This window comes from Qipengyuania sp. HL-TH1 (assembly GCF_036365825.1).
Classification (GTDB): domain Bacteria; phylum Pseudomonadota; class Alphaproteobacteria; order Sphingomonadales; family Sphingomonadaceae; genus Qipengyuania; species Qipengyuania profunda.
The window spans coordinates 2,106,582-2,162,038 of record NZ_CP142675.1 but is presented as its reverse complement, the minus strand read 5'-3'; the positions used below and the strand labels follow the sequence as shown (position 1 = coordinate 2,162,038).

Below are 55,457 nucleotides of genomic sequence, written 5' to 3'. Positions count from 1 at the left end.
GCGGAGAGCGCGACCGCCACCACCAGCTGGTAGGCATTGCCATATTCCAGCTCGGTCTCGGGCGCGGGATTGTCCTCGGCGAGCCGGCGGAAAAATTCGAAGATCTGGTCCTTGGTCATAATCGGGCGGTCACTCGGGGATCGAGCCTTCCATGTCCTCCAATGCGCGCGCCATCGCTTCGCGGCGGCGCTGCATCGCATCGCTGAAGGCGGCGGCGACGATACCCGTCGGCAGCGCCACCAGCAGCACCCCGCCGATTGCCACTATCGAACCGACCAGCCGCCCTGCGGTGGTGACTGGATAGACGTCGCCATAACCGACTGTCGTCAGCGTGATCACCGCCCACCACAGCGCCCGCGGGATCGAGCCGAACTGCTTGGGCTGCAGGCTGCCCTCGACCCAATAGAGGCCCGCCGCGCCCAGCAGGACCAGCACCAGCGCCAGCGTGGCGCAGACGATCAGGTCGTAGCTGCGTTCGCGCAGCGCGGCGCCGATTTCGCGCATCGCGGCGGAAAAGCGGCTGAACTTGAGGATCGAGACGATCCGCAGCAGCCGGATGACGCGCAGCACCGCGGCATTGGCAATGAAGAAGGGCGCCAGGCTCACTGCGACCACGATCAAATCGATGATCCCGATCGGCGACAGGATGAAGCGCCAGCGCTTGGCCCAGGCGGAACCCGGCCCCTCGCGTTCGGGCGCGGCATAGATGCGCCCGACGTATTCGACGAGGAAGATCATCCCGAAGACGAACTCGGCAATCAGGATTTCGCGCTGGTAGGGGATGCGGATCTGCGGCTCGGTCGCGACGATCCCGACCAGCAATGCCAGCAGGATCGTCCACACCACGAAGATGTTCAGCCCCGTCAGCCGGCCATTCGGCCAGGAGCCGATATGCAATTGCCGGTGCAGACGGGCGCGCAGGGTCACAGGCTCAGATCCCCAGCACCTGGTCCATCGAGTAGCGGCCGGGATCGCGCCCGATCATCCATTCGGCCGCGCGCACCGCGCCGCGCGCGAAGATCGAGCGATTCTCGGCGCTGTGCGACAGCGTGATGCGTTCTTCCTCGCCCGCCAGGATCGCGCTGTGTTCGCCCGCCACGGTGCCGCCGCGCAGGCTGGCAAAGCCGATCGCGCCTTCTTCGCGCGCGCCGGTGTGCCCGTCGCGTCCGCGTTCGGAATGGCTGGCGAGATCGATCCCGCGCGCCCCTGCCGCAGCTTCGCCGAGCAGCAGCGCGGTCCCGCTGGGGGCATCGACCTTGCGCCGATGATGCATCTCGAGGATTTCGATATCCCAGTCGGGTCCCAGCCTTGCAGCGGCCTCGCGGACCAGATGCGCGAGCAGCGTCACGCCGAGCGAGGTATTGCCCGTCTGCAGCACCGGCACCGCGCGCGCGGCATCGTCGATCGCGGCGTGATGCCGCTCCTCGAGCCCGGTCGTGCCGATCACCAGCGGCACGCCTGCGCCGATCGCGGCGTGGAGGTTGATGCACAGCGCGCCGGGGGTCGAGAAATCGACCAGCACCTCGCTTGCATCGGCCAGCCCGGCCGCGTCGCCGCCCTTGTCGATCCCGCCCGCCAGTTCATGCCCGCTTGCACCGATCACGGCGGCAAGCGCATGGCCCATGGCGCCTTCGCACCCGATAATCCCGATCCGCGCCATTCTTTCCCCTATCGGCCATGGTTCATGGCCGGTCTTTGACATGCCCTACCGCATCGCTACTTGAGGGCAAATGACCGATATGCGCAACATCGTGATCCTCACCGGGGCAGGTATCTCCGCCGAAAGCGGGATCGATACCTTCCGCGATGGCGGCGGCTTGTGGGAACAGCACCGGGTCGAGGATGTCGCCACGCCCGAGGCCTTCGTGCGCGATCCCGATCTCGTGCTGCGCTTCTACGACCAGCGGCGCGAGGCGATCCAGGCCAAGCAGCCCAATGCCGCGCATGAGGCGATCGCCCGGCTCGATGCGGAATGGGACGGCGAACTGCTGGTGGTGACGCAGAATGTCGACGACCTGCACGAGCGGGCGGGCGCGCGCCGCGTGCTGCATATGCATGGCACGCATCTCAACGCCTGGTGCACTGCCTGCGATATCCGTTCGCGCTGGACCGGGCCAATGATCGACCGTCCGCCATGCCCGGCTTGCGGCACGCCCGCGCTGCGGCCCGATGTCGTGTGGTTCGGCGAAATGCCCTACGAAATGGAGCGCATCCATGCCGCGTTGCGGCAGGCGGATCTGTTCGTCTCGATCGGCACCTCGGGCGCGGTCTATCCCGCGGCGGGTTTCGTCCAGGACGCCCGTGAAATGCGCGTCCGCACGCTCGAACTCAATCTCGAGGCGAGCATGGGATCGCGCTGGTTCCACCAGTCGCGGCACGGCCCGGCGACGCAGGTGGTCCCCGAATGGGTTGCGGAAGTCCTAGGCGGCTGACCCGCAGGCGGCGCAGGCGGGGTCCTTGGCGATGGTGAAGCTGCGCATGGCGGGCTTTAGCCCGTCGAGCAGGTGGACCCGGCCCCAATCGGCCTCGCCCAGCGCGCTGACCCCGTCGAGCAGGATGCGCACCGCCTGCAACGCCGCGAAGGTCGCGACCCAGCCGGCCATCGCGCCAAGCATGCCGTCCTCGGCGCAGGTGTCGCAATCCTCCGCATCGAAGGCATCGCCGACGAAGCAGCGGTAGCACGGCTGGTTGGGAAGGTGTCCGGCAAAGGCACCGACCTGCCCCTGAAAGCGCCCGACCGCGGCCGAGAGCAACGGAACGCGCTCCGCCACGCAGGCATCGGCAACCGCCAGCCTTGTGGCGAAATTGTCGGTCCCGTCGAGAATCAGATCGGCATCGACCACGAGTTCGTGTGCATTGTCGCGCGTGATCCGGCGGTCGCTGATGGTGACGTCGAGCGCGGCGTCGAAGCCGGTCACCCAGCGCTTGGCGATCACCGCCTTGCCGTGGCCGACATCGCGTTCGTTATACAGCGTCTGGCGCTGGAGATTGCTGGCATCGACCCGGTCGTCATCGACCAGCGTCAGCTTCCCGATCCCCGCGCCTGCGAGATATTGCAGCGCGGGCGAGCCGATCCCGCCCAGGCCCACCAGCACCAGATGCTTGCCCGCCAGCGCGACCTGGCCCGCGCCGCCCACTTCGGGCAGCACGATGTGCCGCGCAAACCGGTCGAGACGGCCCGGTGGCAGGCTCATTCCAATTCCTCCTGCGGTTCGGGCAGGCGTTCGCGGCGAAAGCCGTGCATGCCGTGCCACCATTGCAGCGCGATCACGGCGCCCTTGGCGGGCTGCAGCGTGACCAGCATGAAGATCACCGCCAGCGGCAGGATGATGGCGAGGATCGCCATGCTCGACAGCGCGAAGTCGCTCGCGAGGATGATCAGCACCGGCGCGAGCAAATGGCCGGTGACGAAGATCGAGACATAGGCCGGAAAATCGTCCGCGCGCTGGCCCGAGATGTCGAGCGCGCAGGCGGGGCAGCGATCATGCGGCTTGAGCCATTTGCGGAACAGCGGCGCTTCGCCGCACCGCGGGCACCGGCACCGCGCGCCGCGCCACAGTGCGGCGCCGAAGGAAGCGGGCAGGGCGATATCGGCGCGCGGGGCGGCGGGAGGTATCTGCGGCATGCAGGCTCTTTGGCGCGCGCGATGGCGCCTGTCGACAGCTCTGTGCACAGAGCTGTCGAAGCGGTGTGAACGGGGTGGGGAGCGGACGCGCCGGCGCCCGCGCTTATGCCGTCAGCTTTCGAGCTGCCGAAGCAGGCTGCGCACATCGCCATCCATATCGGCATCGCGCTGGCGCAAATCCTCGATCAGCCGCACCGCGTGGATCACGGTCGAATGGTCGCGCCCGCCGAACTTGCGCCCGATTTCGGGATAGCTGCGCGGGGTGAGCACCTTCGACAGATACATCGCCACCTGCCGCGGCCGCACGACGGCGCGCGCGCGGCGCTTGGAGCTCATCTCGCTGCGGTCGATACGGTAGAACTGGCATACGGTGCGCTGGATCTCGTCGATCGTGATCCGGCGGCGGTTGGCCGAGAGGATATCGGTCAGCTGCTCCTCGGCCAGCTGGAGCGAGACTTCCTGCCCGGTCAGCTGGGCGTAGGCGATCAGCTTGTTGAGCCCGCCGACCAGTTCGCGGATATTGCGGGTGATGGTGCGGGCGAGGAAGTCGAGCACGTCCGCAGGCACGTCGAGCGGTGCGAAACGCGTCAGCTTGGAGGTGAGGATTTTCTTGCGCAGTTCGATATCGGCGGCCTGGATATCGGCGACGAGGCCCATCGACAGGCGGCTGAGCAAGCGCGGTTCGACCCCGTCGAGCGCCTGCGGCGCACGGTCGGCGGCGAACACCAGCCGCTTGCCTTCGGCGAGCAGCGCATCGATCGTGTAGAGCAGTTCTTCCTGCGCGCTGGCCTTGCCGATGATGAATTGGATATCGTCCACCAGCAGCAGGTCGAAGCTGCGCAGCCGGGCCTTGAATTCGAGCATCTGGTTGGCCTTCAGCGCCTGGACGAATTCGACCATGAAGCGCTCGGCGCTGCAGTAGAAGATACGGCTGCGCGGATGCGCTTGCAGGAAGGCATGGCCGGTGGCGTGCAGCAGGTGGGTCTTGCCCTGGCCGGTGGCGGCCTTGAGGTAGAGCGGGCTGAACTGCGGCTTCTCGGTCGCGCCCATGCGCTGCGCGGCGTTGAAGGCGAGCACATTGGCTTCACCGGTGATGAAGGCGGCAAAGGTGAGGCTGGGGTCGAGCCCGACCGAGCTGGTGAAACCGGTATCGCCCAGCGTGTCGGCGCCGATCGCCATCATCGAGGTGTCGGCCCCGTCATTGGCCGGGCGGCGCCCGTCCGAATGGAGGCGCAGATCGGCGACCTGGCGGCGGCCCGGGTGGACCTGGATGCGGACGTCGCGCACTTCGCTGCGCGCAATCTTCCACGCCAGGCTGAGCCGGTCGGCAAAGCGGTCCTTGACCCAATTGGCGCTGAATTCGGTGGGCAGGAACAGGTCGAGCGTACCGCTGTCCTTGTCGATCCCGCCGACCTGGATCGGCTTGATCCACTGGCTGTGGAGCTGGTGACCAAGATCCTTGCGCAGGCCCTGGCTGATATCGGCCCAGTCCGCCGCCAGGTTCACCGCCTCTTGATCTTCCATGAAATCGTCCTGTGCCTTGCGCGAACCAATGTCTGATGCCTTACGCATTCTTGTATCATCCCCCGGTGAACGCCGCGGCGCCACTCGTTTGCTTCTAACATTGGCAAGGCCGGGCACAGCATCGCCACACTCCGGAATCGGTGCATCCGAAGGTCGCCCTCGCTCGTCGATAATCTAAAGGTCCGGGCTGTCCCGCCCCGAACCGAGAACCATTGTGTAGGTCGCTCGCCGGATGAGTCGCAAGGGGGATAACTGCAAAAAATCTGAAATATACTTGTTGACTCACGTGTAAGCCGCAGGCCCCCGTTCAAGTGACGGATATTACTTGAGTTCGCCCAAATTTGCGCTGCGAATCGTGAGTTTCGCGTGGGTTTTGTTACGAATGCATTTCAGGCCAGTATTCGAATGCAACTGAAATACGACAAAAGGGCCGCCGGTTAACCCGACGGCCCCACGAATACTGTCGAAGCCGGTCCCGGGACCGGCGAGATCTCTTAGAGCGAAGCGACCCGCTTCGTCAGGCGGCTCATCTTGCGCGCCGCAGTGTTCTTGTGCAGCACGCCGCGGGCGACACCGCGCGCCAGTTCCGGCTGCGCGCTCTTGAGCGCCGTCTGTGCGGTATCCTTGTCGCCGCCTTCGATCGCGACTTCCACCTTCTTGAGGAAGTTGCGGATGCGGCTCATGCGGGCACCGTTGATTTCGGCGCGGTTTGCGTTGCGACGGATGCGCTTCTTGGCTTGCGGCGTGTTGGCCATGTTTGTCCTCGTCAGGCCGCACGGCATGCGCGGCGGGAAATCTCGTAAGTGCGTGCGAAAAGGCGGCATGGGCCGCCGGAAAGCGGCGCACTTAGCGGCGCGCCTCCGAATCGTCAAGCAAATCGTCGACCATTCGCGGAACCACGTGCATCGGCTCCGGCAGCGCCTATATGGTCTGTCCCAGACGAAAGGACAAGCCGTGAGCGACAAGCCCGAACACACCGCCGCCGAATGGCGCGAGAAGCTGACCCCCGAGCAATTCCACGTGCTGCGTGAAGCCGGGACCGAGCGTGCCTTCACCGGCAAATACGACAAGCATTACGATGCCGGCGAATATTACTGCGCGGGCTGCGGCCAGAAGCTGTTCGAGAGCGGCGAGAAATACAACAGCGGCTGCGGCTGGCCCGCCTTTACCGCCCCTGCCGAAGGCGAGGCGGTCGACGAGCACCGCGATGTGTCGCACGGGATGATCCGGACCGAGGTGACCTGCGCCAATTGCGGCGGGCATCTGGGCCATGTCTTCCCCGATGGGCCACCCGATCGCGGCGGCCTGCGCTATTGCATCAACTCCGCCGCGCTCGATTTCGAGCCCGAGGATTGAGACGTCCAACCGCGCATGGTTCCGTTCACGCTTGGTTAGACCTCGCCATGCAAGGTCGGGGCACTTATAGGGCGGCGAGCAACAAGGGTGCCAGCATAATCGATGGATAGACGAGGGAGCCGCCGCAAGAGTTCGGCGCGCAAGGAACGCGCTGCACGGGCCGCAGCGGACAAACCGCAAAGCTGGTTCGCGCGCTGGACCCGCCGCCTCCTCGTCTGGGGCGGCGCGCTGGCGCTGCTCGTGGCGCTGTTCCTGGCGCTCGCCGTGGGATTTTCCGCGCGCTCGATGCCGACCTATTACCAGCTGAAAGCGACGCAGAACGCGCAGACCATCGTGGTGCGCGCGCGCGACGGGACCGAGATTGTCGAGCTCGGCCCCAGCTTCGGCAAATGGCTGACCTCGGACGAGATCCCGCAGGTGATGAAGGATGCGATGATCTCGGTCGAGGACCGGCGGTATTATTCGCATTTCGGGATCGACCCCTGGCGCACCGGCGGTGCGATCATCGAAGGGCTGACCGGTTCGCGCGAACGCGTCGGCGGGACCTCGACGCTCACGCAGCAGCTCGCGCGTAACGTCTTCCTCAACAACAACCGCTCGCTCGACCGCAAGCTGCGCGAGGCGATCCTCGCCATGGCGCTGGAATGGAAGTTCTCGAAGGAGCAGATCCTCGAGCTCTATCTCAACAAGGTCTATTTCGGCGGCGGCGCCTATGGCATCGACAGCGCCAGCCGGAAGTTCTTCAGCCATCCCGCGACCGAACTGTCGGTGGCCGAGGCGGCGATCATCGCCGGGCTGGTCAAGGCGCCCAGCCGCTATTCTCCGACTGCCGATGTCGACGCCGCGGTAGGCCGCGCCAGCGTGGTGCTGCGGCTGATGAAGGAACAGGGACGGATCGCGCCCGATGTGACGGTCGATCCCAGCGCGGTGAAGCTCAAGGAAGAGGCGGGCCAGAATTCGGTGCGCTACTTCACCGACTGGGCGCTGCCGCAGCTCGACCTGCTGCTGCCCGAGACCTTCGAGCCGATCGAGGTGTGGACCACGCTCGATGTCGGGATGCAGCGCGCGGCGACCGCGTCGATCAAGTCGAACACGCCCGACGGGGCGCAGGGCGCGCTGGTCAGCATGGACCGCGACGGGGCGATCCTCGCGCTGGTCGGCGGCACCGATTACGTCGCGACCAATTACAACCGTGCGACCGATGCGCTGCGCCAGCCGGGTTCGGCATGGAAACTGTTCGTCTATCTCGCCGCGCTCGAGGCGGGCTACACGCCCAACGACCGCGTCGTCGATACGCCGGTCGAGATCGACGGGTGGAGCCCGCGCAATTCGAGCGGGCGCAATGTCGGCGAAATCGATCTGCGCACCGCCTTTGCCTATTCGATCAACACGGTCGCCGCGCAGCTGGGCAATGAAGTCGGCTTCGGCACCGTCGCCTCGATGGCCCGGCGGTTCGGCATAACGACCGAGATCAACACCTATCCCGCCATGGTGCTGGGTTCGAACGAAGTGCGGCTGATCGACATGACCCGCGCCTTCGCCGTCGTATCGGCGGAGGGGGCTTCGGTCGAACCGCATGGCATCCTCAAGGTCGAGACCGCCGATGGCGAATTGCTCTACCAGCACGAACCCGCGCGCTCGTCGCAGCTGGTGCCCGATTATGTCGCTGCGGGAATCACCGACCTGTTGCAGACGGCGGTTGCCACCGGCACCGGCCGGGCGGCGCAGATCGGGCGCCCGGTGGCGGGCAAGACCGGCACCACCAGCTCGAACAAGGATGGCTATTTCGTCGGCTTTTCCAGCGGGATCACCACCGGCGTGTGGATGGGCCGCGACGACAATGCGCGCGTCGGCGGCCTGCAGGGCGGCACCGCGCCCGCGCGCGCTTTTGCCGCCTATATGCGCTATGCGGTCAAGGATCGCCCGGTGGTCGAATTCGACACCGATCTCCAGCTGCCTGAATGGCAGCTCGAGCCCGACGATGAATACATGCTCGGCGATCCGGAGGATTACTACTTCATCGACGAGCAGGGCAATCTGATCGAGCCGGGTACGAGCGACAGCTCGCGCGGCGATCCCTTCGCCGACGATTTCGACCGGACGCTCGATCCGGCGCGTCCGCGCACGCCGGCCGTGCCCGCGCCGCGCGCACCGCAGCAACCGCCCCGCGGTGCCGATGGCGCGCCGCAGGCGATCGGCGACGATTTCCTCGACGAGGCGACCGGCGGGCGGCGCGAACCGGAGCCGCAGCAGACGCCGCGCCCCAACAATTAGCCGGGCGGATATGAAAAGGGCGGCCCCCGCGAAATGCGAGGGCCGCCCTTGGCATGTCATGCAGCGGCTTTAGCGCAGGCGCACCGCCACATAGGCCGGCTGGCGGCCACGTTGCTGGATGCGCAGCAGCACCGCTTCGCGGTTCTCGCTTTCCGCGGTGCGAATGGTGTTCTCCAGATCCTGCATGCTGGTCACTGCGCGATAGTTCGCGGTGAGGATGATGTCGCCGCGCTGCAGCCCCTTGCGGGCCGCATCGGAGTTCCGGTCGACCCCCGCCACGACAAGCCCCTGCGTGTCGGTGCCGACGCCCAGCTGGCGCGCGATCTGCGGCGTCAGCGGCAACACCTGCAGGCCGAGCTTTTCCTCGATCACGGCATTGTCGCTCGCTTCCATCGGATCTTCGTCCTCGGCATCGGGGTCGAACTGCTGCTGCTGGCGCAGTTCTTCCTCGCTCGGACGCTTGCCCACGGTCACATTGACGCGGCGCGTCTGCCCGTCGCGGATCAGCTCGACCGGGATGGTGGTGCCCGGCGGGGTGTTGGCGACGAGATAGGACAGCGACTGGTCGGGCGTGACCGTCTGGCCGTTGATCTTGGTCACGATATCGCCCGCGCGAATGCCCGCCTCGTCGGCCGCCTCGCCCGGCTGGACCGACTGGATGAACTCGCCGCGGTTCTGCTCGATGCCCAGCGAATCGGCGAGATCGTCGGTCACCGGCTGGATCGAGACACCCAGATAGCCGCGCTCGATTTCGACGCCGTCGCGCAGCTGCTTGACGATCGGTGCGGCGATCTCGGCGGGAATGGCGAAGCCGATCCCCACGCTGCCGCCCGAAGGCGAGAAGATCGCATTGTTGATGCCGATGACATTGCCCTGCATGTCGAACAGCGGGCCGCCCGAATTGCCGCGATTGATCGCGGCATCGGTCTGGATATAGCGGTCATAGGCGCCGCCCTGGCCGGTGTTGCGATAGACCGCCGAGACGATGCCCGAGGTGACCGTTCCGCCAAGCCCGAAGGGATTGCCGATCGCGACCACCCAGTCGCCCGGGCGGGCCTGCGCCGAATCGCCAAACTCGACGAAGGGGAAATCCGCACTGCGGTTGATTTTGAGCACGGCCAGATCGCTCTGCGGGTCGGTGCCGACCAGTTCGGCGTTATATTCGGTGCCGTCGGGCATGGTGACGGTGATTTCCTCCACCGTCCCGCGCCCGGTCGGGCTGACCACGTGGTTGTTGGTCACGACATAGCCGTCGGCCGAAATGATGAAGCCCGAGCCCAGCGACTGGCCTTCGCGATATTGCGGTTGCTGCTGCTGGCCGCCGCCGCGGCGGTTGAACAGGCCCTCGAACGGGGTGCCGGCGAAGGGATTGCCGCTACTGCCCGAAACCTCGATCCGCTGGCGGGTCGAGATATTGACCACGGCAGGCTGCAATTGCGCGGTCAGGTCGGCAAAGCTTTCGGGAGCGCCGGCACGCGGGACGACGCGGGCCATGTGGCTGTCGTCGTTCTGGGCGACCTGGGCGCCGGCCGGGTAGCCGGTCGCGAGCGAGATCGCGGCGCCGCCTACCAGCAGCGCGCTCGTCACGGAATATGCATATCGCACGGGCTTCACGTCCTTTTCGTCCTCTTCTCTAAATTGCAGGTGCCGCGGTCGGCAGCAAAGCTACCGCCATGCGGACCTGGCGTTCCGGCGGGCGATTTTCGCCCCCGCCGGTGAATGCCATTTGAACGGCGCGGACGCCGCTCGACGAACCGTCAACGCCGCCCGCGGAACTGCCGCAGATACTCATTGTCCGGCGACAGGATGATGCTGCTTTCCGACGGGTTATCGCCATTGGAGAAGGTCACGTTATAGCTCTGCATCGCGCGGTAGAAGTCGTAGAACTCGGCGTCCTTGCTAAAGGCTTCGGCATAGATGCGCGCGCCTTCGGCATCGGCTTCGGCGCGGATGATCCGCGCGTCGCGGCTGCCGCCCGCCCGGATCGTGCGGGCTTCGCGTTCGCGATCCGATTCCATCCGGCGGAAGGCCGATTGCAGCGGTGCTTCGGGCAGGTCGGTGCGCATGATCTTCACATCGACCACCTCGGCCCCGTACTGCCGCGCCTGACGGTCGAGATTGGTGCGAACATTGGCCAGCGCGCTGCCGCGTTCGGCGGTCAGCATGGCCTGGAAGGTCCGGCGGCCAAGTTCCTGGCGCAGCACCGAGTTGAGGATCGGCTCGAGCGCATTGCGCACGCCATCGGTCGAACCGGCGCGTTCGACCATGCGGACCGGGTCGGTAATGCGGAACCGGGCGTAGGCATTGACGAGCAGGCGCTGCTGGTCGGCCGAGAGAACCTCTTCATCGGTCATCTCGAGATCGAGCAGGCGCTTCTCGACGCGGCTGACCCTTTCGATGATCGGCATGCGGAAATAGATGCCCGCGCCGGTCGTGCCATTGGGCGTATTGACCGTGCCGACCGGCTGGCCGGTACGGATGATGACGACCTGCTCCTCTTCGGGAACGACATAGGCGCTCATCATGAAAGCGATCACCGCCACGGCGAGCGCGATGACCCAGTTGCGGTGTTTCTGCAGGAAAGTGCTCATCTTACTGGCCCCCCGGTGCCGTGACAGTGGTCGCGGGCTGCTGTGACCGTCGGCGAATCTCGGGCAGCGGCAGATACGGGGTCACATTGTCGGTTTCGACGATTGTCTTGTCGGTCTGGCTCAGCACACGCTCCATGGTTTCGTAATAAAGCCGCTGGCGGGTCACCTGCGGGGCCAGGCGGTACTGCTCATAGACCTTGTTGAAAGCTTCCGCCTCACCCTCGGCCTGTGCGAGCACCTGCTGGGCATAGCCGCGCGCCTGGTTGCGCGCCGCATCGGCATTCTGTTCGGCGACCTGCACGTCGCGAAAGGCATCGACGACCTGCGCGGGCGGATCGGCCTTTTCGATTTCGACACCCAGCACGCGGACGCCCGCGCCATAGCTGTCGAGCGTGGCCTGCATGCGTTCGCGCACGTCGAGTTCGATCGCTGCACGGCCCTGGCCCGAGAAGGTCTCGTCGAGCTCGGTTTCGGCGACCGAGGCGCGCATCGCGGCTTCGGCGGCTTCGTTCACCGTCTCGATCGGATCGACCACGCGGAACTTGTAGCCCTCGAGGTCCTTGATGTTCCAGCGGACGATATAGCTGAGATCGACGAGGTTCTGGTCGCCGGTCAGGATCAGCTTGACCTGGCTGTCACCGCCCGGAATGCGCACCGAACGGACGCCTTCGACATCTTCGACATCGACCGTTTCGATCGGGAAGGGGGCGGTGATCTGCAGGCCCGGGCGCAGAGTGCGGGTGTACTCGCCCAGCGTCTTCACCACGGCCTGCTGCTGCGGACCGACAAGGTGGAAGCTGGTCGCGAGCAGGCCAAAGGCAATGATCCCGATGACTGCGATCGGGAACCAGCTCTTGCCGCCGGGGCGCTGGGGAAAGCGGAAATTGGGACCGCCGGGGCCGCCGCCGCTGCGGCGCGGGCCTTCGGGGCCGCGGCTCTTGAAGATATCCTCGATATTGGGGGCGCGGCGGCCATCCTCGCCGCCACCCGGCGGGAGCCAGGGATTGCGCGGGCCGCGGGGTTTGTCGCCGCCCTTGGTGCCCTCGGGCTTGTCGTCGTCTCCGTCATCCCCGGAGCCGCCGCCCCAAGGGCTTTTGTTGCCCGCCATTGCCAGGGAAATCCTCTGTCCGAACCCGTCAAAAATTCTCATGTCTTTCCTTATAGGTGCGCCGCCACGGAAAAACAGGGGTTGCCGCGCGCTTTTCGATGCTACAGCAGCCGCGCCCATGAGTTCGACCGATCCGAAATCGCTGCTTCCTGCCAGCCTTGCCGACCGCGTTTCCGCGCTGACCATCAAACAGGGCCGGGCGATTGCCGTGGTCGATGCCGCCGGGCTGGGTGAGCAGGAGCGCGCCGATATCGAACGCGCGATCACCGATATCCTCAGTGAGCGCGACGATGTTTCCGAAACCCGCGTGGTGATGACCGCCGAGCGCCGCCAGCGGCGGCTGATCGCCGTCGGCAGCGGCAAGGGCGGGGTGGGCAAATCCACGCTGACCGCCAATCTGGCGATCGCACTCGCCCGCCTGGGCCACAAGGTCGGGCTGGTCGATGCCGATATCTACGGCCCCTCGCAGCCGGTCATCCTGGGCAATCAGGGCAAGAAGCCCATCGCGCGCGATGAAAAGCTGGTCCCGGTGGAGAGCGAGTTCGGCATTCCGGTGCTGTCGATGGGCCATCTGGTCGAACCCGGTCGCGCGCTGGCATGGCGCGGGCCGATGGCGGGCAATGCGCTCACGCAATTGATCGATGCCCATTGGGGCGATGTCGATACGCTGCTGGTCGATCTGCCACCGGGTACGGGCGATGTGCAACTGACCATGCTGCAGCGGTTCAAGCCGATGGGCGCGGTGCTGGTTTCCACGCCGCAGGACCTCGCGCTGATCGATGCGGCGCGCGCAGGGCAGCTGTTCGACCAGGCCGAAGTGCCGGTGATCGGGCTGGTCGAGAACATGGCCGGCTATGTCTGCCCGCATTGCGGCGAACTGTCCGATCCTTTCGGCAGGGGCGGGGTCGAAACCGCTGCCGAGCGGCTCGAACTGCCGTTCCTCGGCCGGATCCCGCTCGATCTTGCCATTCGCGAGGGCAGCGATCGGGGCCAGCCGCCCGCCTGCGGCACGGGCGCGCTCGCCGCGCCGTTCCACGATATCGCCGCCAAGGTCGACGCATGGATTGGCGCGCAAAGCTGACCGCGCTTCCCGTAACGCGGCGCCAGCTGGTTGCGGGCGCCGCGGTGGGCGGGGGATTGGGCGTGGCCTGGTGGCTGTGGCCACGTCATTACACCAGCCCGCTGTCCCCCGGTCCCAATGAACGCGACTTCGGCGGCTGGATCACCATCGGCCGCGACGGAGTGGTCACCGTGGCGGTGCCGCAGCTCGAAATGGGGCAGGGCGTTACGACCGTGCTGGCCCAGGTGGTGGCGGTCGAACTGGGCGCCGACTGGCGCCAGGTCGCGGTCGAACCCAGCCCGCCCGCGGGGCTTTACGCCAATATCCCGCTGGCCGCGAAATGGGCGCCGCTCTGGTCCAACCTGCCCAGCTTCGCCGGCGATCCAGACAGCCAGCTGGCGGAGAATTACGCGCGCAGCAATGCCTTTGCCGCGACGGCGGACGGGACCTCGCTCGCTGCGTATGAACTGCCGCTGCGCGAAGCCGCCGCGACCGCGCGCGCGCTGCTGGCGATGGCGGCGGCCGAACGCTGGGACGTGGACTGGGAAGAATGCCTGGTCGAACGCGGCATCGTCCGCCACGCCGAACAGCAATTGGGCTTCGGCGCGCTGGTGGCGGAGGCCGCAGAGCTCGATCCCCCCGATCCGCCGCCCCTGCGCGTAGCGCCTGCGAGCGAGGATCCCGTGCCCGCCGAGGCCGAACTGGCGCCCGATTTCCCCCGGCTCGACCTGCCCGCCAAGGTCGATGGCAGCTTCCTGTTTGCCGGGGACATCCGCCTGCCGGGAATGGTCTTCGCCTCGATCCGCCACGGGCCGCTGGGCAAGCCCGACCTGTCGGGGTTCGAAGCGGCGGCGGTCGAGGGGCTGGACGGCCTGGTCGGCGTGGTGAAATCCAGGCGCTATCTCGCCGCAGTGGCCGAAAGCTGGTGGGTTGCCGAGCAGGCGCTCAAGGCGATGCGCCCGGTGTTCGCCGGACCGCCCGCGGTCGAAAGCGCGGCTGCGCTCGAGGCGCTCGACGAAGCGCATGGCACGGTCGAGCCCAGGCGCACGCTGGCGCTGGGCGATGCCGACGAGCTGCTTGCCCGCCCCGACTATGCGCAGACCTATGCGGTCGGCCCCGCGGTCCATGCGGCGATCGAAACCGCCAGCGCCACCGCGCGCTATGATGGCGGCAAGCTGGAGCTGTGGATCGCCGCGCAGGCCCCCGAACTCACCCGGCGCGCAGCAGCCAAGGCGATCGGCATCGCGCCGCATAATGTCGTGCTCTATCCGACCGCTGCAGGCGGCAGTTTCGACGCGCGGCTCGAGCGGCGTCACGCGATCGAGGTCGCGCAGATCGCCCGGGAGATCGGGCGGCCGGTGCAGCTTACCTGGCCGCGTGCGCAGGAATTGCAGTCGCTCCCCGTGCGGACCCCGGTCAGCGCGCGGCTCGAAGCGGGTTTCGAGGCCGCCAGCGGCGGGCGGATCGCCGCCTGGCGCGCGCGGCTGGCAATGCCCGCCACCGCGCGCGAATTCGGCTACCGCCTGTTCGACAACAAGACCCCGCAAGCTGCGCTGGAGCAGGCGGCGGACAAGGCCGATGCGATGGCGTGCGACGGCGCGCTGCCGCCCTATGGAATCGAGCATGTCGCCATCGACCACCTGCCCGTCACCTTGCCTTTCCCGACCGGGCGGCTGCGCGGCAATGCCATCGCCTATAACGCCTTCTTCATCGAAAGCTTCGTCGACGAACTGGCCGAACGCGCGGGGCGCGATCCGATGCTCTACCGCATGGAAATGCTCGGCCGGATGCCGCGCATGGCCGATACGCTGCGCCGCGCGACGCGGCTCGCGGGATGGGATGGCGGGCGCCGCGGCACCGGTCAGGGGCTGGCGATGGTGCGGATGGGCACGCCCGATACCGGCGGCCGGATCGCCTGTGTCGCGCAGGCCGCGCTGGGCGAAGGCGGCGTGCGCGTGACCAGGCTGCATGCGGCGGTCGATATCGGGCGCGTGGTCAATGCCGATATCGCGCGCCAACAGATCGAGGGCGGGTTGATCTTCGGTCTCTCGCTCGCGACCGGATCGAGCGTCGCCTATGAAGAGGGCAGGCCGGTGCCGGCCCGGCTTGCCGGTCTGGGTTTGCCTACGCTGGGGGATTGTCCCGAAATCGTCGTCGAATTCCTCGCCAGCGATGCCCCGCCTTTCGATCCGGGCGAACTCGGCGTGGCGGTGGCGCCCCCGGCTATCGCGAATGCGCTTTACTCGGCGACCGGAGTGCGCTTTCGCCGCCTGCCATTGCTTTCGGAGGGTCTATGACCTGGCAAGAACAGAACTTACCCGCCGACCATCCGCCCGTGAAATCGGGCAAGGTCGGCGTGCTCGTCGTCAATCTCGGGACCCCCGATGCCCCCGAAAAGGGACCGGTGAAACGCTATCTCGGCGAATTCCTGTCCGACCGGCGCGTGGTTGAAATCCCGCCGATCGCTTGGCAACCGATCCTGCGCGGGATCATCCTCAACACGCGCCCGAAGAAGAGCGCGCATGCCTACCAGCAGGTCTGGACCGATGAAGGCTCGCCGCTCGCGGTCATCACGCGCGACCAGGCCGCGGCGATGCAGGTCCGGCTGGGCGACGCGGTCATGGTCGACTGGGCGATGCGCTATGGCACACCGGCGATCCCCGAGCGCATCCAAGCGCTGATGGACGCGGGATGCGAACGCATCCTGCTCGCTCCGCTCTACCCGCAATATTCGGCCGCCACGACCGCGACGGTTGTGGACAAGGCTGCGGACAAGCTGCGGACAATGCGTTGGCAGCCCTCGCTACGCACGCTGCCGCCCTATCACGACGATCCGGCCTATATCGATGCGCTGGCACAGGATTTGTCGCGCCAGCTCGATGCGCTCGACTTCGCTCCCGAATTGCTGCTGCTCAGCTTCCATGGCATGCCGCAGCGCACGCTCGAACTGGGCGATCCCTACCATTGCCACTGCCAGAAGACCTCGCGGCTGCTGCAGGAGCGGCTGGTCCGCCCGGGCCTGCGGTTCCGCACGACCTTCCAGTCGCGCTTCGGCCCGGCCAAGTGGCTGGGCCCCGCGACCGACGATACCTTCGCCGAGGAAGCGCAGGCGGGGACCAAACGGCTGGCCGTCGCTGCACCGGGCTTTTCGGCGGATTGTCTCGAGACGCTGGAAGAGCTGGCGATCCAGGGGCGCGAACAGTTCACCGAAGCGGGCGGAGCGCAGTTTGCCGCGCTTTCCTGCCTCAATACGTCCGCTGCCGGGCTGGACATGCTCGAAACTTTGCTGCGCCGTGAATTGTCGGGGTGGATTCCCGCGTAAAACCTACTTACAACAAAGTAAGTTGTAAGGAGCTACCTAATGGCCACGCTTGCCCCGCACCAGTCTGCCGAGACCGCGCCATCGCATTGGCAGGAAGGCAATCCCGGCGACGATGCGCTCGCACATATTCCCGGCGAGGGGGGTGGCCGATCGTCGGCAACACCTTCAAGATGCTGGCCGACCCGCATGGCCAGACGCGGCGCATGGTCGAAAAATACGGCCGCGTTTACAAGAACAAGGCCTTCGGTGGCTGGAATGTCGCGCTGATCGGGGCCGAGGCCAACGAGATGCTGCTGATGAACCGCGACAAGATCTTCAGCTCCGAACAGGGCTGGGGGCCGATCCTCGACAAGCTGTTCCCGCGCGGTCTGATGCTGATCGATTTCGACCATCACCGCGCCGATCGCCGCGCGCTGTCGATCGCCTTCAAGCCCGGCCCGATGCGCCATTATGCGGACGCGCTGAACCGCGGCATCGCCAAGCGGGTCGAGGAATGGGGCGGCGATGGCTCGGGGGCGGAAATGCTCTTCTATCCCTCGATCAAGGAACTGACGCTCGACCTCGCCGCCGACAGTTTCATCGGCATCCCCTGGGGTCCCGAAGCGGACCGCATCAACACCGCTTTCGTCGACATGGTCCAGGCCAGCGTCGCACCGGTGCGCAAGCCGCTGCCCTTCACGCAGATGAAGCGCGGCGTCGATGGCCGTGCCTATCTGGTCGACTATTTCACGCGCGAAACGCATCGCCGCCGCGCCGAAGGCGGCGGGCAGGACATGTTCAGCCAGTTCGCCACCGCCGAATATGACGATGGCAGCCTGATGCCGGTCGACGAAGTGGTCGATCACATGAACTTCCTGATGATGGCCGCGCACGACACCATCACCTCCAGCGCCACCTCGCTGCTGTGGCTGCTCGCCAAGCATCCCGAATGGCAGGACCGGCTGCGCGAGGAGATCGCCGCGGTCACCGGGGGCAGCGATGCCAGCGGCCGCCCGCGCGATCTCGAATATGACGATCTGGGCAAGCTCGACCTGACCGAAATGGCGTTCAAGGAAGCGCTGCGGTTCGTGCCGCCCGTGCCTTCGATGCCGCGCCGCGCGCTCAAGTCCTTCGAATATGGCGGCTATCGCATTCCGGCCGGCGCGCATGTCGGGATCAACATCCACTACACGCATCACGACGAGGAACATTGGGAGGATCCCTACACCTTCGACCCGATGCGCTTTACGCCCGAGCAAGTGAAGGCACGGCACAAATACGCCTGGGTGCCCTTCGGCGGCGGGGCGCATATGTGCCTGGGGCTGCACTTCGCCTACATGCAGGTGAAGATCCTGCTGGCACAGATGTTGCCGCGCTACCGTATCGAGCTGGCGGCGGGCGATCCCGAATGGCAGGCGTGGCCGATCCCCAAGCCCAAGGACGGGTTGAAGCTCAAGCTTACCGCCATCTGATAATCATTGCGCGGGGGGGCTTCGGGCTCCTCGCCATGACCGGCAATCTCAGAAATCGATGGCGATGCCGTCTTTCACCCAGTCGCCATAGCGCGTCGGGCTGAGGTCCTCGTCATCGCTGCCCTTCCGGGGCGCGGGCGGGGTATCATTGGTCCAGTGAGCGGGCTTCTTGAAGCCTTCGGGGCGGGTGGTGGCGCGTTTCGGCATGCTGCCAAGATGATGCCGCTGGCGGCTTTGTGCAAGTGCGGGTAGGGGCGCGGCCATGGCCCAACCCCAAGGTATCCACGCACGCCGTGCCGCGCTGCGCCTGCTCGACGCCGTAATCCGCCGCGGCGAGACGCTCGACATCGCCTTCGCCGGCGCCACCAAGGACCTGCGCAAGTTCGAGGATAAGGCGCTCGCGCGTGCCATCGCCAGCGAAGTGCTCCGCTGGCTGGTCGATCTCGATGCGCTGATCGACAGCGCGACCAAGAAGCCGCTGCCGCACGATGCCAAGGCGCGCATGGTGCTGCGGATGATGCTTGCGCAATGGCTGCGGCTGGGCACGCCGCCGCATGCGGTGGTGGCGACAGGGCTCGATTTGCTCGCGGGCGGTCCGCGGCGGCTGGCGCACGGCGTATTCTCCACACTGACCAAGCGCGAGGCGGCGCTGCCTGCCGCGCCGACGCTGCCCGCCGAAGTCGCGGCGCGCTGGGGCGAGCGGGCCGAGGCGATTGCCGCCGGTCTCGCCGAACCGCCGCCGCTCGACCTCACGCTGCGCGATCCTTCCGAAACGGAGCACTGGCAGGTCCAGCTTGCCGCCGACAGCCTGATGCCGGGCCACCTGCGGCTCCCGCGCGGCGCGAGTGTCGAAACGCTGCCCGGCTTTGCCGAGGGCGCGTGGTGGGTGCAGGACCTTGCTGCGGCGCTGCCCGCGCGGCTGCTGGGACAGGGGGAGGGGCGCCATGTGCTCGACCTGTGCGCTGCGCCCGGGGGCAAGACGCTGCAGCTGGCGGCGCAGGGCTGGCAGGTCACCGCGCTCGATATTTCCAAGCGCCGGCTCGACCTGCTCAAGGCGAACCTCAAGCGCACGGGGCTGAAGGCCAATACCGTGCGCGCCGATGCGCTGAAATGGGAGCCCAAGCACCAGTACGATGCCATCCTGCTCGACGCGCCCTGCACCGCCACCGGCACCGCGCGCCGCCATCCCGATGTCCTGCACCGGATCGGCGCACGGCAGATCGAGGAAATGGCCGAGCTCCATACCGCGCTGCTGCAGCAGGCGCAGGGCTGGCTCAAGCCCGGCGGGACGCTGGTCTATGCGACCTGTTCGCTCGAACGCGAGGAGGGCGAGGACCAGACGGGCGCCGTCACCATGCCCACGCTCGCCGTCTCGCCGGACGAATTGCCGGCAGGGCTGGCGGCCACTGCCGAGGGCTGGATCCGTACCGATCCCGGCATGCTCGTGGACGCGGGCGGTCTCGACGGGTTCTTCATCGCCCGCTGGCGACGCGGGGCCTGATCATTCGCCGATGAACGCACCGACTTCGGTGACGAAGAAATCCGGATCGGTCATCAGCAGATAATGCGGCGCGGTGGCGCTGGCGGACAAGGTAATCTCGCCGCGCGCGCCGAGCCGGTCGACATAGGCAGCCGCGCCGTCATAGGCGGTCTTGGGGTCGAGCTGGCCCTGCAGCACCAGCGTGGGCGGAAGGCTCGCGGGCATCCGTCCCAGCGCCTCGCCGGGATCGTAAGTCGGGAACCCGCCCGGCAGCAGATGGCGGGGCAGCGGACTGGCGAAGAGCAGTCCGGCCTCCTCTTCGGCGATCATCTCGGCGGTCAGATCGGGACGGCGATTGTTCTCCGACCGGCTGATCAGGCTGACCAGCGGGATCGAGGACCCGAATTGCGGAAACGCCGCGAACCGCGCCTGTATGGCGCCCAGCTGCGCTTTGGCATGGTCCAGCCAGGCAGTCTCGCCGCGGTGCAGGTCGGCAATCACATAGGGCAGGATCGCGCGCGTCTCGGGAAAGTCGATCAGCGCCGCGAGCAGATATTTCGGGTTCGCGCCAAGCGGCTCCGACAGTTCGGGATCGGCGAGCAGGTCGGCCACGGCCTGTTCCAGCGGGCGGTCGAAATACCGGCTGCACTCGGCGCGTGCATCGCATTGCCGCAGCACCCGCCGCCCGATCGTGTCGGTGACCTGCGAGCGGCGGCTGAGGTCGTGGCGCATATCGTCATCCGCGGGAACGAGCGAATCGAGGATCACTCCGTCGAGCGATGCGGGCGGGGCGACCGCCAGCGTGCGCAGGACCAGCTGCGTGCCGTAGGAAACGCCATAGAGATAGCGCCGGTCTGCGCTGCCCAACTCGTCCATCAACAGCGTGATGTCATGCGCGGCATTGGTGATGGTGAAGGATTGCGTGCGCTGCGGATCGGCATGCATCGAACCGATACAGCTCCCCCATTCGGCCCCTTCCAAAGCCATCCCGCCATCGCTTTGCGCACTTTCCTCGGCCGGGCACAGCCGCGCCGAATAGCCGGTGCCGCGGTGATCGGGCACGATGAGGTCGAAGCCCGGGGCTGCCGCGCGCAGCGTATCGATGAAGGGATAGAAGGAAGCGCCCGATTCCCCCGGCCCGCCGGCGATCAGCCAGAGTTCGCCTTGCGTGGGTCCGCGTGCGGGAAACTTGCGCACGAACAGGTCGATCGCGCCCTGCGCGGGTGCCGCATGGTCGAGCGGGGTCGATACGAGCGCGCATTGCGTGCCGGCGAGCGCGGGGTTCGCACCCGCGTCCGCGCACGTCGCAAATTCCGCCTCCGCCCCATCGCCGCCCATCTGCGCCTGTCCGGCATGGGGAAGGATGAAGGCGGTCAGTGCGACCAGGAAACGCGGGACTGTGGGCAAGGTAAGCTCCTGCAGGAAAGAGATAAATGGCACCCAGAGGTCATGGCCGCAAAAGCAAAGCCCAGTTCGATGACCGACCCAGTCACCCCGACCGGCGGCTAGATCCCGGCGATGCGATAGTCGATCGAGGTGCAGTCGCGCCCCGACTGGCCCAGTTGCATCCTCGCACAGCTAGCGATGCTGCCAAAGAAGGTCGGGTCCGCACCAAAGCCGAGGAGGTGAACTTAGCAGCGGTGTTCCTCGCGCGCGGGCGCGAAGGCCTCGAAGGACGCTCAGCGGTTCGCGAGGATCGATGCAGTCGGCGTGAACTCCTCCGGGATGACGCGCGCATATTGCTCGAAGGCTGCCTGCAACTCGGCGCTTTCGTCGAGCAACTCGACCGGATGCGGCAATTTAGACGGCGTATAGAACAGGTCGAAGGTGCTCGGCTGCAAGCCCCCAGAACCTGACTGCGGTTCGGTTCGTCGGCGATCCCTTCAAGCAGCAGATCGACGGCTTCGGCGCGTTCTCCGACACAGAGCAGCGCCTGCGCGGCGAGTGTGTAGGATTCCGCCTTGTTTTCGCGCAGAAATGCCAATTCGGGAGCGATCTCATCCGCACGATCAAGAGCCGCCAGCGCGCAAGTGTGATCGCGGGCTATGATCATCCGTGCGTATTGCGATCCCCAGCTGTCGGCGACACGGCGCGCAAGCGAGGCGGCTTCGAGCCCGTCTTCCCAGCGCTCATGACCGACGAGGCGCGATGCCCGGTTGATCACGAAATTGACGACCCATGGATGTTCCTCCGGGTCCAGCGCGGCCAGCTGGTCGAAAATCCGGTCGGCCTCGTCGCGGCGTCCCAGTGCGTCGTTGGCGTAGGCTTCGATATTGAGGGTCCAGCCATCGCCCTCCTCGATCGAAGCCATAGACCCATCCCGCTCGCGCCACTGGCGTGCAAGCGCAATCGCCTCTTCGAATCGTCCCGCATAATGAAGGGCGTGGGCTGCGTCCGAGAATCGATCGCGATCGCTGGGGTGGTTTTCAAGACGCGCGCTGGCCCAGAACACATACTCATCCGTTATGGCCTCGAGATTGGGGCCGGCCCGTTCTGCCGCGAAAGGCCAGATCGCTTCATATTCCCGCATGGACAGCAAGGTCAGGTAATCAGCGGGAGAGCGGATGGTCGCGAGCAATTGTGGAGCCATCTCCGTGCGGCCATGCCGGATCGCCGCGCTGAGCGCAGCCATGGCTACCCCGGCGTGCAAATCCGCCGGTAGGTATGCGAGACGCCGGGCATCGATCCACTCCAGCATGATGTCATCGAAGCGGTCTTCGGCACCCTGGTCACGAACCATGCGGAAGCCTTGCCAGAATCTTTGTGGTTCGAACTCCCCAAGCTGGCCATTGTCGAGCGCCCGCATGCGAGAAAGATACTCGGCCGCATTGTTCGAGCGAACAGCGAAATACAGGCCGAGATCGGTAAAGTCGAAGTCCGGCCAGCCCGCCTCGAGCTGGCGGACCTTGGCCATACCCGCTGCATAATCGTCGCGTTCATCATCGCACAGGGCGCCCGCGAAGAGTTGAGCCCGCGCGACATGTGTGTCGCCGAGGCCTCGTTCCAAAATCTCGCCGAACAGGGGAACGCCGATATCGCAGGGCTGTTCGAGCCAGCGATTGGCCTGCGCCTCTGCGATCAGCTCCCGGTCGCTCAGAACCGCAGCGTCGAAGGCCGCCTGCTGCTCGTGGACTTGCTGTGCGGAAAGCGGTGCCGCGATCAGAAGTGTTGCAGCAGCGAATAGTCTATACATTTTGCCGACCCCCAGTTTGACCTCAAGACTTTGTCTTCTGGGGGCGGTCTTTGCAACCTGCTGTTTCGCCAAGACTAGATCTGTCTTTTCCCGGTCTCCGGATCTTCCGGAGAGATCCGATACGATATCTGTGTACAGACGCGGCCGGACTGGCGAATGGCCATGTCCACCGCGGTTTCGTCATCGCCCTCGGTCCGCTCGACCGTGAAGGGCACACCCAGTTCGACATAGCGGTCGAAGCGCATCTCGGCGGCGGTCACGCGGAACGGCTGGCCCGCGCACAGCAGGCTGACGAATTGCCGGGCGACTTCGGCCAGATGCGCCGAGTTCACATGGTCGCCCGAGCCGTCGAGCCAGGGATGGGCGGGCGGCATGGCATTGGCGTGGTCGAGCAGGCCGGTGGCGGCGCTGCCGGCACTGCCGTCGAGCGGGCCGAGGAAAGGGAGTTCTCCCGGCGCAATCCCCAGCGCCTCGTGCCCGGCATAGGCGAAGCGGTCCGATCGCAGCTGCTCCCCGCGGTCCTTGGCACTGCTGCGCCACTGGGCGAAATCGCGTGTGCGGAACACCACGCCGCGCCCATCGAGGCGGCAGATCGGCGCGTCCTGCGCATCGTAGAGCTGGATCGAGAAGCTTTCCTTGCCTTCGATTCTTGTCCGTTCGTAGCGACCGCGGGCCATGCGCCCGGCGCCGGGCTCGCCGCAGCTCCAGCGGGTCCAGGTCAGCGCCGACCATTTGTCCGGGTCCCACCCGCCCAGCGCCATGGCGCATTCGACGCTGAGCCAGTAACTCGCCGCCTGGATCGCACCCGGGTGGTGCGGACCGATCACCGTCCACGGCCACAGCGCATCGTCCTGCGAACAGGCGAACGCGACACTGCCGTCATCATGGACGACATGGTCGCTGGTGAGGGCCTTGGTCGGTGCTCCCGGCATGACGCCGACAATTGCAGCTTGCGCGCTTTCCCACAATGACCCGCGCGGGTCGGATGCCGCGCGGCCCAATCCCGATCACGAAATCGCCCCAGGGACCCGCGGGACTTTTCCTCAGGCGTCTTGCTTGAGGTATTTCTGGAAGCTCCTGCGCAGCTTCATCAGCTTGGGCGGGATCACCGCCTGGCAATAGGGATTGCGCTGGCCTTCGCCTTCCCAATATTCCTGATGGTAATCCTCGCCCGGATACCATTCGCCGCTTTCGATCGTGGTGACCGCTTGCTGGCCCGGGTGTTCGTCGTTCCAGCGCGCGATCGCCGCGCGCGCTTCGTCTTCCTGCCCGTCGAGCGGGAAGATCGCGCTGCGGTATTGCGTGCCGACATCGTTGCCCTGCCGGTTAAGCTGGGTCGGGTCATGCGTGCCCAGGAACACATCGTAGAGCTGCGCCAACGTGATCTGCGCATCGTCGAAGGTCACGCGCACGCCCTCGGCATGGCCGGTATTGCCGGTGCAGACTTCCTTGTAGGTCGGATTGGGCTGGTGCCCGCCGATATAGCCGCTTTCCACTGCGCTGACGCCGATCACGTCTTTCATCACCGCTTCGGTGCACCAGAAACATCCGCCGGCAACGATCGCCTGTTGTTGAGCCATACTCGTCAATCTCCTTGTGCCCAGCAGATAGGAAGCCGTCTTCGCCTTGTCATCCACCCGCGGCAGGTCCAGAACACTGCCGGATGAATTGAGGAGGATTTCCATGCGTCTTATGCTGACTGCCGCCGTTGCCGCTCTCGTCGCGTCACCGCTCGCTGCCGACAACCACGCCGCCGATCTCGAAACCGTGCTGGCAGCCGATGTGCGCGATGACGACCGCGCGCGCGACCAGTACCGCAACCCCGCCGAAACGCTCGAATTCTTCCAGGTCGCGCCCGATATGACCGTGGCCGAATACGGCCCGGGCGGCGGCTGGTACACGCGCGTGCTCGCGCCCTATCTGCACTCTTCGGGCAAATATATCGCCTTCGATCAGGATAGCGATGGCGGCACCTACAACAGCCGGGCGCAGGAAGCGCGCGCGAAGGGCTGGACCGAACGGTTCAAGGCCGAAGTCGCCGAAATGACCGGTGTTGAGGCGGATGCGGTGACTGCGTTCGAGATCGACGAGATGCCCGAAGACCTCGCCGGCACGGTCGACCGCGTGCTGATCTTCCGCTCGATGCACGGGCTGAACATGGGCAATGCGGCGGACGATGTGCTCAAGGCTGCGCGCATGATGCTCAAGGACGACGGCATGGTCGGCGTGGTCCAGCACCGCGCGCCCGAAGGCGCAAGCTACGACGATTACGGCGCGCGCCAGCGCGGCTACATGCGCAAGCAGGATGTCGTCGCGATCTTCGCCGCCAACGGCTTCGAACTGGCCGGTGAGAGCGAGATCAACGCCAATCCGAACGACCCTGCGAACTGGGAAGGCGGCGTGTGGACGCTGCCGCCGGTGCTGCGTTACGGCGACCAGGACCGCGCGAAATACGAAGCCATCGGCGAAAGCGACCGCATGACGCTGCTGTTCCGCAAGGCGCAGTAACCATTGTCTGGACGGCGGCGGCTGCCTATCTCGCGCGCATGAGAAAGCTGTCCGTCGCCGTCCTGCAATTGCCGCTCGCCCGCCCCGAGCCGGCCGACAACATCGCTGCCGTGTCCGCGCTTGTCGAAGAGGCCGCGGGCAAGGGCGCGCAGGTGATCCTGCCGCCCGAACTGTTCGCGGGCGAGTATTTCTGCCGGACGGAAGAGGAAGAGCTGTTCGACCTCGCGCATCCCACGTTCGAAAGCCCGAGCGTGCAGGCAATGCAGGAACTGGCGGCCAAGCTCGGCGTGGCGATCCCGACCAGCTTCTTCGAACGCGACGGGCAGCACTATTACAACACGCTGGCGATGATCGGACCCGATGGTGCCATCATGGGGACCTATCGCAAGAGCCACATCCCCGACGGCCCGGGCTACGAAGAGAAGTACTATTTCCGCCCGGGCAATGACGGGTTCAAGGTGTGGGACGTGTTCGGCACGCGCGTCGGCGTGGGGATCTGCTGGGACCAGTGGTATCCAGAATGCGCGCGGGTGATGGCGCTCAAGGGAGCCGAAGTGCTGTTCTATCCCACCGCCATCGGCTCCGAACCCTATGACGCCGATCTCGACACCAGCCGCATGTGGCGCCGTGCGATGATCGGCCATGCGGTGTCCAACTGCATGCCCGTCTGCGCCGCCAACCGGATCGGGCACGAAGGCCCCGCCGATCGCCAGCAGAGCTTCTATGGCCACAGCTTCATCAGCGACGAATGGGGCGATCTGGTCGCGGAATTCGGCGGGTCGAGCGAAGGGGTGCTGACCGCCACGCTCGATCTCGACCGCGCGCGCAAACACCGGGCGGGGATGGGCTTCTTCCGCGACCGCCGCCCGCAGCTCTACGGGCGCATCAGCGAGGATATCTGAGCTTGGCTGCGGGCATCGACCAGGCACGGCTCGATGCGCTCTTCACCGCCGCGCTCGAAGCCGCGATCGCCCGGATCGAAAAGGACGGGACGTTCTTCCCGCTGGTGTTCGAATTGCGCGCCAATGGCGCGATCCAGAATGTCGCGGTGCTCGAGACGGGTGCCATCGAAGGCGCGCAGGGCGTGCTCGACCGGCTCGCCGATGTGATCCGTCCGCGCGCGGCCGACGGGACGATCCGCGCCGCCGCCATCGTTCGTCACCGGACCGACGCCGCGACGATCGAAGTCCGCCTGCGCGCGGCCAATTATGCAGCCGATGTGCTGGTCCCGTTCGAGATCGCGAGCAGCGGACTGCTCGGGCACCAGCGCCAGCTCACGCTCGGCAGCTTCACCGCGCGGCCTGCCGCCAACGAGCTGTTCTAGCTGCCCGCCAGTTCCTTCAGCACGATACTCCAGTGGTCGAGCCCGGCATAGAAGGCATCGGCCCGCATCCGCTCGTTGAGGCCATGCGCATAGATGTCCTGCGGTCGGCTCGCGCCTGCGCCGATGGCCACCGTATCGTACCCCAGCGCGCGGTAATGCATGCCGTCGGTGCCGCCTGAAGACATCGTCGGGATCATCGGGATCGCCTGCCCGAACCGCGCGGTGAGCGATTTGGCCAGCGCATTGCGGACCTCGCCGGGAAAGGTGCTCATCGGGCTTTCGGTCGCCTCGGCGCGCTGCGTCACGGTGATCGCTTCATTGCCGATCGCCTGCTCCAGCGCGGCCTTGACCGATTCCACGCCTTCGCCCGGGAAGACCCGGCAATTGACGGCGGCGCTGGCCGATTGCGGCAGCGCGTTTTCGGCATGGCCGGCGTCGAGCATGGTCGCCACGCAGGTCGTGCGCAGCGTGCCGACATAGCCCGGATCGGCGCTGATCAGCGCGATTGCGCTGTCATCGGCGGGATCGGCGGCGAAGGTCCGCATGGCCGCGCCCAGCTCGCCCGGAATGCTCTGGCCCAGCGCGCCGAAATAGCTGCGCGTCAGCTCGCTCTCGCGCACGGGGAACTGGTGCTGCGCAATTCGCGTCAGCGCGCCCGCGAGGTCATAAATCGCATTGTCACTGCGCGGGCGCGAGGAATGCCCGCCGGGATTGGTCGCGGTGACATCGAAAGTGACATAGGTCTTCTCGGCCAGCTGCACCTGCTGCGCGAGCGGCGAGAAATCGTCCGCCAGCCCGATCCCGCCGGCGTCGGAGTTGAGGATATAGGCGGGGTCGACATTGTCGGCGACCCACCGAGCCTGCGCGCGGGTGGAGACCATGCCCGTTTCCTCGTCGCCCGAGAAAACCAGATAGAGGTCGCGGCTGGGCGTCCAACCCTCTTCCTTCAGCCGGATAAAGGTGCCGGTGAGATTGGCGACCCCGTATTTGTTGTCCTGCGTCCCGCGGCCGAAGAAATAGCCTTCGTCCTCGACCAGCGCGAAGGGATCGCGCTCCCAGTCTTCGGGCAGGGCGTCGACCACATCCATATGCGCGAGCATGACGATCGGCTTCGCGCCGGCAGACCCGTCGCCGCGGTAGCGCACGACCAACCCCTGCGTCGGATCGCCTTCGCTGTCGTAATCGGTGACCAGCAGATTCTCTTCGGCAAAGCCGGCTGCCGTCAGTCGGTCGGTAAGATAGGCGACCATCTCGTCCATCTGCCCGTGACCTGCCGCCGTGCGGAAGGCGATGATATCGCGGTAGATGTCGTAAACGCGCTGCTCATGCGCAGTCAGGTCGCGCGGCGCATGATCGTCCGCCGCTGCCTGCCCTGCCATGGCCAGCGCACCTGCCGCCACGATTGCCTTGATCTTCATGTACCTGCCGCTCCCGATTGGCTCTTGTCGGCGGGGACGCTAGGGCGGGGGCATGGGCGAGGCAAGCGAGCATCATTATCTGGTCGCGCTCGGCTCGAACTGCCGGGTGTCCGGCGTGGGCGCGCCGCGCGCGGTACTGGCGGCGGCGGTGGCGGCGCTGGCCGAAAGCGGCTGGGAGGTCGAGGCGGTCGCGCGCGTGGTCGACAGCGCGCCGGTCGGCCCGTCGCTGCGGCGCTATGCCAATGGCGCGGCGATCATCACGGGCGATCTCTCGCCGCCCGACGCGCTGGAGAATTTGCAGGATATCGAGCGCGCCTTCGGTCGCAACCGGCGCGGACAGCGCTGGCGCTCGCGCACGCTCGATCTCGATATCGTGCTGTGGAGCGGCGGGGCCTGGCATACCGGCGAGCTGGCGATCCCGCATCCCCTGTTCCGGCAGCGCCCCTTCGTCCTGCACCCTGCCGCCGAGATCGCGCCGCACTGGCACGATCCGGTGACGCATCTGACGGTGCGCCAGCTGGCCGCGCGGCTTTCCTGAGCGCAGGCGCGGTATCGGCCGCATCACCGGCTTGACCACCCGCGACAGCGCCCCTAGGTGGCACGCCGTGGTCGGGCCGTTAGCTCAGTCGGTAGAGCAACTGACTTTTAATCAGTAGGTCGCTGGTTCGAACCCAGCACGGCTCACCACATTGTATTTCGCCCCGAGGCCGGTGCGCCGGCACCTCTAGTCCGGAGCCATTATCCATGAAAACCCGCGCTGCAGTCGCCTTCGCCCCCAAGCAACCGCTCGAAATCGTCGAGCTCGACCTGGAAGGGCCCAAGGCAGGCGAGGTGCTGGTCGAGATCATGGCCACCGGCATCTGCCACACCGATGCCTACACGCTCGACGGGCTCGATTCCGAAGGCCTTTTCCCCAGCGTGCTCGGCCATGAAGGCGCGGGCATCGTGCGCGAAGTCGGCGCGGGCGTCACCAGCGTATCGCCCGGCGATCATGTGATCCCGCTCTACACGCCCGAATGCCGCCAGTGTAAATCGTGCCTCAGCGGCAAAACCAATCTGTGCACCGCGATCCGCGCGACGCAGGGCAAGGGGCTGATGCCCGACGGGACGACGCGCTTCTCCTACAAGGGCGAGCCGATCTACCATTACATGGGCTGCTCGACCTTTTCGAACTTCACCGTGCTGCCCGAAATCGCGGTCGCCAAGATCCGCGAAGACGCGCCGTTCCAGTCCAGCTGCTATATCGGCTGCGGGGTCACCACCGGCGTCGGCGCGGTGACCAACACCGCCAAGGTGCAGGTGGGCGACAATGTCGTCGTGTTCGGGCTCGGCGGGATCGGCCTCAACGTGATCCAGGGCGCGCGGCTGTCGGGTGCGGGCATGATCATCGGCATCGACATCAATTCCGACCGCGAGGAATGGGGCCGCAAGTTCGGCATGACCCACTTCCTCAACACCAAGGGCATGAGCCGCGACGAGGTCGTCGCCAAGGTGGTCGAAATGACCGATGGCGGCGCCGATTACACCTTCGACTGCACCGGCAATACCGAGGTCATGCGGACCGCGCTCGAGGCCTGCCATCGCGGCTGGGGCACCAGCATCGTGATCGGCGTGGCCGAAGCGGGCAAGGAAATCGCCACCCGCCCGTTCCAGCTGGTGACCGGGCGCAACTGGCGCGGCACCGCCTTCGGCGGCGCGCGCGGGCGCACCGATGTGCCCAAGATCGTCGACTGGTACATGGACGGCAAGATCGAGATCGACCCGATGATCACCCATGTCCTGTCGCTCGAGGAAATCAACAAGGGCTTCGACCTGATGCATGCCGGCGAAAGCATTCGCAGCGTGGTGGTCTTCTGATGGGCGGAAAGATTTATTCCGATGCCGCGGCAGCGCTCGACGGCGTGCTGCGCGACGACATGCTCATCGCCAGCGGCGGCTTCGGCCTGTGCGGCATTCCCGAACGCCTGCTGACCGCGATCCGCGACAGCGGCGTGAAGGGGTTGACCTTCGCCAGCAACAATGCGGGCATCGACAATGAAGGCATCGGCATGCTGCTGCGCACCCAGCAGGTGAGGAAGATGATCTCCTCCTATGTCGGCGAGAACAAGGAATTCGAACGCCAGTTTCTTTCGGGCGAGCTCGAGGTCGAGTTCTGCCCGCAGGGCACGCTGGCCGAGCGCATGCGCGCCGGCGGTGCGGGTATTCCCGGCTTCTACACAAAGACCGGCGTCGGCACGCAGGTCGCCGAAGGCAAGGAAGCCAAGACCTTCGACGGCGAGGACTATATCCTCGAACGCGGCATCTTCGCCGACCTCGCCATCGTCAAGGCATGGAAGGCGGATGAAACCGGCAACCTCGTGTTCCGCAAGACCGCACGCAATTTCAACCAGCCCGCGGCAACCTGCGGCAAGGTCTGCGTGGTCGAGGTCGAAGAGATCGTGCCCACCGGCAGCCTCGACCCCGACTGCATCCACCTGCCGGGCGTCTACGTCCAGCGGATGATCGTGGGCGCGCCCTACGACAAGAAGATCGAATTCGAAACCACCCGCGAAAGGGAGAGCGCCTGATGCCCCAGGAAGCAGCAGGCTGGGACCGCAACCAGATGGCGGCCCGCGCCGCGCAGGAATTGCGCGACGGCTATTACGTCAATCTTGGCATCGGCATCCCGACGCTGGTCGCCAACCACATTCCGCAAGGCATGCATGTCACGCTGCAGAGCGAGAACGGCATGCTTGGCATCGGACCGTTCCCTTACCCCGACGAGGTCGATGCGGACCTGATCAATGCGGGCAAGCAGACCATCAGCGAACTGCCGCACAGCGCCTATTTCGACAGCGCGGCCAGCTTCGCCATGATCCGCGGCGGGCATATCGACCTGACCGTGCTGGGCGCGATGGAAGTGGCCCAGAACGGCGACATCGCCAATTGGATGATCCCGGGCAAGATGATCAAAGGCATGGGCGGCGCGATGGATCTCGTCGCGGGCGTCAAGCAGATCATCGTGGTGATGGATCACACCGCCAAGGACGGCAGCCCCAAGTTCATTCCCGAATGCACGCTGCCGCTGACCGGGCAGAACGTGGTCGACATGATCGTCACCAATCTGGCGGTATTCCAGCGGCCCAACCATGACAGCCCCTTCCGGCTGGTCGAACTGGCGCCGGGCGTGACGGCGGACGAAATCGCCGCGAAGACGACCGCGAAATACGAGGTCGCGCTATGACCACCGCGGGCACGCTCGAGACGGTATCGGAAAATTGCAGCCATGGCGGCGTGCAGGGCGTCTACCGTCATGCCTCGGCCAGCACCGGCACGCAGATGACCTTCTCGGTCTTCGTCCCGCCGCATGCAGACGGCGCAAAACTACCCGTGCTGTGGTTCCTGTCGGGGCTGACCTGCACCCAAGCCAATGTCACCGAGAAGGGCGAATTCCGCGCTGCCTGCGCCGAGCACGGGGTCATCTTCGTCGCGCCCGACACCTCGCCCCGCGGTGAGGACGTACCCGATGACGAGGCCTATGATTTCGGGCAGGGCGCGGGCTTCTATGTCGATGCGACGCAGGCGCCCTGGGCGCAGCATTTCCAGATGCGTAGCTATATCGAACGGGAACTGCCCGCGCTGCTGGCCGAGCATTTCCCCGCCGACATGCAGCGGCAGGCGATCAGCGGCCATTCGATGGGCGGCCACGGCGCGCTGACCATCGGCCTGCGCAATCCCGACCGCTTCCGTTCGATCAGCGCCTTCTCGCCGATCGTCAGCCCGCTGAACTGTCCGTGGGGCGACAAGGCGCTGGGCGGCTATCTGGGCGACAACCGCAGCGACTGGCGCGAATACGATGCCTGCGCGCTGATCGAAGACGGTGCGCGCCATGCGAACCTGCTGGTCGATCAGGGCACGGCGGACAATTTCCTCGAGGAACAGCTCAGGACCGAACTGCTGGTCGATGCCTGCAAATCCGCAGGCATGCCGGCGGAAATCCGCATGCAGCCCGGCTACGACCATTCCTATTACTTCATCTCGACCTTCATGGCCGAGCATGTCGGCTGGCACGCGCGGCATTTGCAGGGCTGAACGCTGGGCGGGATAGATTCGCGCCCGCCATGCGTTGGGGCAGCATGATACTCGACACTCCCTGGCCGGATACCATCGCGCGCGGCGTATTGCTGGCAATTGCCGCCATCATCTGGGTGGTGGTGCTGATCCGCCTCAACGGGCTGCGCTCGCTGTCCAAGATGACCAATTTCGACTTCGTGATGACGATCGCGCTCGGCAGTCTCATCGCGGGTGCGGCGCAGGCGAGCGACTGGAAAGCCTTCGCCCAGGCCATGGTCGCAATGGCGGGCCTGTTCCTCATCCAGGCGACCTCGGCGCGGCTGCGCAAGACGTCCGACCATGTCGAGGACCTGATGCAGAACGATCCGGTCTTCCTGATGCGCAACGGGAAGTTCTGCGAAGATGCCCTGACGTACACGCGCGTCGCCAAGAGCGATCTGGTCGCCAAGCTGCGCGAAGCCAATGTGCTCGATCTAGGCCAGGTCCGGGCAGTGGTGCTCGAAACCACCGGCGACGTGTCGGTGCTGCACGGCGACCATCTCGAGGAGACGATCGTCGAGAACGTAAAGCGCGTCTAGCGGCGGTCGAGCCAGCGGGCGAAGGCGACCCCGCCGGTAATCAGGAACGGCACCAGCACCAGGCTGAGCACGACTTTGGCGATGATCTGCCCGATCAGCAGGTTGGTGATCGCGAACTGGCCATAGAACGCCAGCGTGATGAAGATCACCGAATCGATCGCCTGGCTCAGCGCCGAGGCAATCGCCCCGCGCGCCATCAGTGACAGCGTCGATGCGCCTTCGGACGATCCGCGCAGGCGCGAGAAGATCCACACATTGAGCAGCAGCGAAACGATATAGGCGGCCGGGCCTGCCAGCCACACGCGCCACAGCGTCGCATGCACGCGCTCGAACGCGGCGAGGTCGTCCCCGCGGAACTGCGACATTTCGGTCGAGGCAGGGAGCGAGAGCACCAGTTGCATGAGCAGGGAGGCCACGAGCAGCGGGATGAACCCCCACCATACGATCCGGTTGGCCAGCTTCTCGCCGTAAAGCTGCGCCATCGTGCTCGAGATGACGACCAGCAGGAGGAAGGCGAAAATGCCCGATTCCACCGCCAGATCGGTCGGCCACAGCTGCACCTGCTTGAAGGCGAGCACGCCCGCCAGCACCGTCATCCCGCCATAAAGCAGCGTGTAGACGAACTGCCCCAATGGCATGGCGGCAGCGGCGAGACGGGTCTCGTTGGCGGGTTCGGTCATCACACGGCCTCGACAAGTTTGGTGGACGGCGAGGCCGTCTGCGGGTCCCGAAAATTGACTATTGCGGCAGCGCGCGCAAGACAGCGACCGATTTCATCCGCAATTAGTCCTCCCCGAAGGGAACCCGATGTCGCCCATCCTGATCAATCTCGTCGGTATCGTGGCGATCCTGCTGCTCGCCTTCCTGCTGTCGACGGGCAAGCGCCGTATCAGCCTGCGCGTAGTCGGGGCCGCCTTTGCGCTGCAGGCGCTGATGGCGCTGCTGGTGCTGCGGACACCGTTTGGCGTGCAACTGATCCAGTCGCTGTCCAACGGGGTGATCGCGCTGCTCGATTACTCCAAGGTCGGGATCGAGGCAGTGTTCGGGCCGATGGGGGCCAATCCCTTCACCAACACCTTCGTCATCGCCGCCTTGCCGGTGATCGTGTTCTTCGCGGCGATCGTGTCGATCCTCTACCACTGGGGCATCATGCAGCGGCTGGTGCGCTGGGTCGGCGGGGCGATCGGCTGGATCACCGGCATCAGCAAGGTCGAGGCGCTGGGTAGCGCGGCCAACATCTTCGTCGGCCAGTCGGAAAGCCCGCTGGTGGTGCGCCCCTATCTCGCCGCGCTGACCCCCAGCCGGCTGTTCACGCTGATGAGCGTGGGCATGGCCGGCGTGGCGGGGACCATCCTCGCCGCCTATGCCAGCTTCATTGGCGCCGAAGCGGTGCCCTTCCTGCTCGCCGCGGCCTTCATGTCCGCACCCGGCGGCATCCTGATGGCCAAGATCATCATGCCCGACGACCAGAGCGACCTGGCCCGCGATGCCGCGCAAATGTCCGGCGTCGATCCCGAAGGCGAGATCGTGCTGCCCAAGAGCCGGATCAGCGCCGAAGGACCCGCCGCGCTGACCGAAGGCGGCAAGGCGCATGAAGTCGAAGTCGCCGAGACCTTCGAGGAAGGCCACAAGCCCGCCAATATCATCGAGGCCGCCGCGCAGGGGACGCAGACCGGCGTGAAGCTCGCCGTGGCGGTTGGCGCGATGGTGATGGTCTTCGTCGCGCTGGTTGCGCTCGCCAATGGCATCCTCGGCGGTATCGGCGGCTGGTTCGGCTATCCCGATGTCAGTTTCCAGCAATTGCTCGGACTGGTGTTCGCACCGGTGATGTATCTGATCGGCATTCCGTGGGAGCAGGCCGGTGCCGCGGGCGGATTGTTCGGCACCAAGATCGTCCTCAACGAATTCGTCGCCTTTATCGAACTGGGCGCAATGGACGCCAGCGTGCTGACCGATCGCAGCCGCGCGATCGTCACCTTCGCACTGTGCGGCTTTGCCAATTTCAGCTCGATCGCGATCCAGATGGCCGTGACCGGCGGGCTGGCACCCAACCAGCGCCCGGTCATCGCCAAGCTCGGCCTGCGCGCGCTCGCGGCGGGCAGTCTCGCCAATCTGATGAGCGCGGCGCTGGCGGGACTCTTCCTGCCGTATTAAAGGGCGCAGCCATTATGACCGATTCGAACACCGATATCGCGGTTGTGTCGCTGGCACAGCCGCTCGACTCCATCGCCGCCGAACTGGGCCGCAGCTTCGAGGAATACGGGTTCGCCGTCGTCCGCGACCACGGCATCCCGCAGGAGTTGATCGACCGCGCCGAAGCGCTGGCGAAGCAGTTCTTCGCGCTCCCCGACGCGGTCAAGCGCGCCTATCACATTCCCGGCGGCGGCGGCGCGCGCGGCTATACCCCCTTCGGGACCGAGAAGGCCAAGGACGCCAAGGTCCACGATCTCAAGGAATTCTGGCACGTCGGGCGCGAGCTGGCCGCAGGCCATCCGCTGGCCGAGTTCATGGCCGACAATGTCTGGCCGTCCGAGGTCAAGGGTTTCCGCGAGACCTTCTCCGAACTCTACGCGGCATTCGAGGAAGCCGGGGGCCGCGTGCTCGAGGGCATCGCGCTGCATCTCGGGCTCGACCGCGGCTTCTTCGCGCCCACGGTCGAGGACGGCAATTCGGTGATGCGCCTGCTGCGCTACCCGCCGCTCGAGGGCGCGGAAGCCGAGGGCGCGATTCGCGCTGCTGCGCATGGCGACATCAACACGATCACGCTGTTGCTCGGCGCGGAGGAGGCGGGGCTCGAACTGCTGACCGCGCAGGGTGAATGGAAAGCGGTTGCGCCGCCCGAGGGGGCGCTGGTGGTCAATGTCGGCGACATGCTCGACCGGTTGACCAACGGCAAGCTGCGCTCGACCACGCACCGGGTGGTCAATCCGCGCGGGGAAGCGGCCTATCGCGCGCGCTACTCAATGCCGTTCTTCCTCCACTTCCGCCCCGATTACGTGATCGAGACGCTGCCCTCGTGCATCGACCCGGCGCATCCCGAAAAGCGGCCCGAACCGATTTCGAGTCACGAATTCCTGCTCCAGCGCCTGCGCGAGATCAATCTCGCCTGAGGCCCCGCCGCATCCGGCGAGCGTTGTATTTATGCATCGGTTCCGGAAAGAATCGGATTCGTTGCCTTTTTGCAACTAGTCTAAGTCGCGGAAATCCAAGCAAATTTTATTGCGCTGCAGCGAAACGTCTCGCAGGTGCAATACATGTCTTGATCATGTCATAAAAAGATCGCTTTGGCGCAACGTCCTCCCCGCAAAGGGAGCTGGCTTTGACGTACCAGCCTACTTTTAACGAGACGAAGGGATCCTCTCGATGAAGTTCAAATATCTCCTGGCCGCATCGGTGGTCAGCACCGCCAGTGCAATGGTCGCCGCCCCGGCCGCCGCACAGTCGACCGGTTCGGTCGATTTCGACGACTCGGTCATCATCGTTTCGGGTGCTCGCACCACCGGCGTCGGCGGTGTCGACATGCCCAACACGCCGAAGGCGAAACAGGTTCTGGGCGAGGAAATCATCCGCCGCCAGCGCCCCGGCCAGACGGTCAACGACATCGTCAACCTGGTTCCGGGTGTCAGCTTCCAGAACAACGATCCCTGGGGTTCGTCGGGCGGTAGCTTCACCATCCGCGGTTTCGACGACAGCCGCATCTCGCAGACGCTCGACGGCCTGCCGTTGAACGACTCGGGCAACTATGCGCTCTACACCAACCAGCAGGTCGATCCCGAAGTTCTCGAATCGATCAGCGTCAACCTCGGCATGACCGACGTCGACAGCCCGACCGCTTCGGCCGTCGGTGGCACGATCAACATCCGTACGCGCGAGCCGGCCGACGATTTCGGCGTCACCATGACGCTGACTGCCGGCGACATCTTCGCCGAGGGCAACAATGCGAACTACGACCGCAGCCGTCTCTATGGCCGCGGCTTTGTGATGATCGATACCGGCGACATCACCGGCATGGGCACCAAGGCTTTCGCCTCGGCCAGCTTCACGCGCTACAACAACCCGTTCAACAATTACGGCGTGGTCGAGAAGCAGCAGTATAACGGCCGCATCTGGCAGGACATCGGCGACAATGGCGATTTCGTTGCCATTGCCGGTCACTACAACCAGAACCGCAACAATTTCTTCGGTTCGGTTCCGCTCCGCGTCGACCCGGACTTCGAACCTGGTTCGGGCTTCACCAACCGTTTCCCGGCGACCAAGGAAGAGCGGTTCTACGAAATCAACTATCCCTGCACCGTCGAGGGCCCGACCCCGGGCACTGCCGGCAGCGACAACAATTGCGGTGCCGAATTCGATCGTCGCTTCAATCCGTCGAACACCGGCAACATCCGCGGTTCGTCGCGCTTCACGCTGTCTGACGGCCTGATCCTGACGGTCGATCCGAGCTACCAGTACGTCAAGGCCAATGGCGGCGGCGACGAAGAACTGCTCGAAGGCACGCGTGATGTCGGCGGCGTCGACATGACCGGCTTCATCGGTGGCCGTTACTACTTCGGTCGCGACCTCAACGGCGACGGCGACACGCTCGACGAAGTCACGGGTCACGATCCGAGCCAGACCCGCACGCGCCGGTTCGGCGTGATTGCCAACCTGGCTTACGAGATCAACGACGATCACCGCGTCCGCCTGAGCTACACCTATGACGATGCCAACCACCGTCAGACGGGCCAGACCTCGGTCGCTCTCGCCAATGGCGAAATCGCGGATGTCTTCCCGATCAACAACCCGCTGGCCACTGCGGACGGCTTCGTGCTCAACAAGCGCGATCGCCAGTCCTATGCGACGTTGCACAAGGTTGCGGGTGAATATCGTGGTCGCTTCTTCGACGACTTCACCGCAGTCCTCGGTCTCAGCGTGCCCTTCTACAAGCGCGACCTGAACCAGTTCTGCTACACCACCTCGGCCAGCGGTTTCCTCGACTGCGTCGGTGGTGTGAGCGCTGCATACGAAGCCGCCAACCCCTATGTGACCGACCCCAACACCGGTGAAGTCATCAGCGGTTCGGCTCCGCCGCAGTCGCGTGAATACAATTACGACAAGCTGCTGCCGAACGTCGGCTTCACCTATGAATTCGGTGATGCATCGTTCTTCGGCAACTACGGCAAGGGTCTTTCGGTCCCGGGTACGGACGAGCTCTACGACTCGATCTACTTCCCCGATGTCGAAAGCGCGCGTCCGGTGGCCGAAACCACCGACAGCTTCGACCTTGGCCTGCGTTTCCAGAATGGCGACCTTCAGGCGCAGCTGGTCGGCTGGTACACGCGGTACAACAATCGCCGTGCAACCGCCTACGATCCGATCCTCGACGAAACGATCACCCGTAACCTGGGTGTCGTCGACAAGTACGGCATCGATGCCTCGGTGGCTTACAGCCCCACCCCGAACACGCTGCTCTATGTCTTCGGTTCGCTCAACGAATCGGAAATCCGCGACAACGTGCAGCTGGACGCGGGCGAATTCGCCCAGACTGCCGGCAAGCGTGAAAGCGGCGCACCGACCTTCACGGTTGGCGCACGTGGCCAGTACAACTTCGGCCCGGCAGAACTCGGCGTGCAGGTCAAGCACACCGGCAAGCGCTACGTGAACGACGAAAACCTCCCGCGCGATCCGCAGGGATTCGTCGGCGAAAGCGTCGGCTTCCCGGCGACCGTCGACAGCTACACGCTGGTGGATATCGACCTGCGTGTTCGCCTTGGCGAATACTTCAACGGTCGCGATGCCGCGGTGCAGTTCAACATCACCAACCTGTTCGACGAGCTCTATGTCGGCGGCTTCGGTGGCGGCCTCACCTCGGGCGATCTGCCCTTCGTGCAGATGGGTCCGCCGCGGGCAGCCAGCGTTTCGCTGATCCTCGGCTACTAAGATAACCGGCATGGGGCTCGGCCCCATGTGCAGACTACGGGGCGGTCCTCCTTCGGGAGGGCCGCCCTTTTTCCATGCCGCTGGACCCGGTCGGGCGACTTTGCCATGATCGCCCGATGGCCGAACCCGCGACCCGCTATGCGCAGACCAAGAAGCGCCTCAATCCCTGGGTGATCGCGCTGATCGCGTTGATCCACCTCGGCCTGTTCTACCTGCTGGTGCGCGCATTGGCGCCGACGGCGGTCTCCGGGGTAGAGCGCTCGGTGGTCTCGGCGTTCACCGTCACGGTATCCACGCCCGAGGAAGAGCCCGAACCGACCGAACCCGAGCCCGAAGGCGCGCAAGGCGATCCGGGGCGCGAGGCGGTGCCCGATGCGGTCACCGCGCCCGAGCCCGAGCGGCGTATGCGCGAAGATCCGCCGGCGCCGCGTGCCTCCTCGACCGGGACGGCAAATACCGCCGGCGCGACCGATCAGGGGCAGGGCACCGGCCGGTCCGGAACGGGCGAGGGGACCGGCAGCGGCGAAGGCGGCGGCGGCCAGGGCGGGGGAGCGGCGACCAAGCCCGTGCTGACGCGCGCGATTACCGATGCAAGCGCCTTTCCCGTTCCTCCCGGCGGACGGCAGGCGCGGATCGGCCAGTCGGTCATCGTAAGGCTGACCGTTTCGGCGCAGGGGCGCGCGACGCGCTGCAGCATCTACCGGCCCAGCCCGTTCCCCGAAACCGATGCGGCGGTCTGCCGCCTCGCGCTCGACCAGTTGCGTTTCGAACCGGCGCGCGACGCGAGCGGCAACCCGGTTGCCGCGACCTTCCACTACCAGCAGCGCTTCTTCAACTAGCCGCGCCGCACGGGCCGCGGGGTCAGTCGTCCTTGTCGTAGCTGCCGATCACTTCGACCAGCTCGTCCTTGCCGTAAGGCTTGGTCAGCAGGCCCGATGCGCCCAGTTCTTCGAGCCGGTCCTGCATTTCGCCATAGCCCGTCGCCAGCCAGAACGGCACGCCCATTTCCCTGAGCCTGGCGGCGATCGGTTCGCTGTTTTCCTTGCCCAGATTGTAGTCGAGAATGGCCAGTTCGGGCTGGCTCTTCGTCAATGCGTCGAGCGCCGCTGCGACCGAGCTTTCGATCCGCACGGTCCCGATCCCGAGTTCCTTGAGGCAATCCTCCGCATCGAGCGCGATGATCATGCTGTCTTCGACCAGCAGCACACTGTCGGGCAGGTTCTCCAACCGGGCGTCCTTCTTCGGCTTGGCGGCTGCGCTCTTTTCGCCATCGCGCGAACGCCATTCGACATAGCGCGCGGGGATGCAGAACCGGGCCTCGACACCTTCCAGGCGGTAATTGATCTCGGCGGTGCCATCGAGTTCGTAGGGGATAGAGCGTTCGGTGATCGTGCTGCCGAACCCACGGCGGCTGGGCGGCTTGACCGGAGGCCCGCCGCTTTCGCGCCATTGCGCGCAGAAATTGTCTTCGGCATCGCGGCTCACTTCCACCTCGAGCTTGCCCGATTGATCGCTCAGTGAGCCATATTTCGCCGAATTGGTTATCATTTCGTGGATCACGAGCGCCATCACCGTATAGGCTTCGGGCGCGATCATCGCTTCGGGGCCACGCAGGTCGAGCCGGTCCCGGCTCGCTGAAAGATAGGCGTTGGCCTCGGTCTCGATCAGCTCCGAGAAGGGCGCGTGCGACCAATTGCCCTTGGTGATGTTGTCATGCGCCGACGCGAGCGAGGCGACCCGGCCCGCGACGATTTCGACGAAACTCTCGATATCGCGCGCATCGCCCTTGGACTGGTTGATCAGCCCGCGGATCAGGTTGAGGATATTGCGCACGCGGTGGTTGAGCTCCGCGATCAGCAATTCCTGCTGCTGCTGCGCGCGGGCGCGTTCGGTCACCGCCTCGTCGGTCAGCCGCAGGATGATCTCGAGCAGTGTGACGCGCAGGCTCTCGGCAATTTCGATCTCGGCGCGCGACCATTTCTCGGCGCGGCCCTCGACCGTTTCGCGCCAGGCCTCGAAGCTCTTGCGCGGGGTCAGCCGGTCGCCATTGGGACCGGCCTCGACTGCCTTTTCGGGATTGCCCGCCCAGGTCACGGTCTGGGTGAGCGGCTTGCGCCACAGGATCAGGTAATCGCGCGGGGTGCGCGAGACCGGGATGACCAGCGCGCCCGTCGCCCGGTCGGCAAACCGGGCAGCGCGCGGCAGGCGTTCGGCAATCGCCTCGGTGGCGAGCAGCTTGCTCGTCGCAGTGCCGTTGAGATTGGCGACGATCGCGCGAAATTCCTCCTCATTGGGAGCAGAACCGCGCGCGTCGTATATATCCTCGACGAAAATGCTCACCCCGTCATGCGGGATGACCTGCTGGATGACCGGTTCGATCATCGGCAGGCTGGCGGACAGCGGGGTACCAGCGACGACATCGCGCATCAGCCGGGTGTGGACCTCGCGCCCCATTTCGCGGCGATCGGCGCTCTGGCGGGCCAGCGTACGGTCGAGCGTCAGCGAGAAGAATTCGGAGAACAGCTCGGCTGCGGTGCGCTGCGAATAGGGGAGCAGCTTGGGGCCGTAATGATGGCAGGCGAACAGCCCCCACAATTTCCCGCCGATGATGATCGAGATCGACAGCGAGGCGCCGACGCCCATGTTCTTGAGATATTCGATATGGATCGGCGAAACCGCGCGCAGCGTGCTCATGCTGAGGTCGAGCGGCTCGCCATCGAGTGACACGCCGGGTTCGACCGAGACCGGCTCGGCTTCGACATCGGCGATGATGCGGAAGCGGTTGCGGACATAGAGCGCGCGCGCCTGGTCGGGGATGTCCGAACGCGGATAGCGCAGGCCGTGGAACTTCTCGAGATCGTCGCGCGCGGCTTCGGCGATGACTTCGCCCGACAGATCCTCGCGGAAACGATAGACCATGACGCGGTCGATCTGCAGCGCCAGCCGCAACTGGCGGGCCGCCTCGTCGACCAGCGGCTGCACTTCGGTATGCTTTTCCAGCCGGGTCATGATCGGCCGCAGAATGCTCAGCTGGCGGTTGAGATCGCCCGCCGCATGCGGTTCGATCTCGATCACCGTGTTCCCGCCCGAACTGTGCAGCGCGCAATCGAACAGCGCGTCGCTGTCGAACAGCGCGAGACCGAACAGTCGTTCGACCTGGTCGGGCATGGTCAGCGCGGTGGCCGAACTGCGCAGTTGCTGCAATGCGGCGGGGGAGAGCAGCAGCGAGAGACGATCCCCGATCTCGACCGTGCGGTCGGGGCCGAACAGGGCTTCGAGATTAGTCGAGCGATGCGCGACGAACCAGTCGGAATTGACCGCGATAAGCGCGCCGAAACCCTGGATCCGGCCAAGCTGGTGGATCGGTTCGCGATCGCAATTGGAAAGATTGACGTCCTGCGGATTCATTATGCGGCCTCACGCGCGAGGCTGTCGGCCACGATCGCGTTAAAGTGGGAAAAGGTGGCTTGCGCAGCCTGCAAGGCGGCTTCGTCCACGGCGATGGAATGCGGTCGTTCGAGCGCGGGCAGCAGGCTTCGCCAATAGGTCGTCATGCCCATGTCGGACAGGAAATCGACCGGCCAGTCCACCTTGTTTTTCCTGAGCCGCGCGAGGATTGCGCGATTGCCCAGCGATGATCCCGCCAGCACCCAGCATACGCCCAGCGCGTCGCTGCCCGCGGGAGGGGTGAAAGCGGGGGCATCTTCGGGGACCGCGCGTCCCAGCGCGGACATGTCCTGCGCCAGCAAATTGCTCTGACATGGCGGCTGGGTTCCGCTGCCGGCCAGCCAGCCTTCGACGCCCACGCGCGCGCGGTACTGGATATCGAGAAACGCCACATAATCGCGCGCATCGCCCGTCACCAGCGCGCCCAGACGCGTATCGAGCCGGTCATGGCTCGCCGCGGTTCCGGTCTTGAGATAAGTCCTGGTGGAGCGACACGCCCCGTTTGCTACCGGCATTCGCTCGGCCTCGCTTCCCTACCGTCTTGCCCCATGTGGATCAGCCATGCATCCGCATCCGGATTCCTGATCCGCCCCAGTGCAGAGCGCTCCGCAAAGGAGATCGTTCCGCGGTCGGGAAAATTTCTCGGCGGCGCGGGCGAAATTACTTCGGCGCGATCAGTTTCTGGCCCTGCTTGCGGATCGCGCTGGCGACCATCGGTTCGACAAAGGACAGCGCGGGCGGCAGATTGACCTCGAACACCACCTGATCGTCCTCGATGATCACGCAGCCGTCGACGCCCTGACCCATGGCCCTGACCGCCAAGTCCATCCGGTCCTCGCTCGGCCAGCTGGTGGTGACGTCGGCCATGCCGCCGGGGATATACTGGGCGATCTCGTGGCTGTGTGACTGGAGGCGGCGGCGCACTTCTTCCTTGCCGAGGCTGTGGGAAATGGGAACGCGCATCAGTTCTTGTGCTCCAGTTGCGGGCTGGTCTGCGCCCCTTCGCCGAATTTGTAGTCGAGATAGCGGTGCTTGATCGCCAGATCGTCGAGCGAGCCCTCGGCCAGCTGGCGAGTGATCGAATCGATCTCGCCGCTGATCTTGCCGAGGCTGTCGGTGAGCTGCTGGTCGGGGGTCGCGCCGGCGCGTTCTTCCTTGCGCAGATGCGCCGGGATCCGCTGGTAGCTGTCGATCATCTGCGGCAATTGCTCGCCCACCAGGCTGCGCACTTCGCGCGCCTTGGGATGGTCCTGGTCGAGCCCTTCGAGCTGCAGGCCCAGCGCGTCGAGCTGGACGCCCATGTCATCGACGATCTGTGCCGCGGGCGGGGGCAGGGCAGGCCGCTGCGCTTCGAGCCACAGCTCGGTGCGGCCGACCATCTGCTGGACATTGCCCTTGTTGATGTCGGCGCGCTTGGGCGTCTTGATCTTCGGATAACTGGAGAAGATCGCGGTAGCGATGGCCGTGGCGACAACGACAGCCATGACGCCCCAGAAACCGATGCCGCTGAAGATCGCCCCGGCAACCCCGGCTCCCAGCCAGATGACGGCCACCGCGATCACGAGGTTGCGCACCTTTTTCATCAGGTGGTCGCGCTTGGCCTTGGCCGAACCCTGCCCGATCGAGGGCGCGCGCCGGTGGCGGCCGCCTTCGCGGTTGTCGCGCACCAGCGCCTTGCTCTCGGACAATATGCGGTCGCTGTCGCGGGTGAGGTCGTTCACGATGCCGCCCTCAGCCCTCGATGCTCAGCAGGCTGCTTTCGGCGACCTGCTTCTGCGCCTGCGACTGGCCTTCGGCGCGCGCGATATAGCCTTTCGACTTCTCGACCTCGTCGGTCAGCAGCGTGACCGTCTGCTTCATGCTGTCGAGCGCGCGCAGCTTGAAGCTGTCGACCTCGTCCATCGTGTCGTAGATGTTCTGGAAGGCGCGTTGCAGCGTTTCGAGCGGGATTGTGCTCGCCGCGGCCTGTTCGTGGATCTTGCCGGTCTGGTCGCGCAGCAGCGTGCTGGTGCTGTCGATGATGCCCGCAGTGGTTTCGTTGAGCGCGGTGATCTGGCCCAGCACGAGGCGCTGGTTGGTCATCGCCTCGGCCACGGTCACTGCCGTGCGCAGCGCGCCGACGGTGGTGGTGCTCGCGCGGTCGACGCCTTTCACGAGCTCGACATTGTTCTTCTTCACCAGGTCGAGCGCGAGATAGCCCTGCACGCTCACCGCCATCTGGGTGAGCAAATCCTGCGTGCGCTGGCGGACATAGAACAGCGCGGTTTCGCGCACCGCCTTGGCCTTGGCCGGATCGGTCGCGTCGAGTTCGGCGGCCTTTTCCTCCAGCTTCGCGTCGAGCGAGTTGGAGATGTGGATCATCTGTTCCAGATTGCCCATCGCCTCCCACAGCTTCTGCCGTTCGACGTCGATCGCGGCATTGTCCATGATCAGCTCGTCCTTGCCGCTGGCGAGGTTGTTGAGGATCGACTGGATATGCGTCTGCGCGCTCTGGTAGCTGCGGAAGTAATTGGTCAGCTTGTTGCCGAAGGGGATGATGCCGAGGATCTTGCGCGGACCCGACAGCTTGCCGCGCTTGCCCGGATCCAGGTCTTCCACCACGCGGCGCAGTTCGGAAAGATTGGCGCCGACGCCTTCGTCCTTGTCCATCGCACGCACCGGCCGGTCGAGGAAACGGTTGGACATGCCCGCCGCGGCCATGATTTCCTTGCGGCCCATATTGGTCAGCTGGTCGACCTTCTTGCCGAATTCGGGCGAATTCGCATCCTCGGCAATCAGGTCGGCGACGAAGCCGTCGACCTTGGTCTGCAGCTTGCTCTTCACCTCTTCCGAAACCGGGACGAGGCCCGCAGCCTTCTCCGGTTTGACCTCGGGCACGGGATCGGGCGGCGTGAGGTCGAAGGCGGTTTCGGTGGCAGTTGCGGTCGGCGTTTTCGTATCGCTCATGGGCGCAGATCTCTCCAAGCGGCTATAATCCTGTATTAGGGTGGCAATACACGATCTTCAAGCGCGCAGTCGCGCGGCGCAGCGATAGTGCCGCGCCGAAGGCGGCAAGCGCAAGGCAATTCTGCCGGTGGTCCGTCGCGCAGAGGGCCGCGTTGGCGCAGGCCTCAGGCGGCGAGGTCGAGCGGGACGATTTCGCCCGCAAGATACTGTTTTTTCGCCTTGGCGCGGCTGAGCTTGCCCGAACTGGTGCGCGGCAGCGTGCGCGGCGGGACCAGCTCGACCACGCAGCTCATCCCGGTGACGCCGCGGACCTTGTCGGCGATCTGGTCGCGCAGCTTGATCCGCTCGACCGGGTCGGACACACGGCAGTGCACCAGGACGGCGGGGGCTTCCTCGCCCGCCTCGGTGTCGATCGAGAAGGCGGCGATGTCGCCATGGTTGAAGCCCGGCAATTGCTCGACCGCCCATTCGATGTCCTGCGGCCACAGGTTCTTGCCGTTGATGATGATCATGTCCTTGGCGCGGCCGACGATGAACAGATAGCCATCGCCCATGTAGCCCATGTCGCCCGTGTCGAGCCAGACGTCCCCATTGTCTTTGGCGACGAGGCAGTCGGTGGTCGCTTCCTCGTTGCGGAAATAGGAATGCATCACGCTCTTGCCGCGGCACCAGACCTTGCCGATCTGGTGGTCGCCGCGCAGCTGGTCGTTCTCGCCGCGGATCTCGACTTCCATGCCGGGGATCGGCTTGCCGCAATTGACGATGGCGCGGTAGCGCGCGGGCTTGGACAGGTCGCGCGGGCGGCCCGAGAGGCGTTCTTCCTCGACCAGTTCGACGCGGATCCCTTCGCCCGGCGGCATCACCGTCACCGCCAGCGTCGCTTCGGCGAGGCCGTAGCTGGGATTGAAACTGTTCGCCTGGAAGCCCGCGCCGGCGAAGGCGTTCACGAAGTTCTGCATCACGTCGGGGCGGATCATGTCCGCGCCATTGCCCGCAACGCGCCAGCGCGACAGGTCGAAGCGGTCGGCAACGCTGCTCTGGCTGGAAATCCGGCGGGCGCAGATGTCGTAGCCGAAGGTCGGCGAATAGCTCAGCGTGGTGCCCTGGTTGCGGCTGATCAGGTCGAGCCAGGCCAGCGGACGGCGCGCGAAATGTTCGGTGCGCAGGTAATCGACCGATACCTGGTTGGCGACCAGCGACAGGAAGCAGCCGACCAGCCCCATGTCGTGATACCACGGCAGCCAGCTGACCACGCGGTCGTTCATGCCGATTTCCATCGATTCGGCATGACCGCGCAGATTGTGCAGCAGCGCTTCATGCGTGACCGCGACCCCGGTCGGGAAGCGAGTCGAGCCCGAGGAATACTGCAGGTAGCAAATATCTTCGGGCTGCGCTTCGGGCAGATCGACCGGCGGGGCCGGGCGCTGCGCGAAATCGTCCCAGCTTTCGCCGCCGCAACCCTGCCGGTCGGCCGCGGCCTTGGCCATTTCGGCGATTTCGCCCGGATAGATCAGAATTGTCGGGTCCGCGCTCTTCAACTGGACCGAAAGCTGCTCAATATAGCTTTCCTTGCCGCCGAAGGTCGTCGGCAGCGGCAGCGGCACCGGCCAGGCGCCCATCAGCGTGCAGGCGCAGAACAGCGCGGCGAATTCGGGGCTGGTCTCGGCCACCAGCGCGACGCGGTCTTCCTTCCCGATCCCCATCGCCACGAGCCGGTAAGCCGCTTCAAGCGCATCCTCGCGCATTTGCGCATAGGGGTAGACGCGTTCGAGCGTCCCGCGCATGTCGTGGAAATTGAGACCCTTATCGCTGCGCGCAGCGTAGTCGATAGCCTCGTTGAAGGTCGCGAAATCGGAACGGCGACGCGGTAGGTCGCAGTCGTTCGGCGTCGGCGTCAGTGCGGCGTCGGTCATAATTATCGGCGATACCCGTGAATAGCTGGGGCCTTGCGGCTTCCCTCATTGCTTGATGTCTCACACGATCCGGAAGATCGCGCGCTCTCCCACGTTTCCCAATCTTAAAGGAGTGTGGCAGGAATATGGCCGATGGATGATGAACGCGCAACATCGGGCCGCACCCGCCGCCGGGCAAAACCGCTTGATCGCACGCGGCTGGAGGAGCTGGCGGTGGCTTATGTCGCGCGCTTTGCGACCAGCGCAGGCAAGCTGCGCACCTATCTCCAGCGCAAGCTGCGCGAACGCGGGTTCACCGAAGACGAGGAACCCGATCTCGACAGGCTGATCGCGACATTCGTCGAGCGGGGCTATGTCGACGACGAAGCCTATGGCCGCGCCAAGGCGGGCGATCTGGTGGCGCGCGGCTATGGCGCGCGGCGGGTCGATCAGGCGCTGCGGTCCGCCGGGATCGACGAGGATTTGCGCCATTCGCTCGAGCCGGGAGAGGCGCAGAAGCGCCAGGCGGCGCTGGTACTGGCACGCAAGCGCGGCTTCGGGCCGTTCGGGCAGCAGGCAGACATGGGACCCGAGGAAGCGCGCAAGCTACGGGAAAAGCGGCTTGCCGCATTGGTGCGCGCGGGCCATGATTTCGACATAGCGCGGCGCATCGTCGAGGCGCGCACGGTCGAGGAGCTTGAGGAATGGGTCGCAGAAGCACGGGACGAGGAGCAGTGAAGCGCCTGGCCGCGATGGCAGGGCTGGCCGCGCTGCTGGCCTGTTCACCCCAGACGCAGGCCGAATCGTCCGCCGAGCCCGCCGGTGCGGGCGTCGAGACGGCGACGACGCACCCGATCTCGGGGCTCAAGGTGATCCCGCTGACCGTCACGACCGAAAATGGCCAGATCGCGATTGCGGCGGAACTGGCCGATACGCCCGAAGCACAGACGCGCGGGCTGATGTTCCGCACCGAGCTCGGCGATCACGAAGGCATGATCTTCCCCTATGACGGGACCACCGCGCAAAGCTTCTGGATGAAGAATACCCCGCTTGCGCTCGATATCATCTACATCGGTCCCGATGGGCGCATCAGCAATATCGCCGCGATGACCGAGCCTTATTCGCTCGAACCGGTCTATTCGGTCGGCCCCGTGCTCGGCGTGCTCGAATTGCGTGGGGGCCGCGCGGAAGAACTGGGCATCGCCCCGGGCGACCTGGTCGAATGGTAGGGATCACGCACGAGCGGAAGCCCAAGTGCGCGGTTGCGCACGGCGGCGCTTGAGGCCCGGCAAATAAACGGCTAATCGCGCGGCCATGAACATCCTCGGCAAGATTTTTACCTGGTGGGACGGCGCCACGATCGGCACGCTCCTGTGGTCGTCGCGCAATGGCGAGCAGGTTGGCACCGATGCGCAGGGCAACGCCTATTACCGCTCGAAGAAGAAGAGCGGTGACGGCCGCGAGCGGCGCTGGGTGATCTATGAGGGTGCCAATGATGCCAGCCGCGTGCCGAGCGAATGGCACGGCTGGCTCCACGGCTCGTTCGACGACGTACCCGAAAGCAATCTGCCCGCGGCGCGGATCTGGGAAACCGATTACACACCCAATGCTACGGGTACGGCGAGCGCCTATCGCCCCGCCGGTGCGCTCGAGCGCGGCGGCAAACGCGCCCGCGCGACGGGCGATTACGAAGCCTGGTCGCCCGAGGCGTGACGATGCGCGGGGCGCTTGCCCTCCTGGCCACGGCGGCGCTGGTCGCGGCCTGTGACCAGCAAGCGGACGCGCCCGCCGATGCGACCGCGACCACTATTCCCGAGGAACTGCAGCAGGGCGAATTGCCTGCGCGTCCCGCCGCCGAAGCGGGTCTGGGCACGCCGATGGCAGAGCGTGTCGCCACGCTCGGCCTGCTCAACAAGCGCAACAATGTCAGCCAGGACCTCGAACTACGCCCCGGCGAGCAGCAGCGGGTCGGCGATGTGATCGTCCGCCTGCAGGCCTGCGAGCGCACGGCGCCGTGGGAAATGCCCAAGGAAACGGGCGGTTTCGTGCAGGTGCTGGTCAAGGAACGCGGGACCGAGGACAATTTCCGCAAGGTCTTCTCGGGCTGGCTGTTCAAGAACTCGCCCAGCCTCAACGTGGTCGAACACCCGATCTACGACGTCTGGATCAAGGACTGCGTGATGGATTTTCCGGGTGAGGAAGATGCGCCGAATCGCGCGACGACATCGGGCAACGCGGCCGCCGGATAACCCTCCAGCCGGGCCATCATCTGCATATATTGCGCCTGGCTGACCGCCACTGCGCCCATGGTCGCCAGATGCTCGGTCATGAACTGGCAGTCGAGCAGCGCATAGCCCGCCTCGCGCATCGCCGCGACCAGCCACGCCAGCGCCACCTTGCTGGCATCGGGCGTGCGGCTGAACATGCTTTCGCCGCAGAACACCCGGTCGAAACCGACGCCATACAGCCCGCCGACCAGTGCGCCGCCCTGCCAGCATTCGATCGAATGCGCATGCCCTGCCAGATGCAGCGCGTTGTAGCTGGCCTCGATCCGGTGGCTGATCCAGCTTTCGGCATGTTCCTCGCGCGGGGCGGCGCATTCGGCGATGACCCCGGCGAAATCGGCATTGCAGGTGACACGGAAGCGATCCTGCCGCAGCGTCTTCTTCAAACTCTTCGACAAGCGGAAGCCATCGAGCGGGATGATCGCGCGTTCGCGCGGCTCGACCCAGTAGACTTCGGGATCGCTGCGATGGTCGGCCATCGGGAAGATTCCCCCGCGATAGGCGCGCAGCAGCAATTCGACGGGTATCCGGGATGTGGCGGGGGCGTGCATCGCGGAGCATCTTAGCACTTCCATGCCTCGGGCGATATGGACCTTGCCAAGTGTGATTGGTGCCCCTAATGCGCGCCCTTCCTGCAGGGGTGTAGCTCAGCTGGTAGAGCATCGGTCTCCAAAACCGAGGGCCACGGGTTCGAATCCTGTCACCCCTGCCATTTCTTCTTCGATGACTTGTCGTTGCCGCAAGCGCGGCCTATCGCGCGCCAGATGACAGAAGATGAAAAGCGCCGGCGCGGTATCGAAGACCGCAAATTCTACGCCGCCAAACAGGAAGCCCGGTTCGAAAAACAGGGCCTCGAATCCCATACCCCGCAGACCGAGCATCCCAGCTACAAGCTGGCGTTCCAGGATACGGACTTCCTCCTGCGCGAGGAACTGCGCCCGGTGCGCTTCCAGCTCGAATTGCTCAAGCCCGAAATGGTCCTCGACGAGGCCGGGGTTGGCTCGACGCTGGTGATGTATGGCAGCGCGCGGATCCCGCCTCCCGAAGCCGCAGATACCGCGCTCGAAGGCGCCAAGGACCTGCCCGAGGAAGAGCGCAAGATCGTTGAAAGCCTGGTCGCCAAGTCGAAATATTACGAAGAAGCGCGCAAGCTGGCCAAGATGGCGACCGAGAAGTCGATCATCGAAAACGGCAAGCGCCAGTTCGTCGTGTGCTCGGGCGGCGGTCCGTCGATCATGGAAGCGGCCAATCGCGGCGCCAGCGAGGCGGGCGGCGAATCGATCGGCCTCAACATCATCCTGCCGCACGAACAGGCGCCCAACCAGTATGTGACGCCCTATCTCTCGCTCAACTTCCACTATTTCGCGCTGCGCAAGATGCACTTCCTGCTGCGCGCGCGTGCGGTCGCGGTGTTCCCCGGCGGGTTCGGCACGTTCGACGAATTCTTCGAACTGCTGACGCTGATCCAGACGGGCAAGATGAAGCCCATCCCGATCCTGCTGTTTGGCAAGGATTTCTGGTCGCGCGTGGTCAATTTCGAAGCGATTGCCGAAGAAGGCACGATCTCGAAGAGGGATCTCGAGCTGTTCCGCTGGTGCGAAACCGCTGAAGACGCATGGGAATATTTGTGCGACTTCTACGATCTGGGTTGCTGATCGCGCTCGCTGCGATTGCGGACCGCGTGATGGCCCAGCGGGCCTGATCCCTCGCCGAAACCGGGCGCCTGCTCGATCGCGGCATGGGTGAAGGCGCGCGCAATGCGGATCGCGTGGGTGAGCGGCTGGCGATAGCCGAGCATGGTCGCCAGCGCGGCGGATAGCGTGCACCCCGTCCCATGCGTGTGCCGCGTTTCGATCCGCGAATGCGCGAAGCTGGCGTATTTGCCGCTGGGGGAGGCGATCCGGTCGACCACCTGCGTTTCGTCCCCTGCATGCCCGCCCTTGGCGAGCACCTGGACCCCGTGCCGGTCGGCCAGTTCCTTCGCCGCCTCGAACATGTCCCCGTCCGCGATGTCGGGGCGGCCGGTGAGCGCCTCGAGCTCGGGCAAATTGGGGGTAACGATGGTGGCGATCTCCATCAACGCGGCGAAGCCGGCAATCGTCGCCTCGTCCGCGAGCACCGATCCGCTGGTAGCGACCATCACCGGGTCGAAGACGATCGGGCCGGCGAATGTGTCGAGCCGCTCGGCGAGCAGCCGCGCGGTTTCGGGCGAACCCAGCATGCCGATCTTGATCGCATCGGCGCCGATGTCGGACAGGCAGCTCTCGACCTGCTGCAACACGAATTGCGGCGACAGCGCCTCCACCCCCTGTACGCCGCATGTGTTCTGCGCCGTCACCGCGGTGATCGCGGTCATTGCATAACCGCCCAGCATGGTGATGGTTTTGATATCCGCCTGGATGCCCGCGCCGCCCGAACTGTCGGAGCCGGCGATCGAGAGGATACGCGGGGTCATTGCGTCGCTCACCCGGCGAACTTCCGTTTCGTGCCGGGCGGGAATTTCTCGTGCAATTGTTTCGCGCGGGTGGGGCGGTCCATCAGCTCGCCGCTGCAATTGGGACAGACATCGTCGAGCACTTCGGCGCATTCGGTGCAGAAGGTGCATTCGAAGCTGCAGATGAACGCACCGGCGTTTTCGGCCGGAAGGTCGGTCCCGCAACGTTCGCAATCGGGGCGCATTTCAAGCATCAGGCGGCCTCTTTCACAGCAGCGCAAATCCGGTCGACCACCGCCTCGACCTGCGCGGCATCGTCGCCCTCGGCCATGACCCGGATGACCGGTTCGGTCCCCGAGGGGCGAATGACGAGGCGGCCCTTGCCGGCAAGCTCCTGCTCGGCATCGGCAATGACCTGTTTGACCGTGTCGTTCTCGAGCGGCGTGCCGCCGGCATAGCGCACATTCTTGAGCAATTGCGGAACCGGGTCGAAGACGTGCAGCAATTCGCTGGCGGGCTTGCCCGAACGCACCAGGCTCGCGAGCACGCGCAGCGCGGCCACCGTACCATCGCCGGTGGTGCCGTGATCGGTCAGGATCATGTGGCCCGATTGCTCGCCGCCGACATTGAAGCCGCCTTCGCGCATCCGCTCGAGCACGTAGCGATCGCCGACCTTGGTCCGTTCGAGCGTCAGGCCGAGACCGGCGAGATACCGTTCCAGGCCAAGGTTCGACATAACCGTGGCCACCACGCCGCCGCCGGTCAGGTCGCCGCGCGCCTGCAGGCGGCTGGCGATGAGGCCCATCAGCTGGTCGCCATCGACCGTCCTGCCCTTCTCGTCGATCACGATCAGCCGGTCGGCGTCACCATCGAGCGCGATGCCGATGTCGGCGCCTTCCTCGACCACGCGCGCCTTGATCGCGTCGAGCGCGGTGGACCCGACGCCGTCGTTGATATTGATGCCATCGGGCGCGACGCCCATGGCGATGACCTCCGCGCCCAATTCCCAGATCGCGCTGGGGGCGACCTGATAGGCCGCGCCATGCGCGCAGTCGACCACCACCTTCAGCCCGTCGAAGCGGATGTCGCTTGCCACCGATTGTTTCACCGCGTGGATATAGCGGCCCCGCGCATCCTCGATCCGGCGCGCGCGGCCGATCCGGTCGGGCTGGACGAGCAACGGTTCCTGTTCGAGCAGGCGTTCGATCGATGCCTCGGCCTCGTCGGACAGCTTGAACCCGTCGGGTCCGAACAGCTTGATGCCATTGTCCTCGAACGGGTTGTGGCTGGCGGAGATCATCACGCCCAAATCGGCGCGCATCTCGCGGGTCAGCAGCGCGATCGCCGGGGTCGGCAGCGGCCCGGTCATGATCACGTCCATGCCGACACTGGTGAAGCCCGCGACCAGCGCGCTTTCCATCATATAGCCCGACAGGCGCGTGTCCTTGCCGATCACCACCCGGTGACGATGCCCGCCGCGAAGGAAATGCGTGCCCGCCGCCTGGCCCACGCGCATGGCGGTGGCGGCGGTCATCACGCCCTCGTTGGTGCGTCCGCGGATGCCGTCCGTGCCGAAGAATTTGCGTGCCATCTGCGGGCGGTCTCCTTGTGTCGGCTCCCCCATGGCGCGATTGGCACGCGAATAAAAGCCTGCCCGCCCCCCTTTTCGCGTACAATATCGGCGCTATGTGCAACCACGCGCCCATCGCGGCGTTAGGGATACGCGTAGGAAACTGATTCACACCAACCCAAGAGGGGACATTCCATGGCTTTTGAGCTGATCGACCTGCCTTACGACGACACCGCGCTGGAGCCCGCCGTGTCGGCCAAGACGCTGTCGTTCCACCACGGCAAGCACCACAAGGCCTATCTCGACAAGACCAACAAGGCGATCGAAGGCACCGACCTCGAGGGCAAGGATCTCGAAGCGGTGATCGCTTCCGCACGTGACAACGACCAGGGCCTGTTCAACAATTCGGCGCAGAGCTGGAACCACGGCTTCTACTGGCATTCGATGGCGCCGTCGGAAACCAGCCCTTCGGACGAGCTCAAGAGCATGATCGACGATGTCTTCGGCTCGGTCGACGGGGTGAAGGAAAAACTCGCCGAGCGTGGTGCGGGCCATTTCGCAAGCGGCTGGGTGTGGCTGGCCATCAAGGATGGCAAGCTGACCATCGAGGAAACGCATGACGGCGACACGCTGGCCGATCTCGACGGGGTGAACCCGCTGCTCGTGATCGACCTGTGGGAACACGCCTATTACCTCGATCACCAAAACGCGCGTCCCGCCTATCTCGATGCGGTCAACGGCAAGCTCAACTGGAGCTTCGCGAGCGAAAATCTCGCACGCGGCACGACCTGGAAATATCCCGGCTAAGCCGCACGGCAGCTGATGAATACCGGGCCCGTCGCCAGCAATGGCGGCGGGCTCTTGCTATGGGGCGGGCGTGTCGGCCTTGTCCGCTTCGTCGAACAGGCTGGTCGCGAACAGGGGTTCGCCGAAGATGAAACCGACGAGGTTGGGGCGGCCGATATGGTCGAACAGCGCAGTCAGCATCAGCAGGATCGGGACCGACAGCAGCGCGCCGAACACGCCCCAGATCCAGGTAAAATAGGACAGCGCGATCAGGATCATCACCGGGTTCATCGTGAAGCGCGCGCCGAGGATCGACGGGGTGATGAAATTCGCCTCTACCGTATGCAGCGCAAGATAGGCGGCCGCGGGCACCAGACCGAGCACGATCGTTTCGGTCGTTCCGATCCCGAACAGGCCGAGCAGGGCGACCATCACGATCGGGCCGACATAGGGCAGGAAATTGAGCAGCGCGGCCAGCCCGCCCCACATGATCGGCGCATCGACGCCCAGCGCCCAGGCGCCCAGTGCGACCACCAGCCCGACCATCGCATTGATCCAGCCCACCGTGAGTATATAAGCCGCGACCCGGTCCTGCACTTCGCGGATCACGCGCGCGGCCTTGATGCTGGTGCCGAAGCTGGCGCGGCCGAACAGCAGCCGCTGGCGCAGGCGGACGCGCGCTTCGATCATGAAATAAGCCATCAGCAGTGTCAGGATCGTCTCGATGATTAGGCTCGGCGTGGCGAAGGCGACCTGTTCGAGCAGGCTGGGCGCGGCCAGCACCACTTCGCGCGTGCCGTCACTGTTCATCAGCGCGCCAAGCTGTTCATTGAGCGCGGCGACCCAGGCGAAGCGCTCGCGCAATTCGCCGAAGCGCGCCATCACGCCCTGCGCCATCGCGGGAACATCGTCGAACAGGGCGACCGCAGGTTGCAGGATCAGCGCCAGCGCGAGCAGCAGGATCGCGAAGAAGAACAGCAGCGCGGTGAGCGAGGCCAGGGCATTGGGCAGGCCCCAGCCGTTGAGCTTGTCCGCCAGCGGCGACAGGATCACGGTCAGCACCAGCGCGGTGACCACCGGCAGGAATACCACCGAGCCGATCGACAGCACGAAGGGCAGCGCGAGAAACAGGCCCAGGCCGATCAGCAGGACCAGCGACGAAATCAGCCGCAGCTCCTGTTCGGCAAAGGCCAGCCTGCGCGACCGGCGCGCGGGGGCGGGCGGGGCGCTGTGTTCGGAAGGCTGGGTGTCGCTCATCGCAATCTATCTGCCTTGCGCGGCAAATCCTGACAAGCGGCGCAGCGACGAAGTTA

At 65.5% G+C, this 55,457-nt stretch carries 54 protein-coding genes, 2 tRNA genes and 1 pseudogene (1 of these 57 only partly in view); 29 read left to right on the top strand and 28 right to left on the bottom strand.

Annotated elements, in window-relative coordinates:
• The 3 genes in view from nth to dapB are tightly spaced (at most 10 nt apart) and all read right to left on the bottom strand, a layout consistent with a single transcriptional unit that may run on beyond the window.
• A protein-coding gene (gene nth, locus VWN43_RS11205) for an endonuclease III (RefSeq protein ID WP_320181677.1) crosses the window boundary here: on the bottom strand, positions 1–119 show its beginning. 532 nt of this gene lie to the left of the window's left edge; 119 of the gene's 651 nt are visible here — the first part of the coding sequence; it begins with the start codon at positions 117–119; the stop codon falls past the left edge of the window.
• Positions 120–129: 10 nt separating this feature from the next.
• Positions 130–927, bottom strand: coding sequence for an ion transporter (locus VWN43_RS11200; RefSeq protein ID WP_320181678.1), 798 nt, complete (start codon positions 925–927; stop codon positions 130–132).
• A 4-nt stretch (positions 928–931) separates the two neighbouring features.
• Complete coding sequence (dapB, locus tag VWN43_RS11195) at positions 932–1,660, bottom strand: 4-hydroxy-tetrahydrodipicolinate reductase (protein WP_253522092.1); 729 nt, start codon at positions 1,658–1,660, stop codon at positions 932–934.
• A 70-nt stretch (positions 1,661–1,730) separates the two neighbouring features.
• Between dapB and VWN43_RS11190 the strand changes: the two genes are divergently transcribed.
• Positions 1,731–2,432, top strand: coding sequence for an NAD-dependent deacylase (locus tag VWN43_RS11190; protein ID WP_253522094.1), 702 nt, complete (start codon positions 1,731–1,733; stop codon positions 2,430–2,432).
• Here the strand turns inward: VWN43_RS11190 and VWN43_RS11185 are convergent.
• From VWN43_RS11185 to rpsT, 4 genes are all read right to left on the bottom strand, one after another.
• Complete coding sequence (locus tag VWN43_RS11185; RefSeq protein ID WP_253522096.1) at positions 2,421–3,194, bottom strand: HesA/MoeB/ThiF family protein; 774 nt, start codon at positions 3,192–3,194, stop codon at positions 2,421–2,423. The two genes, VWN43_RS11190 and VWN43_RS11185, sit on opposite strands and share 12 nt — an antisense overlap.
• A complete protein-coding gene (locus VWN43_RS11180) occupies positions 3,191–3,625 on the bottom strand; it encodes a DUF983 domain-containing protein (RefSeq protein WP_320181679.1) in 435 nt (144 codons plus the stop codon). Before VWN43_RS11180 ends, VWN43_RS11185 begins: the two co-directional genes overlap by 4 nt.
• Positions 3,626–3,736: 111 nt before the next feature.
• On the bottom strand, positions 3,737–5,197 hold the full coding sequence (gene dnaA / locus VWN43_RS11175; protein WP_253522099.1) for a chromosomal replication initiator protein DnaA: 1,461 nt from the start codon (positions 5,195–5,197) through the stop codon (positions 3,737–3,739).
• A 446-nt stretch (positions 5,198–5,643) separates the two neighbouring features.
• The gene (rpsT, locus tag VWN43_RS11170) at positions 5,644–5,904 is read right to left on the bottom strand and encodes a 30S ribosomal protein S20 (RefSeq protein WP_320181680.1); all 261 of its coding nucleotides are present in this window, start codon (positions 5,902–5,904) and stop codon (positions 5,644–5,646) included.
• Positions 5,905–6,103: 199 nt separating this feature from the next.
• On the opposite strand from rpsT, the gene msrB reads away from it, so the two are divergent.
• The gene (gene msrB / locus VWN43_RS11165; protein WP_253522101.1) at positions 6,104–6,505 is read left to right on the top strand and encodes a peptide-methionine (R)-S-oxide reductase MsrB; all 402 of its coding nucleotides are present in this window, start codon (positions 6,104–6,106) and stop codon (positions 6,503–6,505) included.
• A gap of 102 nt (positions 6,506–6,607) precedes the next feature.
• Positions 6,608–8,779 carry a transglycosylase domain-containing protein gene (locus VWN43_RS11160; protein WP_320181681.1) on the top strand — a complete coding sequence of 724 codons (2,172 nt, stop codon included), beginning with the start codon at positions 6,608–6,610 and terminating at the stop codon, positions 8,777–8,779.
• Between the two features lie 69 nt (positions 8,780–8,848).
• On the opposite strand, the gene VWN43_RS11155 is transcribed toward VWN43_RS11160, so the two are convergent.
• From VWN43_RS11155 to hflK, 3 genes are all read right to left on the bottom strand, one after another.
• A complete protein-coding gene (locus tag VWN43_RS11155; RefSeq protein WP_320181682.1) occupies positions 8,849–10,384 on the bottom strand; it encodes a Do family serine endopeptidase in 1,536 nt (511 codons plus the stop codon).
• A 152-nt stretch (positions 10,385–10,536) separates the two neighbouring features.
• Positions 10,537–11,370: a protease modulator HflC gene (gene hflC / locus VWN43_RS11150; protein ID WP_320181683.1), complete on the bottom strand. Its 834-nt coding sequence runs from the start codon at positions 11,368–11,370 to the stop codon at positions 10,537–10,539.
• 1 nt (position 11,371) lies between these two features.
• The gene (gene hflK, locus VWN43_RS11145; protein ID WP_320181684.1) at positions 11,372–12,478 is read right to left on the bottom strand and encodes a protease modulator HflK; all 1,107 of its coding nucleotides are present in this window, start codon (positions 12,476–12,478) and stop codon (positions 11,372–11,374) included.
• Between the two features lie 118 nt (positions 12,479–12,596).
• Between hflK and VWN43_RS11140 the strand changes: the two genes are divergently transcribed.
• The 4 genes and pseudogenes from VWN43_RS11140 to VWN43_RS11125 all read left to right on the top strand — a co-directional run bounded on the left by VWN43_RS11140 (position 12,597) and on the right by VWN43_RS11125 (position 18,311).
• Positions 12,597–13,559, top strand: coding sequence for an Mrp/NBP35 family ATP-binding protein (locus VWN43_RS11140; protein WP_420493524.1), 963 nt, complete (start codon positions 12,597–12,599; stop codon positions 13,557–13,559).
• Positions 13,538–15,835, top strand: coding sequence for a xanthine dehydrogenase family protein molybdopterin-binding subunit (locus VWN43_RS11135; protein ID WP_320181685.1), 2,298 nt, complete (start codon positions 13,538–13,540; stop codon positions 15,833–15,835). Before VWN43_RS11140 ends, VWN43_RS11135 begins: the two co-directional genes overlap by 22 nt.
• Entirely contained in the window at positions 15,832–16,860 is a 1,029-nt protein-coding gene (gene hemH / locus VWN43_RS11130; protein ID WP_320181686.1) for a ferrochelatase, read from the top strand. Before VWN43_RS11135 ends, hemH begins: the two co-directional genes overlap by 4 nt.
• Before the next feature lie 39 nt (positions 16,861–16,899).
• Positions 16,900–18,311: pseudogene (locus VWN43_RS11125) on the top strand (cytochrome P450).
• Between the two features lie 48 nt (positions 18,312–18,359).
• On the opposite strand, the gene VWN43_RS11120 reads toward VWN43_RS11125, so the two are convergent.
• Positions 18,360–18,518: a DUF1674 domain-containing protein gene (locus tag VWN43_RS11120; protein WP_320181687.1), complete on the bottom strand. Its 159-nt coding sequence runs from the start codon at positions 18,516–18,518 to the stop codon at positions 18,360–18,362.
• A gap of 55 nt (positions 18,519–18,573) precedes the next feature.
• Here VWN43_RS11120 and VWN43_RS11115 point away from each other — a divergent pair, with 55 nt between their 5' ends.
• Positions 18,574–19,812, top strand: a complete 1,239-nt coding sequence (locus tag VWN43_RS11115) for an RsmB/NOP family class I SAM-dependent RNA methyltransferase (RefSeq protein ID WP_320181688.1) — start codon at positions 18,574–18,576, stop codon at positions 19,810–19,812.
• On the opposite strand, the gene VWN43_RS11110 is transcribed toward VWN43_RS11115, so the two are convergent.
• From VWN43_RS11110 to msrA, 4 genes are all read right to left on the bottom strand, one after another.
• Positions 19,813–21,198, bottom strand: a complete 1,386-nt coding sequence (locus VWN43_RS11110; RefSeq protein ID WP_320181689.1) for an alpha/beta fold hydrolase — start codon at positions 21,196–21,198, stop codon at positions 19,813–19,815.
• A gap of 82 nt (positions 21,199–21,280) precedes the next feature.
• Positions 21,281–23,056: a tetratricopeptide repeat protein gene (locus VWN43_RS11105; protein ID WP_330767323.1), complete on the bottom strand. Its 1,776-nt coding sequence runs from the start codon at positions 23,054–23,056 to the stop codon at positions 21,281–21,283.
• A 2-nt stretch (positions 23,057–23,058) separates the two neighbouring features.
• The gene (locus VWN43_RS11100; protein ID WP_320181691.1) at positions 23,059–23,916 is read right to left on the bottom strand and encodes a hypothetical protein; all 858 of its coding nucleotides are present in this window, start codon (positions 23,914–23,916) and stop codon (positions 23,059–23,061) included.
• 111 nt (positions 23,917–24,027) lie between these two features.
• Positions 24,028–24,564: a peptide-methionine (S)-S-oxide reductase MsrA gene (msrA, locus tag VWN43_RS11095; RefSeq protein ID WP_320181692.1), complete on the bottom strand. Its 537-nt coding sequence runs from the start codon at positions 24,562–24,564 to the stop codon at positions 24,028–24,030.
• A gap of 103 nt (positions 24,565–24,667) precedes the next feature.
• Here msrA and VWN43_RS11090 point away from each other — a divergent pair, with 103 nt between their 5' ends.
• The 3 genes from VWN43_RS11090 to VWN43_RS11080 are packed head-to-tail and all read left to right on the top strand — an operon-like array spanning position 24,668 to position 26,816.
• The gene (locus VWN43_RS11090) at positions 24,668–25,492 is read left to right on the top strand and encodes a class I SAM-dependent methyltransferase (protein ID WP_320181693.1); all 825 of its coding nucleotides are present in this window, start codon (positions 24,668–24,670) and stop codon (positions 25,490–25,492) included.
• Between the two features lie 38 nt (positions 25,493–25,530).
• The gene (gene aguB, locus VWN43_RS11085; RefSeq protein ID WP_320181694.1) at positions 25,531–26,394 is read left to right on the top strand and encodes an N-carbamoylputrescine amidase; all 864 of its coding nucleotides are present in this window, start codon (positions 25,531–25,533) and stop codon (positions 26,392–26,394) included.
• 2 nt (positions 26,395–26,396) lie between these two features.
• Entirely contained in the window at positions 26,397–26,816 is a 420-nt protein-coding gene (locus VWN43_RS11080) for a hypothetical protein (RefSeq protein WP_253522123.1), read from the top strand.
• On the opposite strand, the gene VWN43_RS11075 is transcribed toward VWN43_RS11080, so the two are convergent.
• Positions 26,813–28,234, bottom strand: coding sequence for a M20/M25/M40 family metallo-hydrolase (locus VWN43_RS11075; protein WP_330767318.1), 1,422 nt, complete (start codon positions 28,232–28,234; stop codon positions 26,813–26,815). The genes VWN43_RS11080 and VWN43_RS11075 overlap by 4 nt on opposite strands.
• A 52-nt stretch (positions 28,235–28,286) precedes the next feature.
• Here VWN43_RS11075 and folK point away from each other — a divergent pair, with 52 nt between their 5' ends.
• From folK to VWN43_RS11040, 7 genes are all read left to right on the top strand, one after another.
• Entirely contained in the window at positions 28,287–28,772 is a 486-nt protein-coding gene (folK, locus tag VWN43_RS11070) for a 2-amino-4-hydroxy-6-hydroxymethyldihydropteridine diphosphokinase (protein ID WP_320181695.1), read from the top strand.
• A 73-nt stretch (positions 28,773–28,845) separates the two neighbouring features.
• Positions 28,846–28,921 (top strand) — tRNA-Lys (locus tag VWN43_RS11065).
• 57 nt (positions 28,922–28,978) lie between these two features.
• Positions 28,979–30,091, top strand: a complete 1,113-nt coding sequence (locus tag VWN43_RS11060) for an S-(hydroxymethyl)glutathione dehydrogenase/class III alcohol dehydrogenase (RefSeq protein WP_320181696.1) — start codon at positions 28,979–28,981, stop codon at positions 30,089–30,091.
• On the top strand, positions 30,091–30,801 hold the full coding sequence (locus VWN43_RS11055) for a CoA transferase subunit A (protein ID WP_320181697.1): 711 nt from the start codon (positions 30,091–30,093) through the stop codon (positions 30,799–30,801). The genes VWN43_RS11060 and VWN43_RS11055 overlap by 1 nt, the downstream gene beginning before the upstream one ends.
• Positions 30,801–31,457 (top strand): CoA transferase subunit B, encoded by a 657-nt coding sequence (locus VWN43_RS11050; protein ID WP_320181698.1) that lies wholly within the window; start codon positions 30,801–30,803, stop codon positions 31,455–31,457. The genes VWN43_RS11055 and VWN43_RS11050 overlap by 1 nt, the downstream gene beginning before the upstream one ends.
• The gene (fghA, locus tag VWN43_RS11045) at positions 31,454–32,305 is read left to right on the top strand and encodes an S-formylglutathione hydrolase (RefSeq protein WP_320181699.1); all 852 of its coding nucleotides are present in this window, start codon (positions 31,454–31,456) and stop codon (positions 32,303–32,305) included. The genes VWN43_RS11050 and fghA overlap by 4 nt, the downstream gene beginning before the upstream one ends.
• A gap of 44 nt (positions 32,306–32,349) precedes the next feature.
• Complete coding sequence (locus VWN43_RS11040; protein WP_320181700.1) at positions 32,350–32,865, top strand: DUF421 domain-containing protein; 516 nt, start codon at positions 32,350–32,352, stop codon at positions 32,863–32,865.
• On the opposite strand, the gene VWN43_RS11035 is transcribed toward VWN43_RS11040, so the two are convergent.
• Positions 32,862–33,545 (bottom strand): queuosine precursor transporter, encoded by a 684-nt coding sequence (locus VWN43_RS11035; protein ID WP_263605263.1) that lies wholly within the window; start codon positions 33,543–33,545, stop codon positions 32,862–32,864. The genes VWN43_RS11040 and VWN43_RS11035 overlap by 4 nt on opposite strands.
• Positions 33,546–33,672: 127 nt before the next feature.
• Here VWN43_RS11035 and VWN43_RS11030 point away from each other — a divergent pair, with 127 nt between their 5' ends.
• The 4 genes from VWN43_RS11030 to VWN43_RS11015 all read left to right on the top strand — a co-directional run bounded on the left by VWN43_RS11030 (position 33,673) and on the right by VWN43_RS11015 (position 39,623).
• The gene (locus VWN43_RS11030; protein WP_253522137.1) at positions 33,673–35,019 is read left to right on the top strand and encodes a NupC/NupG family nucleoside CNT transporter; all 1,347 of its coding nucleotides are present in this window, start codon (positions 33,673–33,675) and stop codon (positions 35,017–35,019) included.
• A gap of 14 nt (positions 35,020–35,033) precedes the next feature.
• Positions 35,034–35,975, top strand: a complete 942-nt coding sequence (locus VWN43_RS11025; protein ID WP_320181701.1) for an isopenicillin N synthase family dioxygenase — start codon at positions 35,034–35,036, stop codon at positions 35,973–35,975.
• A gap of 253 nt (positions 35,976–36,228) precedes the next feature.
• Positions 36,229–38,784 carry a TonB-dependent receptor gene (locus VWN43_RS11020; protein ID WP_320181702.1) on the top strand — a complete coding sequence of 852 codons (2,556 nt, stop codon included), beginning with the start codon at positions 36,229–36,231 and terminating at the stop codon, positions 38,782–38,784.
• Between the two features lie 116 nt (positions 38,785–38,900).
• On the top strand, positions 38,901–39,623 hold the full coding sequence (locus VWN43_RS11015) for a TonB family protein (protein ID WP_320181703.1): 723 nt from the start codon (positions 38,901–38,903) through the stop codon (positions 39,621–39,623).
• A 22-nt stretch (positions 39,624–39,645) separates the two neighbouring features.
• Here VWN43_RS11015 and VWN43_RS11010 read toward each other — a convergent pair whose 3' ends face one another.
• From VWN43_RS11010 to VWN43_RS10985, 6 genes are all read right to left on the bottom strand, one after another.
• Positions 39,646–42,192, bottom strand: a complete 2,547-nt coding sequence (locus VWN43_RS11010) for an HWE histidine kinase domain-containing protein (RefSeq protein ID WP_320181704.1) — start codon at positions 42,190–42,192, stop codon at positions 39,646–39,648.
• Positions 42,192–42,746 (bottom strand): biliverdin-producing heme oxygenase, encoded by a 555-nt coding sequence (locus VWN43_RS11005; protein WP_320181705.1) that lies wholly within the window; start codon positions 42,744–42,746, stop codon positions 42,192–42,194. Before VWN43_RS11005 ends, VWN43_RS11010 begins: the two co-directional genes overlap by 1 nt.
• Positions 42,747–42,891: 145 nt before the next feature.
• Positions 42,892–43,194: a polyhydroxyalkanoic acid system family protein gene (locus VWN43_RS11000; protein ID WP_253522142.1), complete on the bottom strand. Its 303-nt coding sequence runs from the start codon at positions 43,192–43,194 to the stop codon at positions 42,892–42,894.
• The gene (locus VWN43_RS10995) at positions 43,194–43,952 is read right to left on the bottom strand and encodes a hypothetical protein (RefSeq protein ID WP_320181706.1); all 759 of its coding nucleotides are present in this window, start codon (positions 43,950–43,952) and stop codon (positions 43,194–43,196) included. The genes VWN43_RS11000 and VWN43_RS10995 overlap by 1 nt, the downstream gene beginning before the upstream one ends.
• Before the next feature lie 10 nt (positions 43,953–43,962).
• Positions 43,963–45,177, bottom strand: a complete 1,215-nt coding sequence (locus tag VWN43_RS10990) for a toxic anion resistance protein (protein ID WP_253522145.1) — start codon at positions 45,175–45,177, stop codon at positions 43,963–43,965.
• Positions 45,178–45,341: 164 nt separating this feature from the next.
• On the bottom strand, positions 45,342–47,090 hold the full coding sequence (locus VWN43_RS10985) for a fatty acyl-AMP ligase (protein WP_320181707.1): 1,749 nt from the start codon (positions 47,088–47,090) through the stop codon (positions 45,342–45,344).
• Between the two features lie 132 nt (positions 47,091–47,222).
• Between VWN43_RS10985 and VWN43_RS10980 the strand changes: the two genes are divergently transcribed.
• The 4 genes from VWN43_RS10980 (at position 47,223) to VWN43_RS10965 (ending at position 49,318) form a co-directional block, all read left to right on the top strand.
• Positions 47,223–47,807: a regulatory protein RecX gene (locus VWN43_RS10980; RefSeq protein WP_320181708.1), complete on the top strand. Its 585-nt coding sequence runs from the start codon at positions 47,223–47,225 to the stop codon at positions 47,805–47,807.
• On the top strand, positions 47,804–48,298 hold the full coding sequence (locus VWN43_RS10975; protein ID WP_320181709.1) for a DUF192 domain-containing protein: 495 nt from the start codon (positions 47,804–47,806) through the stop codon (positions 48,296–48,298). The genes VWN43_RS10980 and VWN43_RS10975 overlap by 4 nt, the downstream gene beginning before the upstream one ends.
• A gap of 85 nt (positions 48,299–48,383) precedes the next feature.
• On the top strand, positions 48,384–48,782 hold the full coding sequence (locus VWN43_RS10970; protein WP_320181710.1) for an NADH:ubiquinone oxidoreductase subunit NDUFA12: 399 nt from the start codon (positions 48,384–48,386) through the stop codon (positions 48,780–48,782).
• A gap of 2 nt (positions 48,783–48,784) precedes the next feature.
• On the top strand, positions 48,785–49,318 hold the full coding sequence (locus VWN43_RS10965; RefSeq protein WP_320181711.1) for a DUF2155 domain-containing protein: 534 nt from the start codon (positions 48,785–48,787) through the stop codon (positions 49,316–49,318).
• On the opposite strand, the gene aat is transcribed toward VWN43_RS10965, so the two are convergent.
• A complete protein-coding gene (aat, locus tag VWN43_RS10960) occupies positions 49,222–49,905 on the bottom strand; it encodes a leucyl/phenylalanyl-tRNA--protein transferase (protein WP_320181712.1) in 684 nt (227 codons plus the stop codon). The two genes, VWN43_RS10965 and aat, sit on opposite strands and share 97 nt — an antisense overlap.
• Before the next feature lie 85 nt (positions 49,906–49,990).
• Between aat and VWN43_RS10955 the strand changes: the two genes are divergently transcribed.
• Together VWN43_RS10955 and VWN43_RS10950 are read left to right on the top strand one after the other, a co-directional pair.
• A tRNA-Trp gene (locus VWN43_RS10955) sits at positions 49,991–50,066 on the top strand.
• A gap of 52 nt (positions 50,067–50,118) precedes the next feature.
• Entirely contained in the window at positions 50,119–51,009 is an 891-nt protein-coding gene (locus VWN43_RS10950; RefSeq protein WP_320181713.1) for an LOG family protein, read from the top strand.
• Here VWN43_RS10950 and thiD read toward each other — a convergent pair.
• The 3 genes from thiD to glmM are packed head-to-tail and all read right to left on the bottom strand — an operon-like array spanning position 50,991 to position 53,379.
• Complete coding sequence (thiD, locus tag VWN43_RS10945) at positions 50,991–51,809, bottom strand: bifunctional hydroxymethylpyrimidine kinase/phosphomethylpyrimidine kinase (RefSeq protein ID WP_320182087.1); 819 nt, start codon at positions 51,807–51,809, stop codon at positions 50,991–50,993. The two genes, VWN43_RS10950 and thiD, sit on opposite strands and share 19 nt — an antisense overlap.
• An 8-nt stretch (positions 51,810–51,817) precedes the next feature.
• Complete coding sequence (locus VWN43_RS10940) at positions 51,818–52,042, bottom strand: DUF1272 domain-containing protein (protein ID WP_320181714.1); 225 nt, start codon at positions 52,040–52,042, stop codon at positions 51,818–51,820.
• Entirely contained in the window at positions 52,042–53,379 is a 1,338-nt protein-coding gene (glmM, locus tag VWN43_RS10935) for a phosphoglucosamine mutase (RefSeq protein WP_320181715.1), read from the bottom strand. Before glmM ends, VWN43_RS10940 begins: the two co-directional genes overlap by 1 nt.
• Positions 53,380–53,553: 174 nt before the next feature.
• Here glmM and VWN43_RS10930 point away from each other — a divergent pair, with 174 nt between their 5' ends.
• Positions 53,554–54,165 (top strand): superoxide dismutase, encoded by a 612-nt coding sequence (locus tag VWN43_RS10930; RefSeq protein ID WP_320181716.1) that lies wholly within the window; start codon positions 53,554–53,556, stop codon positions 54,163–54,165.
• Between the two features lie 57 nt (positions 54,166–54,222).
• On the opposite strand, the gene VWN43_RS10925 is transcribed toward VWN43_RS10930, so the two are convergent.
• Positions 54,223–55,401: an AI-2E family transporter gene (locus VWN43_RS10925; RefSeq protein ID WP_320181717.1), complete on the bottom strand. Its 1,179-nt coding sequence runs from the start codon at positions 55,399–55,401 to the stop codon at positions 54,223–54,225.
• Positions 55,402–55,457 lie beyond the last annotated feature (56 nt).

Bases quoted from the DNA above. Each gene is read 5' to 3' on its own strand.
- dapB (WP_253522092.1), bottom strand. From the start codon at position 1,660: ATGGCGCGGATCGGGATTATCGGGTGCGAAGGCGCCATGGGCCATGCG.
- VWN43_RS11190 (WP_253522094.1), top strand. From the start codon at position 1,731: ATGACCGATATGCGCAACATCGTGATCCTCACCGGGGCAGGTATCTCC.
- VWN43_RS11185 (WP_253522096.1), bottom strand. From the start codon at position 3,194: ATGAGCCTGCCACCGGGCCGTCTCGACCGGTTTGCGCGGCACATCGTG.
- VWN43_RS11180 (WP_320181679.1), bottom strand. From the start codon at position 3,625: ATGCCGCAGATACCTCCCGCCGCCCCGCGCGCCGATATCGCCCTGCCC.
- dnaA (WP_253522099.1), bottom strand. From the start codon at position 5,197: ATGCGTAAGGCATCAGACATTGGTTCGCGCAAGGCACAGGACGATTTC.
- rpsT (WP_320181680.1), bottom strand. From the start codon at position 5,904: ATGGCCAACACGCCGCAAGCCAAGAAGCGCATCCGTCGCAACGCAAAC.
- VWN43_RS11160 (WP_320181681.1), top strand. From the start codon at position 6,608: ATGGATAGACGAGGGAGCCGCCGCAAGAGTTCGGCGCGCAAGGAACGC.
- hflC (WP_320181683.1), bottom strand. From the start codon at position 11,370: ATGAGCACTTTCCTGCAGAAACACCGCAACTGGGTCATCGCGCTCGCC.
- hflK (WP_320181684.1), bottom strand. From the start codon at position 12,478: ATGGCGGGCAACAAAAGCCCTTGGGGCGGCGGCTCCGGGGATGACGGA.
- VWN43_RS11140 (WP_420493524.1), top strand. From the start codon at position 12,597: ATGAGTTCGACCGATCCGAAATCGCTGCTTCCTGCCAGCCTTGCCGAC.
- VWN43_RS11135 (WP_320181685.1), top strand. From the start codon at position 13,538: ATGGATTGGCGCGCAAAGCTGACCGCGCTTCCCGTAACGCGGCGCCAG.
- hemH (WP_320181686.1), top strand. From the start codon at position 15,832: ATGACCTGGCAAGAACAGAACTTACCCGCCGACCATCCGCCCGTGAAA.
- VWN43_RS11120 (WP_320181687.1), bottom strand. From the start codon at position 18,518: ATGCCGAAACGCGCCACCACCCGCCCCGAAGGCTTCAAGAAGCCCGCT.
- VWN43_RS11115 (WP_320181688.1), top strand. From the start codon at position 18,574: ATGGCCCAACCCCAAGGTATCCACGCACGCCGTGCCGCGCTGCGCCTG.
- VWN43_RS11100 (WP_320181691.1), bottom strand. From the start codon at position 23,916: ATGCCGGGAGCACCGACCAAGGCCCTCACCAGCGACCATGTCGTCCAT.
- msrA (WP_320181692.1), bottom strand. From the start codon at position 24,564: ATGGCTCAACAACAGGCGATCGTTGCCGGCGGATGTTTCTGGTGCACC.
- VWN43_RS11090 (WP_320181693.1), top strand. From the start codon at position 24,668: ATGCGTCTTATGCTGACTGCCGCCGTTGCCGCTCTCGTCGCGTCACCG.
- aguB (WP_320181694.1), top strand. From the start codon at position 25,531: ATGAGAAAGCTGTCCGTCGCCGTCCTGCAATTGCCGCTCGCCCGCCCC.
- VWN43_RS11075 (WP_330767318.1), bottom strand. From the start codon at position 28,234: ATGAAGATCAAGGCAATCGTGGCGGCAGGTGCGCTGGCCATGGCAGGG.
- folK (WP_320181695.1), top strand. From the start codon at position 28,287: ATGGGCGAGGCAAGCGAGCATCATTATCTGGTCGCGCTCGGCTCGAAC.
- VWN43_RS11060 (WP_320181696.1), top strand. From the start codon at position 28,979: ATGAAAACCCGCGCTGCAGTCGCCTTCGCCCCCAAGCAACCGCTCGAA.
- VWN43_RS11055 (WP_320181697.1), top strand. From the start codon at position 30,091: ATGGGCGGAAAGATTTATTCCGATGCCGCGGCAGCGCTCGACGGCGTG.
- VWN43_RS11050 (WP_320181698.1), top strand. From the start codon at position 30,801: ATGCCCCAGGAAGCAGCAGGCTGGGACCGCAACCAGATGGCGGCCCGC.
- fghA (WP_320181699.1), top strand. From the start codon at position 31,454: ATGACCACCGCGGGCACGCTCGAGACGGTATCGGAAAATTGCAGCCAT.
- VWN43_RS11040 (WP_320181700.1), top strand. From the start codon at position 32,350: ATGATACTCGACACTCCCTGGCCGGATACCATCGCGCGCGGCGTATTG.
- VWN43_RS11035 (WP_263605263.1), bottom strand. From the start codon at position 33,545: ATGACCGAACCCGCCAACGAGACCCGTCTCGCCGCTGCCGCCATGCCA.
- VWN43_RS11030 (WP_253522137.1), top strand. From the start codon at position 33,673: ATGTCGCCCATCCTGATCAATCTCGTCGGTATCGTGGCGATCCTGCTG.
- VWN43_RS11025 (WP_320181701.1), top strand. From the start codon at position 35,034: ATGACCGATTCGAACACCGATATCGCGGTTGTGTCGCTGGCACAGCCG.
- VWN43_RS11020 (WP_320181702.1), top strand. From the start codon at position 36,229: ATGAAGTTCAAATATCTCCTGGCCGCATCGGTGGTCAGCACCGCCAGT.
- VWN43_RS11015 (WP_320181703.1), top strand. From the start codon at position 38,901: ATGGCCGAACCCGCGACCCGCTATGCGCAGACCAAGAAGCGCCTCAAT.
- VWN43_RS11010 (WP_320181704.1), bottom strand. From the start codon at position 42,192: ATGAATCCGCAGGACGTCAATCTTTCCAATTGCGATCGCGAACCGATC.
- VWN43_RS11005 (WP_320181705.1), bottom strand. From the start codon at position 42,746: ATGCCGGTAGCAAACGGGGCGTGTCGCTCCACCAGGACTTATCTCAAG.
- VWN43_RS11000 (WP_253522142.1), bottom strand. From the start codon at position 43,194: ATGCGCGTTCCCATTTCCCACAGCCTCGGCAAGGAAGAAGTGCGCCGC.
- VWN43_RS10990 (WP_253522145.1), bottom strand. From the start codon at position 45,177: ATGAGCGATACGAAAACGCCGACCGCAACTGCCACCGAAACCGCCTTC.
- VWN43_RS10985 (WP_320181707.1), bottom strand. From the start codon at position 47,090: ATGACCGACGCCGCACTGACGCCGACGCCGAACGACTGCGACCTACCG.
- VWN43_RS10980 (WP_320181708.1), top strand. From the start codon at position 47,223: ATGGATGATGAACGCGCAACATCGGGCCGCACCCGCCGCCGGGCAAAA.
- VWN43_RS10970 (WP_320181710.1), top strand. From the start codon at position 48,384: ATGAACATCCTCGGCAAGATTTTTACCTGGTGGGACGGCGCCACGATC.
- VWN43_RS10965 (WP_320181711.1), top strand. From the start codon at position 48,785: ATGCGCGGGGCGCTTGCCCTCCTGGCCACGGCGGCGCTGGTCGCGGCC.
- aat (WP_320181712.1), bottom strand. From the start codon at position 49,905: ATGCACGCCCCCGCCACATCCCGGATACCCGTCGAATTGCTGCTGCGC.
- VWN43_RS10950 (WP_320181713.1), top strand. From the start codon at position 50,119: ATGACAGAAGATGAAAAGCGCCGGCGCGGTATCGAAGACCGCAAATTC.
- thiD (WP_320182087.1), bottom strand. From the start codon at position 51,809: ATGACCCCGCGTATCCTCTCGATCGCCGGCTCCGACAGTTCGGGCGGC.
- VWN43_RS10940 (WP_320181714.1), bottom strand. From the start codon at position 52,042: ATGCTTGAAATGCGCCCCGATTGCGAACGTTGCGGGACCGACCTTCCG.
- glmM (WP_320181715.1), bottom strand. From the start codon at position 53,379: ATGGCACGCAAATTCTTCGGCACGGACGGCATCCGCGGACGCACCAAC.
- VWN43_RS10930 (WP_320181716.1), top strand. From the start codon at position 53,554: ATGGCTTTTGAGCTGATCGACCTGCCTTACGACGACACCGCGCTGGAG.
- VWN43_RS10925 (WP_320181717.1), bottom strand. From the start codon at position 55,401: ATGAGCGACACCCAGCCTTCCGAACACAGCGCCCCGCCCGCCCCCGCG.